Annotated in this window: 48 protein-coding genes (1 of these 48 running past the window's edge); 29 read left to right on the plus strand and 19 right to left on the minus strand. The window is 53.1% G+C overall.

All coding sequences use genetic code 11. The annotated features are described in order from the left end of the window. Positions 1 to 243 precede the first annotated feature (243 nt). The 7 genes from OXI60_05465 to OXI60_05495 all read left to right on the plus strand — a co-directional run bounded on the left by OXI60_05465 (position 244) and on the right by OXI60_05495 (position 7,368). Positions 244 to 912 carry an LUD domain-containing protein gene (locus OXI60_05465; GenBank protein MDE0309264.1) on the plus strand — a complete coding sequence of 223 codons (669 nt, stop codon included), beginning with the start codon at positions 244 to 246 and terminating at the stop codon, positions 910 to 912. 7 nt (positions 913 to 919) lie between these two features. Beyond that, positions 920 to 1,438 carry a 3-hydroxyacyl-[acyl-carrier-protein] dehydratase FabA gene (fabA, locus tag OXI60_05470; protein ID MDE0309265.1) on the plus strand — a complete coding sequence of 173 codons (519 nt, stop codon included), beginning with the start codon at positions 920 to 922 and terminating at the stop codon, positions 1,436 to 1,438. 2 nt (positions 1,439 to 1,440) lie between these two features. Continuing rightward, entirely contained in the window at positions 1,441 to 2,652 is a 1,212-nt protein-coding gene (fabB, locus tag OXI60_05475; protein MDE0309266.1) for a beta-ketoacyl-ACP synthase I, read from the plus strand. 13 nt (positions 2,653 to 2,665) lie between these two features. Beyond that, positions 2,666 to 3,760: a COX15/CtaA family protein gene (locus OXI60_05480; protein ID MDE0309267.1), complete on the plus strand. Its 1,095-nt coding sequence runs from the start codon at positions 2,666 to 2,668 to the stop codon at positions 3,758 to 3,760. A 12-nt stretch (positions 3,761 to 3,772) separates the two neighbouring features. Next, positions 3,773 to 5,113 (plus strand): 8-oxoguanine deaminase, encoded by a 1,341-nt coding sequence (locus OXI60_05485; GenBank protein MDE0309268.1) that lies wholly within the window; start codon positions 3,773 to 3,775, stop codon positions 5,111 to 5,113. Between the two features lie 212 nt (positions 5,114 to 5,325). After that, positions 5,326 to 6,672, plus strand: coding sequence for a hypothetical protein (locus OXI60_05490; protein MDE0309269.1), 1,347 nt, complete (start codon positions 5,326 to 5,328; stop codon positions 6,670 to 6,672). 357 nt (positions 6,673 to 7,029) lie between these two features. Next, a complete protein-coding gene (locus tag OXI60_05495; GenBank protein MDE0309270.1) occupies positions 7,030 to 7,368 on the plus strand; it encodes an STAS domain-containing protein in 339 nt (112 codons plus the stop codon). 330 nt (positions 7,369 to 7,698) lie between these two features. On the opposite strand, the gene OXI60_05500 is transcribed toward OXI60_05495, so the two are convergent. The 6 genes from OXI60_05500 to OXI60_05525 are packed head-to-tail and all read right to left on the minus strand — an operon-like array spanning position 7,699 to position 15,947. Further along, a complete protein-coding gene (locus OXI60_05500; protein ID MDE0309271.1) occupies positions 7,699 to 8,280 on the minus strand; it encodes a phosphoglycerate mutase family protein in 582 nt (193 codons plus the stop codon). Next, positions 8,270 to 9,352 carry an alpha/beta hydrolase gene (locus tag OXI60_05505; protein ID MDE0309272.1) on the minus strand — a complete coding sequence of 361 codons (1,083 nt, stop codon included), beginning with the start codon at positions 9,350 to 9,352 and terminating at the stop codon, positions 8,270 to 8,272. Before OXI60_05505 ends, OXI60_05500 begins: the two co-directional genes overlap by 11 nt. Before the next feature lie 30 nt (positions 9,353 to 9,382). Further along, positions 9,383 to 11,971, minus strand: a complete 2,589-nt coding sequence (locus OXI60_05510) for a SpoIIE family protein phosphatase (protein MDE0309273.1) — start codon at positions 11,969 to 11,971, stop codon at positions 9,383 to 9,385. A 25-nt stretch (positions 11,972 to 11,996) separates the two neighbouring features. Continuing rightward, entirely contained in the window at positions 11,997 to 13,028 is a 1,032-nt protein-coding gene (locus OXI60_05515) for an ABC transporter substrate-binding protein (GenBank protein MDE0309274.1), read from the minus strand. Between the two features lie 4 nt (positions 13,029 to 13,032). After that, entirely contained in the window at positions 13,033 to 15,198 is a 2,166-nt protein-coding gene (locus tag OXI60_05520; protein MDE0309275.1) for an MFS transporter, read from the minus strand. Continuing rightward, positions 15,195 to 15,947 carry a hypothetical protein gene (locus OXI60_05525; protein MDE0309276.1) on the minus strand — a complete coding sequence of 251 codons (753 nt, stop codon included), beginning with the start codon at positions 15,945 to 15,947 and terminating at the stop codon, positions 15,195 to 15,197. The genes OXI60_05520 and OXI60_05525 overlap by 4 nt, the downstream gene beginning before the upstream one ends. A 696-nt stretch (positions 15,948 to 16,643) precedes the next feature. Between OXI60_05525 and OXI60_05530 the strand changes: the two genes are divergently transcribed. Next, positions 16,644 to 16,988 carry a hypothetical protein gene (locus OXI60_05530; GenBank protein MDE0309277.1) on the plus strand — a complete coding sequence of 115 codons (345 nt, stop codon included), beginning with the start codon at positions 16,644 to 16,646 and terminating at the stop codon, positions 16,986 to 16,988. Positions 16,989 to 17,139: 151 nt separating this feature from the next. Here the strand turns inward: OXI60_05530 and OXI60_05535 are convergent, their stop codons facing one another. Next, positions 17,140 to 18,519 (minus strand): multicopper oxidase family protein, encoded by a 1,380-nt coding sequence (locus OXI60_05535; protein ID MDE0309278.1) that lies wholly within the window; start codon positions 18,517 to 18,519, stop codon positions 17,140 to 17,142. 367 nt (positions 18,520 to 18,886) lie between these two features. Here OXI60_05535 and OXI60_05540 point away from each other — a divergent pair, with 367 nt between their 5' ends. Next, positions 18,887 to 20,512: an acyl-CoA synthetase gene (locus tag OXI60_05540; GenBank protein ID MDE0309279.1), complete on the plus strand. Its 1,626-nt coding sequence runs from the start codon at positions 18,887 to 18,889 to the stop codon at positions 20,510 to 20,512. A 78-nt stretch (positions 20,513 to 20,590) separates the two neighbouring features. Beyond that, positions 20,591 to 21,565 carry an ACP S-malonyltransferase gene (locus OXI60_05545; GenBank protein ID MDE0309280.1) on the plus strand — a complete coding sequence of 325 codons (975 nt, stop codon included), beginning with the start codon at positions 20,591 to 20,593 and terminating at the stop codon, positions 21,563 to 21,565. 47 nt (positions 21,566 to 21,612) lie between these two features. On the opposite strand, the gene mce is transcribed toward OXI60_05545, so the two are convergent. The 5 genes from mce to OXI60_05570 are packed head-to-tail and all read right to left on the minus strand — an operon-like array spanning position 21,613 to position 29,692. Continuing rightward, the gene (gene mce / locus OXI60_05550; GenBank protein MDE0309281.1) at positions 21,613 to 22,017 is read right to left on the minus strand and encodes a methylmalonyl-CoA epimerase; all 405 of its coding nucleotides are present in this window, start codon (positions 22,015 to 22,017) and stop codon (positions 21,613 to 21,615) included. Next, positions 22,014 to 24,011, minus strand: coding sequence for an acetyl/propionyl/methylcrotonyl-CoA carboxylase subunit alpha (locus OXI60_05555; GenBank protein MDE0309282.1), 1,998 nt, complete (start codon positions 24,009 to 24,011; stop codon positions 22,014 to 22,016). Before OXI60_05555 ends, mce begins: the two co-directional genes overlap by 4 nt. 18 nt (positions 24,012 to 24,029) lie before the next feature. Continuing rightward, entirely contained in the window at positions 24,030 to 25,562 is a 1,533-nt protein-coding gene (locus tag OXI60_05560; protein ID MDE0309283.1) for an acyl-CoA carboxylase subunit beta, read from the minus strand. Positions 25,563 to 25,579: 17 nt separating this feature from the next. Next, positions 25,580 to 27,748, minus strand: a complete 2,169-nt coding sequence (gene scpA, locus OXI60_05565) for a methylmalonyl-CoA mutase (GenBank protein ID MDE0309284.1) — start codon at positions 27,746 to 27,748, stop codon at positions 25,580 to 25,582. 48 nt (positions 27,749 to 27,796) lie between these two features. Continuing rightward, a complete protein-coding gene (locus tag OXI60_05570) occupies positions 27,797 to 29,692 on the minus strand; it encodes a propionyl-CoA synthetase (GenBank protein MDE0309285.1) in 1,896 nt (631 codons plus the stop codon). A 170-nt stretch (positions 29,693 to 29,862) separates the two neighbouring features. Between OXI60_05570 and OXI60_05575 the strand changes: the two genes are divergently transcribed. Beyond that, on the plus strand, positions 29,863 to 30,639 hold the full coding sequence (locus OXI60_05575; protein MDE0309286.1) for an enoyl-CoA hydratase: 777 nt from the start codon (positions 29,863 to 29,865) through the stop codon (positions 30,637 to 30,639). A 215-nt stretch (positions 30,640 to 30,854) separates the two neighbouring features. Here OXI60_05575 and OXI60_05580 read toward each other — a convergent pair whose 3' ends face one another. Then, positions 30,855 to 31,715 carry a fumarylacetoacetate hydrolase family protein gene (locus tag OXI60_05580; protein ID MDE0309287.1) on the minus strand — a complete coding sequence of 287 codons (861 nt, stop codon included), beginning with the start codon at positions 31,713 to 31,715 and terminating at the stop codon, positions 30,855 to 30,857. Positions 31,716 to 32,078: 363 nt separating this feature from the next. Between OXI60_05580 and OXI60_05585 the strand changes: the two genes are divergently transcribed. The 16 genes from OXI60_05585 to lpxC all read left to right on the plus strand — a co-directional run bounded on the left by OXI60_05585 (position 32,079) and on the right by lpxC (position 49,268). Beyond that, a complete protein-coding gene (locus OXI60_05585; protein MDE0309288.1) occupies positions 32,079 to 32,558 on the plus strand; it encodes a hypothetical protein in 480 nt (159 codons plus the stop codon). Between the two features lie 17 nt (positions 32,559 to 32,575). Beyond that, on the plus strand, positions 32,576 to 33,538 hold the full coding sequence (gene rsmH / locus OXI60_05590) for a 16S rRNA (cytosine(1402)-N(4))-methyltransferase RsmH (GenBank protein MDE0309289.1): 963 nt from the start codon (positions 32,576 to 32,578) through the stop codon (positions 33,536 to 33,538). A gap of 12 nt (positions 33,539 to 33,550) precedes the next feature. Then, the gene (ftsL, locus tag OXI60_05595; GenBank protein ID MDE0309290.1) at positions 33,551 to 33,826 is read left to right on the plus strand and encodes a cell division protein FtsL; all 276 of its coding nucleotides are present in this window, start codon (positions 33,551 to 33,553) and stop codon (positions 33,824 to 33,826) included. Between the two features lie 11 nt (positions 33,827 to 33,837). Further along, positions 33,838 to 35,547, plus strand: a complete 1,710-nt coding sequence (locus OXI60_05600) for a penicillin-binding protein 2 (protein MDE0309291.1) — start codon at positions 33,838 to 33,840, stop codon at positions 35,545 to 35,547. Beyond that, complete coding sequence (locus tag OXI60_05605; protein MDE0309292.1) at positions 35,544 to 37,028, plus strand: UDP-N-acetylmuramoyl-L-alanyl-D-glutamate--2,6-diaminopimelate ligase; 1,485 nt, start codon at positions 35,544 to 35,546, stop codon at positions 37,026 to 37,028. Before OXI60_05600 ends, OXI60_05605 begins: the two co-directional genes overlap by 4 nt. Then, positions 37,025 to 38,371: a UDP-N-acetylmuramoyl-tripeptide--D-alanyl-D-alanine ligase gene (murF, locus tag OXI60_05610; GenBank protein MDE0309293.1), complete on the plus strand. Its 1,347-nt coding sequence runs from the start codon at positions 37,025 to 37,027 to the stop codon at positions 38,369 to 38,371. The genes OXI60_05605 and murF overlap by 4 nt, the downstream gene beginning before the upstream one ends. Beyond that, a complete protein-coding gene (mraY, locus tag OXI60_05615) occupies positions 38,365 to 39,456 on the plus strand; it encodes a phospho-N-acetylmuramoyl-pentapeptide-transferase (GenBank protein ID MDE0309294.1) in 1,092 nt (363 codons plus the stop codon). The genes murF and mraY overlap by 7 nt, the downstream gene beginning before the upstream one ends. Positions 39,457 to 39,469: 13 nt before the next feature. After that, the gene (gene murD, locus OXI60_05620; GenBank protein ID MDE0309295.1) at positions 39,470 to 40,831 is read left to right on the plus strand and encodes a UDP-N-acetylmuramoyl-L-alanine--D-glutamate ligase; all 1,362 of its coding nucleotides are present in this window, start codon (positions 39,470 to 39,472) and stop codon (positions 40,829 to 40,831) included. Then, on the plus strand, positions 40,806 to 41,960 hold the full coding sequence (ftsW, locus tag OXI60_05625; GenBank protein MDE0309296.1) for a putative lipid II flippase FtsW: 1,155 nt from the start codon (positions 40,806 to 40,808) through the stop codon (positions 41,958 to 41,960). Before murD ends, ftsW begins: the two co-directional genes overlap by 26 nt. After that, entirely contained in the window at positions 41,957 to 43,033 is a 1,077-nt protein-coding gene (gene murG, locus OXI60_05630) for an undecaprenyldiphospho-muramoylpentapeptide beta-N-acetylglucosaminyltransferase (GenBank protein MDE0309297.1), read from the plus strand. The genes ftsW and murG overlap by 4 nt, the downstream gene beginning before the upstream one ends. A 10-nt stretch (positions 43,034 to 43,043) precedes the next feature. Then, positions 43,044 to 43,958 carry a UDP-N-acetylmuramate dehydrogenase gene (murB, locus tag OXI60_05635; protein ID MDE0309298.1) on the plus strand — a complete coding sequence of 305 codons (915 nt, stop codon included), beginning with the start codon at positions 43,044 to 43,046 and terminating at the stop codon, positions 43,956 to 43,958. A 13-nt stretch (positions 43,959 to 43,971) separates the two neighbouring features. Continuing rightward, positions 43,972 to 44,832 carry a cell division protein FtsQ/DivIB gene (locus tag OXI60_05640; protein MDE0309299.1) on the plus strand — a complete coding sequence of 287 codons (861 nt, stop codon included), beginning with the start codon at positions 43,972 to 43,974 and terminating at the stop codon, positions 44,830 to 44,832. A 15-nt stretch (positions 44,833 to 44,847) separates the two neighbouring features. Beyond that, positions 44,848 to 46,149, plus strand: coding sequence for a cell division protein FtsA (gene ftsA / locus OXI60_05645; GenBank protein ID MDE0309300.1), 1,302 nt, complete (start codon positions 44,848 to 44,850; stop codon positions 46,147 to 46,149). Between the two features lie 70 nt (positions 46,150 to 46,219). Then, positions 46,220 to 46,531, plus strand: coding sequence for a hypothetical protein (locus OXI60_05650; protein ID MDE0309301.1), 312 nt, complete (start codon positions 46,220 to 46,222; stop codon positions 46,529 to 46,531). 145 nt (positions 46,532 to 46,676) lie between these two features. Continuing rightward, a complete protein-coding gene (gene ftsZ, locus OXI60_05655) occupies positions 46,677 to 47,930 on the plus strand; it encodes a cell division protein FtsZ (GenBank protein ID MDE0309302.1) in 1,254 nt (417 codons plus the stop codon). 423 nt (positions 47,931 to 48,353) lie between these two features. Continuing rightward, entirely contained in the window at positions 48,354 to 49,268 is a 915-nt protein-coding gene (gene lpxC, locus OXI60_05660) for a UDP-3-O-acyl-N-acetylglucosamine deacetylase (GenBank protein MDE0309303.1), read from the plus strand. A gap of 87 nt (positions 49,269 to 49,355) precedes the next feature. On the opposite strand, the gene OXI60_05665 is transcribed toward lpxC, so the two are convergent. Both OXI60_05665 and OXI60_05670 read right to left on the minus strand, forming a co-directional pair. After that, entirely contained in the window at positions 49,356 to 49,814 is a 459-nt protein-coding gene (locus OXI60_05665) for a DciA family protein (protein ID MDE0309304.1), read from the minus strand. Positions 49,815 to 49,850: 36 nt separating this feature from the next. Continuing rightward, positions 49,851 to 51,173 carry a glycosyltransferase family 2 protein gene (locus OXI60_05670; protein ID MDE0309305.1) on the minus strand — a complete coding sequence of 441 codons (1,323 nt, stop codon included), beginning with the start codon at positions 51,171 to 51,173 and terminating at the stop codon, positions 49,851 to 49,853. A gap of 322 nt (positions 51,174 to 51,495) precedes the next feature. Between OXI60_05670 and OXI60_05675 the strand changes: the two genes are divergently transcribed. Together OXI60_05675 and OXI60_05680 are read left to right on the plus strand one after the other, a co-directional pair. Continuing rightward, positions 51,496 to 52,248, plus strand: coding sequence for a hypothetical protein (locus tag OXI60_05675; GenBank protein ID MDE0309306.1), 753 nt, complete (start codon positions 51,496 to 51,498; stop codon positions 52,246 to 52,248). Positions 52,249 to 52,456: 208 nt separating this feature from the next. Beyond that, positions 52,457 to 53,164 carry an excalibur calcium-binding domain-containing protein gene (locus OXI60_05680; protein MDE0309307.1) on the plus strand — a complete coding sequence of 236 codons (708 nt, stop codon included), beginning with the start codon at positions 52,457 to 52,459 and terminating at the stop codon, positions 53,162 to 53,164. Positions 53,165 to 53,211: 47 nt separating this feature from the next. On the opposite strand, the gene OXI60_05685 is transcribed toward OXI60_05680, so the two are convergent. From OXI60_05685 to OXI60_05700, 4 genes are all read right to left on the minus strand, one after another. Beyond that, positions 53,212 to 54,273, minus strand: coding sequence for a branched-chain amino acid aminotransferase (locus tag OXI60_05685; protein MDE0309308.1), 1,062 nt, complete (start codon positions 54,271 to 54,273; stop codon positions 53,212 to 53,214). 303 nt (positions 54,274 to 54,576) lie between these two features. Then, entirely contained in the window at positions 54,577 to 55,395 is an 819-nt protein-coding gene (locus OXI60_05690) for a formylmethanofuran dehydrogenase subunit C (GenBank protein ID MDE0309309.1), read from the minus strand. Next, positions 55,392 to 56,288, minus strand: a complete 897-nt coding sequence (gene fhcD, locus OXI60_05695; protein MDE0309310.1) for a formylmethanofuran--tetrahydromethanopterin N-formyltransferase — start codon at positions 56,286 to 56,288, stop codon at positions 55,392 to 55,394. The genes OXI60_05690 and fhcD overlap by 4 nt, the downstream gene beginning before the upstream one ends. After that, on the minus strand, positions 56,279 to 57,671 hold the 3' portion of the coding sequence (locus OXI60_05700) for a formylmethanofuran dehydrogenase subunit A (GenBank protein MDE0309311.1). The gene runs 263 nt beyond the window's last position; only the last 1,393 of its 1,656 coding nucleotides appear in the window; the start codon falls outside the window, past its right edge — the gene reads right to left on this strand; it ends in the stop codon at positions 56,279 to 56,281. The genes fhcD and OXI60_05700 overlap by 10 nt, the downstream gene beginning before the upstream one ends.

Raw genomic sequence — 57,671 nt, forward strand, 5'->3', positions numbered from 1 at the left:
ATTATACCGGCAGGGCTTTTCTTGTTTTTGACTTGTCTAAAGAGATTTCAGGGTGCTTTTGGTCCACCCCGACTCGACGAAATTCGGCTATATTAATCTGTACACTGATTCATGACTTGGATACTCGTTTCTATATCAACTCGATGGAATTCCCAGCGCGGCGCCTGTGGTGCCGGATCTCATACGACAGGCGTGTCTATTTCATGAATCTCTCGAACCATCACATCAGCTAGGGAATTGCAATTGCATACTCCAAACCCATCCGCCCGCGAGCAGGTATTCGGAAACGTTCGCCATTCACTGGCGAGTCTGGGCCCGACAATCCGGCAAAACGCACAGACTGAGTACGACAAGGCCATGTCAACCGAGACACCGAGCCCGGTTGTCGATGGACTGCTGGTCGAAAATTTCCTGGCCAAACATGGCGCGGTGCATGGTACATCGAAAACTGTTCGCAGTTATGCTGAGGTTCCGGCTGCGGTCAGCGAATTTCTCGACGCGCACAGTCTGCCATCTGAAATGATCATGGGTGCGTCACCGTTTCTCAAGAACCTTGACTGGCCGGATAGCTGGCGGGTTGAGACGCGAAACGCCCGCAAGACAGATCTAGTTTCCGTGACCGACGCGGTATGCGCAATCGCCGAAACCGGTACAATCGTACATGTCAGTTCGCCCACCGCTTCGTCAACACACGCGTTTGTGCCCGAAAACCACGTAGTGATTATCAATTCCGGCGAGATTGTGCGGCATCTTGACGATGCGTTGCGGCTGATCTCAGCCAGGATGGACGGCGGCACGTCAGGTGTGCATATGATCACCGGTCCGTCAAAAACAGCAGATGTGGAGCAGACGATCCAATATGGCGCACACGGACCGCGACGTCTGCACGTAATCATGATCGATGCCAAATAGTACCGCCATGAATCTTAAATCGCAGCGTAAGTCTTGCTACAGCTATGATGACCTCCTTTCGTGCGGTCGGGGTGAGCTGTTCGGTGAGGGTAATGCACAGTTGCCACTACCGCCAATGCTGATGTTTGATCGCATAACCAATATTGACAGTGCGGGCGGAGAATATGGTCGGGGAATCGTAGAGGCGGAGTTGGATGTAAGCCCCGATCTTTGGTTTTTCGAATGTCACTTTCAGGGCGATCCCGTCATGCCTGGATGTCTCGGCCTCGATGCTCTATGGCAGCTGGTTGGATTCTACCTTGGCTGGCTCGGCAAACCTGGCAGCGGCCGTGCATTGGGCTCGGGAGAGGTCCGGTTCACAGGGCAGGTTACAGAAGATATAAAGCTGATCACCTATAGGATTCACATCCGGCGGGTGATTGCCACCAAACTGGTCATGGGGATCGCCAATGGGATTGTGGAAGCAGACGGAAAACAAATCTATAAGGGATCTAATCTGAGAGTTGGGCTATTCAAGTTGAAATGAATATGAGAAGGGTTGTTGTAACAGGACTTGGTATTGTTTCGAGTATTGGGCGCGACTGTCGCGAAGTGACTCAGTCATTGCGCGACGGTGTGTCCGGTGTCAGTTTTGAGCCGCAGTACGAGAAATTGGGGTTTCGCAGCCAAATTCACGGTGCGATCGATCTTGATCTGGATCGCGCCATTGACCGTCGGGCGCGTCGATTCATGGGAGACGGTGCGGCCTACAACTATCTTGCGATGCATCAAGCGATTGAGGACTCGGGTTTGGATGAGGAGCAAGTTTCCAATCCCCGAACCGGCATGATCATGGGTTCCGGAGGCGCCTCGACGGAAAACATCATCGCTGCCACCGACATGCTCCGCTCGAAGGGCATTCGCGGTGTGGGCCCATTTCGGGTTCCGCGAACCATGTCGAGTACCAATTCAGCGACCTTGAGCACCAACTTCAAGATTCGGGGAGTCAGTTATTCGGTCAGCTCCGCTTGTGCGACCAGCGCACACTGCATCGGCAACGCAATGGAACTGATTCAGCTGAACAAGCAGGACATTGTCTTTGCCGGCGGCGGTGATGAGATTCACTGGTCGATGACGATGCTGTTTGATGCCATGCGTGCCCTGTCAGGAAACTACAACGATTGCGCCGAGAGGGCGTCGCGTCCCTTTGATGTCAGCAGGGATGGGTTTGTCATCTCCGGCGGCGGCGGTGTCGTAGTCCTTGAGGAACTCGAGAGCGCACTTGCGAGAGGTGCGAGAATATACGCCGAACTGATCGGGTATGGCGCGACCTCTGATGGATTCGATATGGTCCAGCCCTCCGGTGATGGTGCCGTTCGGTGCATGCGGATGGCACTTGAAAATGTCGATCAGCCCGTCGACTATATCAACGCCCATGGAACCAGTACTCCGATTGGCGATACGCAGGAACTGAATGCGATCTGCGAGGTTTTCAGCGATATACCCCGTATTGCGTCGACCAAGTCGCTGACCGGTCATGCACTTGGGGCTGCCGGCGTCAACGAGGCAATCTATACCCTGTTGATGATGGATAACGACTTCATCAGCCCCTCGATCAATATCGAGGAATTGGACCCTGCCGCGGCAGATATGCCCATCGTTCGCGAACCGGAAAATATCGAGGTGAACACCGCCATGTCGAACAGTTTTGGCTTTGGCGGAACGAATGCGACCTTGGTATTCCAAAAATTGTCTCCGTAATCCGCTTTCGGTCTTGACTTCAACGAAACAGGTGCTGATTCAGACACATCGCAATCCCATGCATGTCGCGATGTGGCTGCTGATCATCTGTATCATGATTTACGGCGTGATTGCGATTGGTGGTTATACACGCCTGACAGATTCCGGCCTGTCCATGGTTGACTGGCACCCGATCTCAGGAGTGTTGCCCCCGCTTACACACACCCAATGGATTGCGGAGTTTGAGCATTACCAGCAATTTCCCGAATACAAGACCGTCAATAGTGATCTTTCGCTTCCGGGATTCAAGCGGATATTTTGGATTGAGTATGCGCATCGCATGGCTGGTCGGTTGGTCGCTCTGGCATTTCTGGTGCCATTTGCATTCTTTCAGATACGGGGCTATTTCAGTGTGGCGATGACCCTGCGGTTGATTGCGGTCTTCGTCGTCGGTGGCTTACAGGGCTTGCTGGGTTGGTACATGGTCAAAAGTGGCATGGTGGGTGATCCTTCTGTCAGTCAGTATCGACTGGCGGCTCATCTGGGTCTGGCAGTATTGCTCTATGGTTATGTCCTGTGGCTGCTGATCGGGCTGGTCGGCACAAGAATCCGCCTGCACCATACTGGCAGCCCGAGGCGGCTGCTCGCCGGCATTGCCATCTGCATCAGCCTGGTCGCTATAATGCTGCTCAGTGGTGGATTCATGTCGGGCACGCGTGCAGGCTTTGTCGTCAATACATTTCCCCATATGAATGGAGAGTGGATTCCGGACCTGCTATTTTCGCTGACTCCGTTATGGGCGAATTTGTTTGAAAACGTGATCGCCATTCAGTTTATCCATCGCTGGGTCGCTTTCGCACTGGTTGTGGCGACAGTCTTTGTCTGGTTTCAGCGATTTTCCATGAGTCGTTCCTTGACTCGGGTAGTGCTGGACTCAGTGCTGGTCATCACGCTGTGCCAGTTTGGTCTGGGGGTGGCAACTTTGTTAAGTCGGGTGGAATTGCCGGTCGCGCTGGCACATCAATCCGGATTTGTGATCTTGTTGAGTAGTTTGATTATTTTACTGAGAATGATTGTGATCGGTTTGCACAACGAAGCGACGAATCAGGGCAGAGCCGTGAACGGGTAAGGAGGTATTGAAATGCGAACTTGGATAAAAAATCCACTGGCAGTTTTTGCTGAGAATTCGGCCGGTGGAATGGTGATCGAAAATGACCGGATTGTTGAATGTCTTGCAAGCGGCGCCACGCCGCAAGTTTCCTGTGACAGCGTATTCGACGCTTCCGAGCACGTCATTTTGCCCGGGTTGATCAATGCCCACCATCATTTCTTCCAGACCTTGACCCGGGCCTACGGACCCGCATTGAACAAGGAATTGTTTGCGTGGCTGACGACCCTGTATCCGGTCTGGTCTCGTCTGACTGCCGAACAGCTGGCAGACGCGACAGAATTGGCACTCACGGAACTTTTGCTTTCCGGATGTACAACAGCCTCCGACCACCACTACATGTTCCCGGAAGGGCTTGAGAACGGTATCGATATCCAAGTGGAGACTGCACAGAAGGTCGGCATACGTGTCGCATTGACTCGGGGCAGTATGGACCTTTCGGATGCCGAGGGCGGATTGGCGCCGGCTTCTACTGTCCAAACGACAGATGCGATTCTCGCCGATTCGGAACGCGTGATCCGGGAGCATCATGATCCGAGTGAGGGGTCGATGCAGCAGATTGCTCTTGCACCGTGCTCTCCGTTCGGTGTGACCCGAGAGTTGATGATCGAATCGGTTCGCATGGCTGATGAGTTTGGTGTTACCTTGCATACACATCTTGCCGAAACCCAGGATGAGAATAATTTTTGTATCAGGGAATATGGCTGTCGTCCGGTCGACTATCTTGAAGGGGTAGGATGGATGAAAGACAATGTCTGGCTGGCGCATGGCATCCACTTCAATGACGAGGAAATCAAACGGTTGGGTGCGGCGAAGGTAGGCATTTCACATTGTCCGGGCTCAAACATGCTGCTTGCCTCCGGAATCTGCCCCACCCAGGAATTGCTGCAAAGCGGCGCCCGCATCGGAATTGGCGTCGATGGATCTGCTTCCGAGGATGCTTCCAATATGATTCAGGAAGCTCGGCTGGCGTTACAGATTCAGCGGCTTCGATATGGTTCGAAGAAAATTACGCACCTTGATGCGATCGAATGGGCCACACAGGGGTCAGCGGCGTGTCTGGGACGGGATGACATCGGTGTGGTCGCGAGTGGAAAGCAGGCCGACCTCGCGATGTACAAACTTGATGAGTTGCGGTTTTCGGGTGCGGGAGACCCGCTCGCCGCCTTGATACTCTGTGGCGCACATCGTGCTGACCGTGTCATGGTTGCGGGTGCTTGGCGGGTAGTTGACGGCGAGATTCCAGATGTTGACCTGTCGGAACTTATGGCACGTCATCAGGCATCATCGCGTAAGCTCATGCAGGTGCATTGATTGGGCGATCGTGTCATCAAACTAAATAAAGTATCTGAAATCAATAAGTTCGACAGTCTTGCTTCGTCTCTGATCGTCTTTGCAGCCCGGATTTGAGATTTCCAGGCAATGAAGTTGGTTTATAATTTTGCCATCAGTAGACTAACACCCAAGTCCGGGGGTTTCATATGATAATCGGTTGCCACATTGATTGTGGGAAGGTCGCGAACAGGGTGTCAGAACGCTTGGCGCTCGTGGTCCCAATGATTGGGTTGTGTCTGATTTCCCCCGCAGCCAACGCTGCCGTCGAATCGGAATCGGCCTTCGTTTTCAATTCGTTCTCCTTTTTGCTTTGGGGCGCATTTGTCATGTGGATGTGCGCCGGTTTTACGATGTTGGAAGCAGGGTCCGTTCGCACCAAGAATGCGTCGGTTATCTGTATGAAGAATATCGGACTGTATTCGATCGCCGGCATCGCTTTTTATCTGATCGGATACAACCTCATGTACGTGGATGTGAATAAGTTTGTAGGCTCATTTACGTTCTTTTACAGTTCAACACCGGCGGAATACGCTTTGTTGGACGGCAATGCTGAGGCGTTGGATGAAGTTCTGAAGTCCGACTATTCGACTATGTCGGATTGGTTCTTCCAAATGGTCTTTGTAGCGACTACCGCTTCCATTGTCTCGGGAACCTTGGCCGAACGAGTCAAGCTGTGGTCATTCTTTCTGTTCATCGCGGTGCTGACCGCGGTCATCTACCCGATCGTCGGCGCTTGGACTTGGGGTGGCGGCTGGCTGTCGGAACTTGGGTTTCAGGATTTTGCCGGATCATCGATCGTACACTCGACAGGTGGCTGGGCAGCACTTGCAGGTGCGGTGGTTGTCGGATCAAGAATGAATAAGTTCCGCAAGGACGGAAGAGTGAAAAACACACCCCCTTCCAATGTCCCTGCTGTCACATTGGGTGTCTTTATCTTGTGGCTTGGTTGGTTTGGTTTTAACGGCGGTTCCCAACTTGCGCTCGATTCGGCAGTCAACGTGGTCGCAATGAGTGTTATCCTGGTCAATACAAATCTTGCCGCTGCGGCTGGCGTTCTGGTTGCTGTGACTGTATCGCGACCTTTGCTGGGGCGTGTCGACTTGCTGGCGGTTCTCAACGGTGCGATCGCCGGTTTGGTGGCGATTACCGCTGGCCCGGACATACAGGCACACCAATGGGCGATTGTGATCGGTGGTGTTGGTGGCTTCATCAGTACTGCGGGCATCAAGGTGTTGGAAAAATTAAAGATTGATGATGTGGTTGGCGCCATTCCGGCGCACATGTTTGCCGGTGTCTGGGGTACGCTAGCGGTCTGCATTGCGGGCGGTGGAAACTTCATGGTTCAGCTCACCGGTGTCGTCGCAATCGGAGCATTTACCTTTGTGACATCATTTGTCATTTGGAAAGTAATCAGTGCGACTGTCGGCGCGCGGGTAACCCCGACTGTTGAGGCATTGGGACAGGATGTAACAGAACTGGGAATTGAGGCCTATCCGGAATTCGTAATCTTACCAGACGACGAAGATGCCGATGTTTAGAATGGCAGCCATTGGAACCGGGAATCAGCCGGCACGGTAAAATTGACATGAGGTTTTTGGATACTGAGGTAACATGCGATTTCGAAATCCGCGTTATGGACAATGTTGTTTTGGATAGTTTTCAGTTGTGTTTGAGATTAAAGTGTGTTCTAATGCAGACGCTGTGAATATTTGAAGTCGACCCGATATCGTTGAGTAGAATCAGGAGTCTGTCCCTTTGAATAACTGACGACTTACGTGATCAATCGGGAAATCGTCTTCCATCGGGCGGAAGGAACCGGAGTCAGTTTGGACTGTCAGAATAAATCAGACTTTTTGTTTGTAGTTGAATCAAGTTAGGAATTTGGAGGTCATCAGATGGATATTCCTACAGAGAGAGTAGACGGAGCGCTAATCCTGCAGCCGAGCGGTAGAATTGATGGGCAAAATGCTGTCGATTTTCAGACTGCAATTGAATCCATTGTCACTGATTCCGACAATGCGGTAGTTCTGGAATTGACTGATCTTGTGTACATCAGCAGCGCAGGACTTCGAGTGATTTTGTTGCTTGCAAAGACTCTGAAGAGTCGAAATGCTCAGTTCGCGATGTGCTCGATTTCCGGATCAGTCAAGGATGTTTTCGATATCAGTGGCTTCGGAAAAATCATTTCGACTCATGACACCCGAGAAGGCGCTCTGAGCAGCATGAATTCCTGAATTGCTGCCAGCTAGTCAAGAAGAGCCCTATCATCAGCGCGATTCATCCCGACTCAGACCTCCTCGCACAATCACCCTGATACATTCCATCCAAGTCTCGCTATAAGGCCTCGAGTCCATATCCCTGTGCTGGTTCTGTCGATAGTAACGGCGTAGCCGCTTGAATGGCTTGAAACTTGCCCGACCCGGCAGGGATTATTTTTCGAATTGTCGCAGTATATCTGCGGCATTCGCATTCAGGACGACTTGAATTGCGCGGGGCCAACGGTCCGCAACGCATGATTATCGAGGGAATCTGATCTGGGTAATCGTTCCCGGACTTGCGGGTTCCTAGCCGATGTAGTCGATACCCGCCAATTCAAACTGATCCGATTGTACAAGCGAAACCCGTAGCATTCTTCCATTCGGGAAATTTGCCGCATCGTCATCGTCTGCCATCTCCAACAGTATCCTTGCCGTTCCTCGGCTGCCGACAATGATGGAACGGTGGTTGAGGAGCAGGTCATGAACTTGGTTCAATCCAAGAAGAAATCTACTTCGAAATTCATCCTTACTCTCTCCGTTTTCCGGTGTTTCACCGGCCATTAACAACGGATTCACCACATCCGAGCTCTGGTTGTTCCACACGCCCAGCTTTCTCTCACGCAACAGCGGAAAGGATGTGATCTGCCCCTTGAATGCTTCGCACAGTATTTCCGCTGTCTCGATGCTTCGTTGATTCGTTGAGCAGATGATTGTGTCAGGGGCTTCGCCGATCTGCCGCAAGACGTCAGTCGCCTGAAAAATCTGATTTCGGCCAAATTCGGTCAAAGCTGATTCGGAATCACCACCGGAAGCAACTTGCATCCTATTCGCGATCGTCTCGCCATGGCGAATGAACAAAAAACTGCACATGTCGGAACTAGCGTTCATCCGGATAAAGAACTCGATTGGGACGATAGCTCACGGATAGGACCTGATCGTCAACTCTGCGCCCATCATCCTGTAGCCAATTGGAAATGGCGGACGTCAACTCACTGTCTCCGAGAGATGGCGTGTGGCCGGAATCGAGAATATGAATGACGGAAAAATTCTCGTGACCCCGCATCCGGGCAATGGTCTCATCTGTTGTCGCATCACTTTCAACTCCGTGCAGCAATAGGACTGGGCATTGAACTGCGCTCCACTGGTCCCACAAGTCCAGACTTTGGCTCGCTTCCGCTCGGTAGGCCAGCATTGATCGTAAATCATGTCGATATATCCTACCTTGTTCGGTATCCGACCAACAAGTCTTGTGGTGCGAGCTGTGCAGCAGTACGGCATCCGGTGTTGGGCCTACATATTTCGCCGATGCGCCGATCCGCCTGAACATCTCAGAGGGAGTTCGAAAAATGTAATGCCGGCCCACGGCCCGTGCTCGCCGAGCTCGTCGCTCAACTGGAATATGCGGAGTACTGTCATTGAGCACAATTTTACGCACCCGTTTGGGGTACCGGGCCGCAAATGATATTGCTATCGACCCCCCGAGCGACGAACCCAGCAGTGAACATGAGTCCAATCCCAGGTGAACCATCAACTGATTCAGCTGTTCTATGTAGGTATCCAGGTGATAGTCTGATGTTTCTGCCATCCAGCCACTGTAACCGCGGCCACCGAGATCAAGCGCGATCACACGAACTTCGGGGTATGCGTCCAATGCCAGGAAATCGAAACGTTGGGCGACATTGGTTAATCCACCGATTGCAACAAGAGGTTGGCCATCGCCGCCTGAATCGGAAAAAGCAAGCGGAACGCTGTATGGCTTGCCGAAGCCGTAGTCAGGGTCCTGAAGTTCCACTGAATGTATATACTCAAAGCGATTCAGGACAGGCCAGTTTTCAAATTCGTCCCTGATCGCCAGTATCAGATTTTCGTATTGCGCCCAAGTCAACTTGTCGTACCGGTCATTGACGTTCATCTCCAGCCATTTGCGCAACGCAAAATCAACTTGTCGGCCGGAAGTCATTCAGCGTGCACCGTGAGGGGTTGCACTGCTTTATTGATGATCAGGACGATGAATCACCAGCGTCACGCGATTACGATTGTCAGTTCGTTCGTAGGTTGCTTTATCGACCAGGGTTTTTACGAAAAACACACCTAGTCCACCGATTTGCCGATCGTCCATGTCCGCTTCCAGATCCGGCGTGCTTGCCTCCAAAAACGGGTCGAAAGGATGACCACTGTCTTCCAGAACAATCTGCAGGGTGTTGGCGGTATGACTCACCGTCAGGCTGATGTCGGATTTCTCACTATCGTTCTTGAAGGCATAGCTCACGATGTTCGTGATCAGTTCATCCAGTGCAAGATTGGTATTGAATATCCATGCCTTGGGCCAGTTATTGGATTCTCCGAGTTGCTCAATTTCCTCAGCAATACGAGGAATTTCGGACAAATCACACTTCAAAGTCAGATTTATTTCCATATCCTCACCATCCGTATCTGTAAACGTATCTGTACTACCGTGTATGTGATCCTTGACTCCAGCGTAGTGCAAGACTACGCACGTGATGTCGTCGAACTGCGGAGCAGTTCCTACAAATTTATCAACCGCCGTGATAATGTGCTTTACGTCGTCTCCAGCACCCCGATCGGGCAAAGACGATGCGACCTCCAGCAATCGGTCATCCCCAAATGCCTCACTATTCTCATTGAACGCCTCGGTAATGCCGTCTGTGATCATGACCAGCCGGGACTTTGGCGGCAGGAATAGCGAATCCTCCTCAAAATTGAGGTTATCAAACATACCCAACACCATGCCCGCTGTCAGATCGAGTGGGGTAGCCCCGTCTTCGTTCACCAGAATCGGTGCGTTATGTCCGCCATTTGCGTATGTGAATTGCCCAGTCGATTCGTTCAGGATTCCGTAGAAGAAAGTGATAAACAGATTCTCGTCATTGTGTGACTCAAGGAAGTTGTTGATTCTCTCCAACATACTGGCTGGCGAGCGTACATGTGCTGCCATGCCGCGCAACGAGGTTCTGGCCATGACCGCAAACAAAGCGGCCGGTACTCCTTTGCCTGACACATCGGCGATCGCCATCCCGATGTGCTCCTCATCAATTCTAAAATAGTCGAAGAAATCGCCTCCCACTTCCTTCGCTGGCCACATTCCGCCAATGATCTCAAACGCGTCGGACTGTTCACGTCGATGGGGCAGTAAGGACAACTGGACCCGGGTGGCGATATCCAATTCCTTGCGAAGTGCGATGAATGCCTGCTTTGTCGCGAGTGCGTCCCGCAGGCGCTGATGTTGGTCCTGCACCCGCGTTGACATGCTCTGAAAGGCTGTTGCCATCAAAAGCAGACTGTCTGTTCCGTGGATGGCCTTCGGGTCGAAGTCGTCAGCGGTAGGATCAATTGCGACCATAGATTCGGTTTCATTCCCGGATTTCGCATTTCGGTCGATTTGCTGTGCGATTTTGTCGAGTTCTTTCAGCATGGCAGCCTGTTCTTCACCATCCAGTGTGTCTGCGAGGCTTTTCATCTCACGATAGATGAACCTTTCTTGCCGCGCGCGCTGGCGTTCCCTGGATCGCCGAATCCGATTCAGCGTGATCATACCGGTGCGAAATACATTCACTGCGTTTCCAATCTGTCCGACTTCATCTTTTCCACTTCTCATATGAACCAGCATCATAAGGTCGCCCCGGCTCAGTGCTTCAAGCACATGAACACCTTCCGTGAGAGACGCAAACGAATAACGCATGTAGAAGTAGATTGAGACGAGTGAGATCAGTGTAAAAACCACAATCGCCACAATTGTCAGTTGACTGATTTTTCTCTCTTGGAGAACCTGTTCTGTGACTTCAGTTATGCTGACCAATCGACCCACAAGACTTCCGACATCCGCTATTTGCGGTAGCACGGTAACCGAGAAATATCGATCATCCTTGGAAATGGTCTGTGATGTGCTCAACTCACCGAGATCGACAAGTTCACCGTAGTTTTCCCAGATCTCAGGGTTCGGTGAGACCAGAAGCCGCCCGCGACGATTGAGAATCATGACTGAGGCGTCGTTGAGCTTTTCCATCTCGGAAATGGGCCAGATAATGTCCAGCGACATGATGCCCAGTCCCACGATCGAATCGACATCGTTGATGATCGGGAATCCATACACCACTGCGGTGTTGCGCTGCTTGTCGTTTCCCACACCTCGGACAATGGAACGGTTCTTCACAGCATTCATTGCGACTTCTTCCGAGATGATCGGGCTTTGAAAGACACCTGAAAGGGATGAGAAAATCAAATTGCCATCCGAGTCGAGGATATCAAGGCGATCGGACACCTCCTCGGACATCAGCTGCCTGACAATCAGTCGTCCTGTGTTTCGGATCAGTTCGTAGTCCTGGTTTTCAATTGCCCCTACAAGCTCTCGGTTGTCTCGAACTATCCACGCCGAGTCTTCCATATTGGCAATGAACTCATCTTGGATTTTGCTCCACAGGTTGACTTCATCCGCAATAATCTCATCTGACAGCTGATTCCTGATCAGTTGCTCGCGCTCAAATGAGGCAAACAGGACCGCCGAACTGATGATTATGACGGTCAGTACGCTTAGCAGGCTGATTCGAGTTCGTAGCAGCATGACTCAAAAGTTGATCAAAACGGGTTCACTGAGCGTTACTTCGCTTGAACTCGGCAATTGAAATCACATTCATCGGCGGGTACAGGCCAAGTTCGCTCGCGACATCGATGTTGATCCAATACTGGAAGCGAGATAACCGGGCTACCGACAATTTTGACGCGTTGTCGCCGTTGACCAGTATTCGTTCCGCCTGAACGGCAGCCAGCTTACCGAGCGTGTGATAGTCGCTGACGAGGCCAAACATTGCCCGTGTGGTTCGCAATGGGGCCTGTGTTGATGCGAAAGTAGGCAGCCCGGCCTTCAGGGCAGCATCCGTATAGGCCACACCGTGCCGAAAAATAAACGAATCCGGCCCCATATACAGAATTTCCGCGCCGTCTTCCTTGGCTTTGGCTACCAGACCCGGCAGGGAATCGGGATCCGGAAGTCCGTCAGATTTCTTTGGGATCGGAAAGACCAAAAGCTCGATCCCCAACTGGGGTACAACTTCCTTCAGCTGAGAGACATTGATTCTGGAATTGCTTTGAGTCTCATCATAAATGACGGCCATTTTCTTGAAGGGTCGATAGGCCAGCATTGCATTGATCTGCGCTTCGATGGATGCGAGAAATGCGACACCAGTCACGTTTCGCCCCGGGAATTGAAAACTTTCAACGATGCCAGCACTGACTGGATACGCAACCAGGACAAAGATGCCGGGAATGTCTGTCACCTGGCCGTCGGCATCCGATTCGTTGACTTTCCCAAAAATACTCAACGTTGTTCCGGTCCCCCAGGTGTAGACCAGATCCGGTTTAACCTGCTTGATTTCCTCAATGATTCCGGGTGCGTTCGCACGGTCGAGATTCAGATTTCGAATCGTCATTTCATAGGGAATTCCGCGTTGATTCAGATACTCCTGAAATCCTGCTTCAACTGCGGTTTCGCCGCGCCATACGACGGCGAAAATTTTGTACTTTCGATCGTAACTGACTTCCTGATCAGACTGCGCAGCGGCATGGTTCACAATCAAGTGTGCGGCAAGAAAAAATAAAATCAGATAACTCTTTCTGAACACGGAATCAACCCTGAGGTCTGGTTGTGGCTTGTCTTTTGAAATTCCGCGCTCTCGGACGGGACATGATCACCAAGAACATCACAATCAAGATGAATATGATTGCTCCGAATCCTGCAATGGCATTGTGATAGCCGAATTGACTGATCAGCCCAACGGCAACCAACGGTCCGATAACCATGCCGATTCGTTCAAACACGCGGTATGCACTGACTGTCATTGTTCTTCCGATGGTGTCGGCATAATCGCTGGCAACTGTCAGAATGATCGAATTTTGGGAAGTCAGCAGCAAGGCATGACCGAATCCGAGTAAGAGAATCGCCACGACAACAGCATTGGTATTGCTGAGGCCGATCTGTTGTGAGAACAAAGTTGCAATACATCCTGCGCCCGCGAGCAGACCACCGGCAAAAACAACCTGGACAAAATTACGCGTCCTGTCAGCGTAGCGCGTGGAAACATAGATCAGGGCAAGTGTCGCCAAGCCGTAAAACATCATCAATCGTCCGACGGATGATTCATTGTGCCCCAGTTGGGTCAGGTAGAGTGGTACCAGATATGCAATAAAGCCGGAGATCATCATTTTCGCCGGAATGGCTGTCAAGAACAAAACCGAAAAGAACCGGGGATCTTTGAGTAACGTGATTAATTCCCATGCGCTGATTATGGTTCGAGGTCTGCGATTTTCGATGGTGTCTCCTTCCGACCTGAAAATCTGATAGATGATCAGTCCCGAAGTCACTGCAAGACAAGCAGAAATCAGGAATGTTGCTTCAAAACCTATTCTGTTGGCAATCATTCCACCGATTGGCGGGCCACAGATTATGCCGACAAAAACTGCCGTCACGAAGATGCCTGTCGATTGGGAACGATTGTGTTCTCCGGCATTCTGGACAACCCAGCCTTCGGATGCAACGAAGATGAGACTGTAGCCTATACCCGTGAGCACTCGGAACGCAACCAGATCGTAGTAGGTCTGAGTCAGGAAATTACCGATGAAACCAACTGTTGCAATGACTACACCGATCAGGAAAATTCGATGCACGCCGAAACGTTCAACCAAGCCTCCGCCGAATGGTGTGACAACCATCACCGCAAGCATGAACAGCGTGATCGGCAGGCTGATGAGGAGATCATGTGACAGCATCAGGTCTGTCGGTGCGTATTTGGACACGAATAGCGGAATGAACGATCTGGACAGCTCTTCTGAAAATATGAACATGAACAGCGGCACCCGAATCTGTGAAACCTGTTTCGAATCGACGTCCCTAATGCCGCTGAGGGTGAACTTCAAATCGAACGCCTCTCGTACACCATTGATTTTATTTCCGATTTTGTTGTCGATCTGTGCGTGCTTGAGTTCCGCAACCTCGAAAAGAAAATCGTTGTACTTGTGTTGCAGATTCTGGACTAAATTGTTGAAACTGGTTGTCAATTGCCCGATTTCATCCTTTGTCCTACCCACCAGACGGGTGGTAAATACGCCCCGCGAACCTTCTGCAAGCACCGTTCGGATATGGTTGATAGGTCTCGATATGCGACGACGCATGTAAAACCCGAGCAGTTCGAAGGTCACCAGCCACGAAATCACGATCACAGTCAGGATTTCAAAGATCATTTCGAAAAACTGACTTCGAATATGCTCGCTGGTCACCCCCACGTGCAAAATCGTTGAACCGGCCAATGTCTCAAGGATCGGAAATGCGCCATCGAGATATCCAAGCACGTCAGTTTCGAAATTCGCCTTGCTGATGTGTTGAAACTTCAACTCATTCAGTATGGTTTCGATGGTTGCCAGGTCGACACCCCGAACGAACAGCACCTGTCCATTCGGATCAATCATCGCGAGATATTCGATATCCATGTTTATCTGAAGGTAATTGTCGAAATAGTCTTCGACACCGACCAGTTGGTGGGGTGGAATATCCAGTTCGCCGACTGCGAATGCCAGTTCGGACGAAATGGTGTTGCCAACCACCTCGGCTTTTTGGCTCAATTGTGGGCTGAGTTCCGTTTCAAAGCCAAGCAGGGCAAACCACGAAATCGCGAACTGTCCGCTCAGCAGCACCACGACTGATAGCATTACCATTCGGGCGAGCAAACCCCTTTGGTGTGTCAGGAACTCCTGAATTCCGAATTTCTCGCGTTCAAGTTTTTCTGGGATGGAATTCACGATTCGGTTTCGTCGAGTTCAATAACGTCCGAACTGGCTTTGCTCAAGGCAACCTGCACATTAAGAACTGACGTAGAAAAAGATTCAAATTCCGGATGGTTTCTGATGGTCGCTTCAAGATGTTTGCTGTCCTTTTCATTGTTCATGATGTCCTTGAATGCTTGCGTCATACTTTTCAAGTCTGTAATCGTGCCGCGCAAAAGCAAAATACATCCTACAAGACTCATGATGGCCATGAAGACAGCCACGACCAGACCGATGGTTATAAGGTGCCTGGTCTGTGCGAAAAAACTTTGGTCCAGGAATTCCCTGGAATAGCGTAAGGCGAGAGAGCCGACATTTTGATTGAGGTTATTCTGAATGGGTACTCCGACAACAGCCGCATCCCGCTCAAGCCGCGACCATGAAGTGGAATTCTGATTCGCCCGCCATGCAAACACCCATTCTTCCGAAACCAGGTCGCCGATAAAACTCGGGTCGGTGCTGAACAATACCGAGCCTTTCTCATCAAACACCTCGATAGAGAGAATCATCTCGTCATTTCTTCGATAACTATCGAGTTCTTCCGATACGTCTTGCAAGGTTGACAGCGCCAGCCCCAAATCCATCTGCGTTTCGAGCTTGTGACGAATATCGTTGACGATAAACTGAAATCTGGACGTCAGCAAATCGCTGTGGGTATGTCGGAACTTATCCAGACTCAGACCTATGGTCAATGCGATGCCTGCCATCAGTATTGTAACAAGCATGATGGAAATGCGTGAGGTAACGCCGAATTTCATATCTCAGGTAAGTCGGTCTGTAAGTATGTGCGCGCGGATTAATGATCTCAGGCGAGAATTATAACACTGTATCAACAACTTGATACCTGTTAAATACCTCTGGGAACGTCAAGAGGGGAACGGAGTCTGGTCGCGGAGGTGTACGCCAATGGAGGTTGTATCTTTCGCATTGTTCCAAGGATACGTGCTATTGCGGTTTGGTCTTGAAATCTCACGCATCAGGATTGATCAGCTATCGATCACCCTGATCGGAAACCCCCGACTGACTCCATTGGACCGACAGGTCGCGAGGCTCAGGCAATCCTTGAACATCAGAGAATACTGCGCTTTCGGCCGGTCCGTACCTTCATTTCAAATGACCCTGGAGTGTCGATTCTCTGGCTTGATATATTGCAACGCAACAATCACTCCAAGCGTATCGCATCTGCACGGTATCATTGAAGGAAGTGATCGAACGGATCAAGCGCAAGAGGGAGTTGATAATCATCAAATAGTATTTCCCTATATTGCGTTACAAGAAAAAGTCCGCACCAGACATAATATTTCAGGAAAAGATGATCGTCGATTGAAAAAATTTCCTTGTTGGGGGTTGACAATCTTTTATTCGATGATATATTGCACTGCAACATACAAATAAATTGTTTTTGATTTGGAGAAATGAACATGCAGATCAATTATTCAGAACTTGCCAATGAGACATTTGGTGTGAACACAAAACTGATCAACAAGTCAGTGGAACTCGGAGTCGAATCGGCTCAGCGAATTTTCAAGGGTGCTTCCGAACAGTCCGGTGCGTGGTTGAAGGTCAGGACATTTGATGACCTCGTCGAAACGCAGGAAAACTGGAACGCCTTTGCCGTCGGTCAGATCCAGAATTCAACCCGTTCGGCGATTGAATTGGGCACCGAAGCTTACAACTCTTATCTGAGTCTTTGGGAAAAATACAGCCGATCCGCCGGTGAGGCTGCTGTAGCAGCGACCAAAGCGCCGGTCGCGAACAAAAAGTAATTCCGCAAGATCAGAAACCGGATTGACGATTTCATAACTTAACTCCTCTTTTTCTATTGGTAGGGTCTGCCGTCGCAATGATGGCAGACCATTTTTTTGTGCGCCAGGCATGGCGCGCAGCGCCTTGACTGGCGCTATTGCGGTGCACCGGTTATCTCACAGCGATAATCGATGTCATTCCGGATTGCTGATGCTCAAGAATGTGACAATGAAACATCCACAGCCCCGGGTTATCGGCTACAAATGCGATTCGCGCACTGGATTGTGGATTCACAAGAACAGTATCCCTGATTGATCCCGCGGGCTCCAGCCCTGCTTCATTTTCCATCACCATGAAACTATGCCCATGCAGGTGAATCGGATGTTCCCATGCGGACCGGTTCACCAGATCGAACACGTATGACTTTCCGAGTTCAAGTATGAGCAAGGGAGGTTGATTGTGCGGGTCCGAGTGGATGGCCCCATTGGTTGCCCACAGTTTCCCCAGTCCTGCCAGGTCGCGTATGCCCTTGAACTCCCCATCCAGCCTGGCTCCCGCAAGACCGCCCATAGCGCCTCCTTCGAATACGATCCGATGACGCTCGGCATTGGCGACATCCGGTGCAGCGACGGGATTGGCTGAAAGGCGGGGCGGGGGAGCGCGGTCGGAAACTGATGTGACCTTGTTATCGCTTCGGACCAGGTGCATCAGCTCGTAAGCGAAGTTTTCGCCGTAGGAGTTGTCTATGACCGGGGTTGACTGTCCCGGGTCCCCGGTAACGTCCAAAATCAGGTCAGCTCTTTGTCCCGATCCCAGAACAATCGGATTTTCGTCAAGCGTATACGGCGCAATCGGATGTCCGTCCAGGGCGATCAACCATGGATTCAGTTCACTGAAATTGATTGCGAAAGTGCGCGCATTGGCCACATTCACCAGTCGAAGGCGAATTCTCTCACCGGGATGAACCTGGAACTGATCGTGAATGCTGCCATTGACGGTTACAGCGTTGCCAATTCTTCCATTGTGGCTCGCATCTCTCAGATTTCCGTCAAATGCGACAATCTGTGCCTCTTCGTCGAGACGCCAGTCATCCAGTACCCACACTAAATCTCGATCGACCACAGGCGGATCTTGCTCGTCCACAATCAAAACACCGCGAAGGCCCTTGCCGACTTGTTGTGAGCTGTTGATGTGTGGATGGTACCAGAACGTACCGGCGTCGTGAAGATCGAACTCGTAGGTAAACGCATCGCCGGGACCGATTGGAGCCTGACTTAGAATCGACACTCCATCCATGCTCACCGGCACGCGCAGTCCATGCCAATGAACAGTAGTAGGCTCATCAAGCCGGTTCTCGACTTCCAGCCTGAGTCTGTCACCTTGCCTGAAACGAAGCAGTGGACCGGGAACCTCGAGATTGTAAGCGTAAACGTTGGTTGGGGGGCCCAGACCCGCCACCAAATCGACCTGAGCCGGTGACGCGATCAGCTGTTGTACAGGACTGGATGCCAGGGTCAGGCTCGGTACCGATGCGGATCCTGCGGCAAACATTGTGATCCGCAAAAAATCACGTCGGCTCAGTTGTTTTCGAAAATTCTCCAATCTGTCCACTTATCCGATGCGTCACTTCCAGGCTGCTGCCAGAAATCGGAGTCGTTTCAATTCGATCATTGAAGACCGAAGGTCATTATAGTGAGGTTTATCGAGCCTGTCGCCGGGTTGCGCACAACGTTGTGAAATCCGGGACAAGCGCGCCGATGGCACGCCGCGACACCACGGACGCACGCACTGTGCAATCCACCCGCCCTTGTTTGGGAACGATTCATCTCGGTTTTGTCATTGCAGTCCATAAACGGTAACCGTTGCTGACGTGTTACAGTAAAATTCTCTGCCAATGGGTTTCTGGAGGACTTGGATCGTGACGATATATGATGAGAACCTGGACAAGAATCAAGCGAATTTCCACCCGCTCACGCCCTTGAGTTTCTTGCACAGGTCAGCTCGCGTCTTTCCCGACAAGGCGGCAGTCATTCATGGTGAACTGACCATCCCGTATCGTGAACTGTACACCAGGTGCAGGCGTTTGGCCAGCGCACTGAACAGGCGAGGAATCGGAGTTGGTGACACTGTTGCCGTCATGTGCCCCAATACACCGGCCATGCTTGAACTGCATTACGGCGTGCCGATGTGCGGTGCGGTACTCAATGCGCTGAATTACCGACTCGACCCCGCAACAATCGCGTTCATACTCGAGCATGGTGAGGCCAAGATATTGTTCACCGACCTCGAATTTTCAGACACCATAAGGGAGGCGCTGAAACTTTACGGCTCCGAGATCACCGTGATTGATATCGATGACACTCTCGGTGAGGGCGGCGAGTTTCTCGGGGAAACGGAATACGAATCACTGCTCGAGGAAGGAGACCCTGAATTTCAGTGGCTTGTGCCGGACGATGAGTGGCAGGCGATCTGTCTCAACTACACTTCAGGTACCACCGGGAATCCAAAAGGCGTGGTGTTTCACCACCGAGGCGCCTACATCAACGCGCTGGGGAATTCACTGGTGTTCCAACTCGACAGCTCAAGCATCTACTTGTGGACGCTGCCGATGTTCCACTGCAACGGCTGGACATTCACCTGGGGTGTAACCGCGGTTGCAGGGACTCACGTGTGTCTGCGCAAGGTTGATCCACAGTTCATATTCCCATCCATCCGGGACAATCAAGTCACACATATGTGCGGCGCACCGATCGTACTGAACATGTTGGTACACGCGCCTTCGGAACTGAAGGTTCGATTCGAGCAAACCGTGGAAGTCGCAACCGGTGGGGCCGCGCCGCCCAGCCAGGTTATCACTGAAATGGAGAAAATGGGATTTCGGGTGACCCATCTTTACGGATTGACTGAAACCTATGGTCCGGCCACCGTCTGTGCGTGGCAGCCTGAGTGGGATGGTCACGAACCCGGACGGCGCGCGCGGTTGATGGCGCGCCAGGGTGTCCACTATCCGACCCTGGAAGACGTGGCCGTAATTGACCCGCAGACCATGCAAGCCGTCCCGCATGATGGTGAGACGATGGGCGAACTGATGGTACGCGGCAATACAGTCATGCGAGGATACCTGAAGAATCCACAGGCATCACAGGAGGCTTTCGCCGGCGGGTGGTATCACACCGGAGATCTGGGCGTGACACATGAAGACGGATATATCGAGGTGCGGGACCGCTCCAAGGATATCATCATATCGGGCGGCGAGAACATCTCAAGTCTGGAAGTGGAGGATGTACTTTATCGGCATCCCGGAATCATGGAAGCGGCGGTTGTGGCGAAACCTGATGAAAAGTGGGGCGAAACCCCCTGCGCGTTTGTGACCCCGGCACCCGGCCACGAAGAACAGCTGACAACAGACGATGTGATCTCCTGGTGCCGGGAAAACATGGCGCGCTACAAGGTGCCAAGTTCAGTCGTATTCGGACCGCTGCCGAAAACTTCGACTGGCAAGATCCAGAAGTTCGTGCTGCGTGACAAGGTCAATTCTCCTTAAGCCATGATACCGACCGCTTGCCGATCGTCCAGACAAAGGGTCCAGATCACCGGACCGTTATTGCAGGTGCCTGGTTGAATGCGGGCATTTCTCTTTCTATTTCCGGGGCAAGGCGCACAATACGTAGGAATCGGCAAGGATCTGATTGCCGAATTTCCGCTCGCGGCACAAATCTATGATCAGGCCAGTTCGATCCTGGGTTACGACATGATCGCGCTGTGCAACGACGAGACCGGCGACGATATCAATCTGACCAGATACACGCAACCGGTGTTGCTCACCCATTCACATGCCTGCATGCAGGTGTTCTTGCACCAAACCAGCCAAAAATACAGGCCCGGATTTGCCTGCGGTCACAGTTTGGGTGAATATGGCGCCCTGATTGCGGCACAGGCTTTGGAATTTGAGTCAGCCCTGAAGTTGGTGTCGGCTCGCGGAGCATGCATGGGTCAGCACGGAGGTGGTGAGATGCTGGCACTTGCGCTGTCTGAGAATCAGTTGACTCCCTTGATTGAATCTGGTCGCTGCGAGATTGCAGCCTGTAATCTGCCGGAACAGACCGTGGTCGGCGGTATGCCTGAAGAGCTTGATCAGCTTGCGCTGCGGATCGAGGAGGCGTTTCCCGGCAAACCCTCAACCCGCCTGAAAACGGAAGGGGCATTTCATACTTCGCATATGTTTCCGGCGGCGCAGGAGTTCCAGAGCCATTTGGATGATGCAGACATCAGGACTCCGACGATTCCTGTCGCGTCGAATGTGACCGGAGGATTCCATGATTCGCAGGCCGAAGCGATCAAACGCAATCTTTATCTGCAGCTTTTCAAACCCGTCCGATGGCACCGCAATCTTATGACGATCGCCGAGTCGGGCATTGATGCCGTCATTGAGTTCGGTGGCGGTCTCGGCGGTGGCAATGATCCTGCGGACAAACGACCGAATCTTGCCGGAACAGTGATGCGCTCGTATCGCGGACTCTCACCGCGGCCTGCGTATCATTCAGTCATCAATCTGAAGACGTTGCACGATACGATCGGTAAATTGGAAACGGCCTGAATGGCGACCGCCGGCTTCATTTGCGGTTGGACACACGTCAGGGCCGGTCAGACCTGCTCGATTTCGACCAGAGTCCCGCAAAAATCTTTCGGGTGCAGAAAAAGTACTGGTTTGCCGTGGGCTCCGATTCTGGGCTTGCCGTCTCCCAGCACGCGCATGCCTTGCCTGACCAGCTGGTCTCTGGCATCAACAATGTCTTCAACCTCGTAGCACAGATGATGGATGCCGCCCGCTGAATTTCTTTCGAGAAATCTCGCGATCGGTGAACTCTCACCCAAAGGCTCCAGCAACTCGATCTTGGTATTGGGCAGGTTCACAAATACCGTCGTGACACCGTGCTCGGGCAACGGCAACGGTTCGGAAACATCCGCACCTAAAACTTCATCGTAGACTTTTGCCGCCTGCTCCAGGTCATGCACTGCGATCGCGATGTGATTGAGTCTGCCGATCACTGTTCCTCTCCGAATTCGACGATCGGTTGATCCGATGCCAGACTGTCACCGATTTCCGCCATGACCCTGACGACGACTCCGTCGCGTTCTGCGCGCAGGGTGTTCTCCATTTTCATCGCCTCAACTACAGCTACGGGTTCGCCCTTCTTGACCGACTGCCCGACCTCGACCGCGAATTCAACCAGCAATCCAGGCATAGGTGACTTCAGGTAGGGCGAGACTTGCGCACTGTCTTTCTGGATCATATGCTGGTCGTATTGTGCAGCCGCAGGTGTCAACACCCGAAACACGGAGCGGTGACCGAAGTGATTGATCTGATACTCGATTCCCTTGCGCGCAACCTGTACACAGGATCTGCGGCCGTTCAGTGTGAAATAGAAATGACTGCGCATGGGGCGCCAGTCGTGATGAAACTCCCAACTGCCACCGTCGCCATCGGTGAGCCGGTGACCTGATTCGAGCTCCTCAATCGTGAAGTTGAACGCATTGCCAGATGTCGTCACGATCCAGTCGGTTGCCGCCGTCCAGTTGACGGTGTTCAACTGCCCGCCGAGCGTTGCCGAACGCAACTCATCACAATAGTGCATGATGTTCGCGATCATTGCTGCCACGATGACGCTGTCGCTGTCCGCGGACTCGCAGTCATAGCCTTCCGGAAATCGCTGCTCAATCATTGTGGTGGTCATGTCGCCTTGAAGCACCGCATCGTCCCGCACAAGTCTTTGCAGAAATGGCAGGTTGCTTATGACTCCGGTGATCTGATATTCATCCAACGCACTGGCCATCAGATCGAAAGCCTCGGTTCTCGTATCCGCATGCGTGACCAGTTTTGCAATCATCGGATCGTAGTAGACTGATACCTCACCACCTTCCACCACGCCCGTATCCACACGCACGGTTTTGGATTGCGCGGGAGGACGACAGCGGATCAGCCGACCCGTTGACGGCAGGAAGTTTCGGGCCGGGTCTTCTGCATAGATTCGTGATTCGACCGCCCAGCCTGTTGTCTTGATGTCGCTTTGGGTGAATCCAAGTTCTTCCCCGGCCGCCACCCGGATCATGCATTCGACCAGATCGATTCCGGTTACAGACTCGGTGACCGGATGCTCGACCTGCAAGCGGGTGTTCATTTCCAGGAAATAAAAGTTCTGATCAGGATCGACGACAAACTCCACAGTCCCCGCCGACACATAATTCACTGCTTGCGCCAGCGCCACTGCCTGACTGGTGATATCGCGTCTTGCATGGTCATTCAGAAATGGCGATGGCGCTTCCTCGATTACTTTCTGATGCCGACGCTGCAACGAACACTCCCGCTCGCCCAGGTGTAACACATGGCCCGGCTGATCGGCGATGATCTGAACTTCGATATGTCTCGGGTTCTCGATGAACTTTTCGACAAACACCCGATCATCGCCGAAGTGGGTTTTCGCCTCGCTTTGGGAACGCACAAATCCTTCCCGACACTCGTCATCGCTGAAAGCGAGCCGCATGCCTTTCCCGCCACCGGCCGAGGTTGGTTTGAGCATGACCGGATAGCCGATCTGCCGGGCCAGCTCAACTGCGTGCGCCGGACTGTCAATAATATCGTCGAATCCTGGAATGGTATTGACGCCGGCCTGGCGTGCGATCAGCTTGGACTCGATTTTATCGCTCATGACGCGGATTGCATCTGCGCCAGGTCCGATAAAGGTGATACCCGCCTCATTCAATCGATGCGGAAAATTCGGGTCTTCCGACAAAAAGCCGTATCCCGGATGGACGGCCTGTGCTCCACTTTGTTGACAGGCATCGATAATGGCATCGATATTCAGGTAACTTTGCGCAGCCGGCGCAGGTCCGATTCGGATGGCCTCATCAGCAGTTTCCACGTGCAGTGCGCCGCGGTCTGGATCTGAATACACTGCGACAGTATCGATTCCGAGTCGCTTTGCAGTGCGCATCACCCGACAGGCGATTTCACCTCGATTTGCAATAAGGATTTTCTGGAACATGGGCTGGCACGGACCTGGCTACAGCGGGATATTGCCGTGCTTTCGCCAGGGATTTTCCAAATTCTTGTTTCTGAGCATTTCCAGAGATTGGCATATCCGTGTGCGCGTTCGCCTGGGCAGAATCACGTTGTCGACAAAACCGCGGCTGGCGGCAATGAACGGGTTAGCGAATTTCGCTTGGTATTCGTCGACCCTTGACGCGATCTTCTCCTCGTCATTCATTTCACTTCGAAAGATGATCTCAACCGCGCCCTTGCTTCCCATCACCGCAATTTCAGCGCTCGGCCAGGCGAAATTGACGTCACCGCGCAGATGTTTGGAACTCATGACATCGTACGCGCCGCCATAGGCCTTTCGTGTGATGATTGTCACTTTCGGTATGGTCGCCTCAGCATAGGCATAGAGCAGTTTCGCGCCGTGCTTGATGATGCCGCCGTGTTCCTGGGCTGAACCCGGCATAAATCCCGGGACATCGACCAAGGTGACCACCGGGATGCCGAAGGCATCACAGAAGCGAACAAATCGGGCGGCCTTGATCGAAGACAGTATGTCCAGACAGCCGGCCAGGACGAGAGGTTGATTGGCGACGATGCCCACCGTTGAGCCTTCCATACGGGCGAATCCAATCACGATGTTCTTCGCGTGGTCCGGCTTGAGTTCGAAAAAGTCCTCGTCATCGACAATTTTCAGGATCAGTTCGGTGACATCGTAAGGCTGATTGGGATCATCGGGCACCAACGTGTCCAATGAAGGCTCCTCCCGGTATCGGTCGTCGTCGGTGACGCGTGCAGGAACTCCACTTCGGTTGCTGGCCGGAAGAAAATCAAGGAACCGGCGCAGAATCAGACAGGCTTCGATGTCATTACTGAACGCGCCATCCGCAACGCCTGACTGTTCAGTGTGAGCGGCGGACCCACCGAGCTGTTCGGCCGAAATGTCTTCATGTGTGACAGTACGGGCGACATCGGGACCGGTGACGAACATGTAGGAACTGTCACGCACCATGAAAATGAAATCGGTGATTGCCGGTGAGTAGACAGCCCCGCCGGCACATGGCCCCATGATCAGTGAAATTTGCGGAATGACACCGGATGCCATGACATTGCGCTGGAAGATATCACCATACCCGCCGAGCGAGGCGACTCCCTCCTGAATTCGTGCGCCGCCAGAATCGTTGATCCCGATCACGGGCGCGCCGACTTTCATTGCCTGATCCATCACCTTGCCGATTTTCTCAGCATGCGCTTCCGACAAAGAACCGCCATATACGGTGAAATCCTGGCTGAACACAAATACAAGACGTCCGTGAATGGTACCGAATCCGGTTACGACGCCATCGCCGGGAATCTTGGAATCTGCCATTCCGAAGTCCGGGCACCGATGCTCAACAAACATATCCCATTCCTGGAAACTGTCCTTGTCCAGCAGAAGATCAATGCGTTCCCGTGCAGTCAGTCGTCCTTTCGCATGCTGTGCCTCAATGCGTTTGGGACCGCCGCCGAGTTGCGCCGCCTGGCGTTTTTGTTCCAATTGGTTGATGATGTCCTGCATACTTGCTGCCTGTCAGATCATATGCTGACTGACTCGGTCATCGACTTAAGATTGCTTTCGATCATCCCGAGCACATCAGGAATGGTACCCAGAATCCGGGTTCCGGGCCCGTAAACCGCGGCCACGCCTGCGTCTTTCAGAAAACAAACGTCTTTCGGTGGTACCACACCACCACAGATTACGACAACGTTGTCCGCACCTTCGCTCCTGAGTCCTTCAATGATCTTGGGAACCAGAGTCTTGTGTCCACCGGCCTGGGTCGATATGCCGACCAGGTGGACATCATTGTCGACGGCTTGTCGGACAATTTCCGCAGGCGTCTGGAACAATGCCCCGATGTCGACCTCGAATCCGAAATCTGCATACGCGGTCGCGATGACCTTGGCACCGCGATCGTGCCCGTCCTGACCGACTTTGGCGATCAGCGCCCGCGGCCGTCGTCGATGCACCTTGGTAAAGGCATCGACCTTACGGCGGATTTCATTCACCTCGTCCGATTCGCTGATCTCTGTGCGATATACCCCGGCGATCGCCTGTGGGATGGCACGGTGCTGGCCATAGACGTCTCGCAACGTCTGTGTAATCTCACCGACCGAGGCGCGCTGGCGTGCGGCCGCCACCGAATGATGCAGCAGTCCCCACTCGCCCGCCTGGGCACACTCCCTGAGCTTGTCGAGAGCGGCACGGCAGCGTTTCTCATCGCGCTGTGCACGCACTCGGTTGAGCCGGTCGATCTGCGATTCGCGAACCGCCCGATTGTCGACCTCCAGCACATCGACCTCGTCTTTGGAATCGGCAACAAACCGGTTCACGCCGACAATCACGTCCTCTGAAGAATCAAGACGCGCCTGACGTCGGGCGGCGGATTCTTCAATTCTTCTTTTCGGCATGCCGAGTTCAACTGCCTTGGTCATGCCTCCGCAGGCCTCGACCTCGTCAATCAATTTGCGTGCTTCGCGGATCATTGATGCGGTGAGACTCTCAACATAGTAGGATCCGGCCAGCGGATCGACGACGTTGGTGATTCCTGATTCCTCGCGCAGTATGAGCTGGGTATTTCGCGCAATGGAAGCGGAAAACTCACTCGGCAGGGCCAGCGCCTCATCGAACGAATTGGTATGCAAGGACTGCGTTCCGCCGAGGACGGCTGCCAGCGCCTCAACCGTTGTGCGAACGATATTGTTATAGGGTGACTGGCTGGTCAGGCTGACTCCGGATGTCTGACAGTGGGTTCTCAGCATCATCGACTCAGGCTTGGCGGGGGAGAACTGCGTCTGCATCAGTTGTGCCCAAAGGTATCTCGCAGCCCGCAGTTTTGCGACTTCCATGAACAGGTTCATGCCGATGCAGAAGAAAAATGACAGACGCGGGGCGAATTCGTCTACTGCCATGCCCGTCGAAAGGGCGGCGCGTACATATTCGATTCCGTCCGCGATGGTGTAAGCGAGTTCCTGCACGCAGGTGGCACCGGCTTCCTGCATGTGATATCCCGAAATCGAGATTGGATTGAATCGGGGCATTTCATCTGTCGTGTATCGAATGATGTCGGCGACGATACGCATGGACTGCTCGGGCGGGTAGATGTAGGTATTTCGAACCATGAATTCCTTGAGAATGTCATTTTGCAACGTCCCCGACAATTGAGACTGAGACACGCCCTGTTCCTCACCGGTGACGATGAACGTTGCGAGGATCGGCAACACCGCGCCATTCATGGTCATCGACACCGAAATGCGTTCGAGTGGAATCCGGTCGAACAGAATTTTCATATCCTCGACGCTGTCAATGGCGACACCGGCCTTGCCGACGTCCCCGACCACCCGTTCATGATCGGAGTCATAACCGCGATGGGTGGGCAGATCAAAGGCGACTGACAGCCCGGTCTGTCCGGCCTTGAGGTTATCGCGAAAAAAACGATTCGACTCTTCTGCAGTGGAAAATCCTGCGTACTGGCGCACTGTCCACGGCCGGCCGGCATACATGGTCGCGCGCGGCCCTCTCACGTACGGTGGCAGACCCGGCAACGTCGCCATATGTTCGAGATCCGCCAGATCCTGGTCGGTATAGATCGGCTTGACTTCAATACCTTCCAGAGTCTGCGACTTCAGTTGACTTGGATCGCGATCTTTCAACTCGCGACGGGCGGTCCGGTTCCAATCTTCCAGTGAGTGTTGCTTGAAAGTCACTGTGCCTTGCGCTCCCGCGACATCTGTGAAGTCAGGATTCGGGTCGGGTCACGCTTTGGGGTAACCGACAGATTGCAATGATTCGGTGATCTCATCAAGAATGACCGGGTCGTCGATTGTTGCCGGCATCTGCCAGGATTCGCCGTCGGCAATTTTCTGCATGGTTCCGCGCAGGATCTTTCCGGAGCGAGTCTTGGGCAGCCGCAAAACCACCAATGCTTCCTTGAACGCCGCCACCGGTCCGATTTCGTTGCGTACCAGCTGGACGCACTCCCGGACAATATCACCATGGTCTCGCGCACAGCCGGCATTGAGCACCAGAAATCCCAGTGGCAACTGGCCCTTGAGCGCATCGGCCACCCCCGTCACCGCGCATTCCGCCACATCCGGGTGTGAGGTGAGCACCTCTTCCATGGCACCTGTTGAAAGCCGATGTCCGGCGACATTGATGATGTCATCGGTCCGGGACATCACGTATACGTAGCCGTCCTCGTCGATGTAGCCGGCGTCTGCAGTCTTGTAGTAACCTGGGAAGTCGGCGAGATAGGCGTCAAAAAAGCGTTGTTTGGCATGCCATAAGGTTGGAAAGCTTCCAGGTGGCAGCGGCAGCTTGACAACGAGTGAGCCGATTTCGCCTGCGGCCACTTCCTGATTGGCGTCGTCAACGGCCTTCAGGTCCCAGCCTGGAACCGGCACAGAGGGTGAGCCCTCCTTCACCGGCAATTGCTCGATACCGACACAGTTGGCGCAGATCGCCCAACCCGTTTCGGTCTGCCACCAGTGATCGATGACTGGAACCTGAAGCTTGTTCTGCGCCCAGCGCAGCGTGTCCGGATCGGTTCGCTCACCGGCCAGAAACAGCGTCCTAAAATGGGACATGTCGTATTTTTCGAGATGGGTTCCGTTGGGATCCTCTTTCTTGATCGCCCTGAACGCAGTCGGAGCGGTAAACAGCGCGGATACCTTGTGTTGTGAGATGACGCGCCAGAAAGCGCCTGGATCCGGTGTGCCCACAGGTTTGCCTTCATACAGGATGGCGGTATTGCCGGCAAAAAGCGGAGCATAGACGATATAGGAGTGCCCGACGACCCAGCCCACATCCGAGGCGGCCCAGAACACCTCACCCGGTTCCACTCCATAGATATTTTTCATTGACCATTTGAGCGAGACGATGTGGCCGCCGTTGTCGCGTACCACACCTTTGGGCTGACCCGTGGTGCCGGAGGTATAGATGATGTAGAGCGGATCGGTTGCCATGACGGGTACGCAGTCGACCGGGCTTGCGCGAGTCATCACATCATTCCAGTCGTGGTCGCGTCCCTCAATCATTCGGGCTTCAGCCTGGGGTCGTTGCAGAACAATGCAGGCAGCGGGTTTATGGGAAGACAGTTCGACTGCCTTGTCGACCAGCGGCTTGTACTCGACAACCCGTCCGGGTTCGAGACCGCATGAGGCAGTGATGATTGCAACCGGCTTGGCGTCGTCAATGCGCACGGCGAGTTCATTGGAGGCAAATCCACCGAAGACGACAGAATGGACCGCACCGATACGCGCGCAGGCCAGCATTGCCATCGCAGCTTCGGGTACCATCGGCATATAGATGACGACACGGGAACCCTTCTCGACTCCCAGTTGCCTGAGCACACCGGCCAGCCGAGCAGTTTTGTCGAGCATTTCCTGATAGGTGAGGTGACGGATTTCTCCGGTCATCGCAGAGTCATAGATGATTGCGTCCTGATTGCCCCGCCCCTCGTTCACATGCAGGTCCAGTGCGTTGTAGCAGGTATTCACCTGGGCACCGGTAAACCAGCGGTAATACGGTCGGTCCGAGTCATCTAGAACCTTGTCCCAGGTTTTGTACCAGTGCACGTCATTCGCGATTTCACCCCAGAATTCATTGGGTGCCGCGAGCGAACGCGCAAATTCCTGTCGGTATCTGCTCATGCGATCATTCCGGTTCCTGTTTGGTCTGCCCGAAAGTTCCGGCGTTCGAAAATCCGTGAAACTCCACAATTATCTCCAATAAAATAGCGTAGAAACCGAATAACTGTCAAACTTTGTCTGACACATATTCCGATATTCTTCGATCAATCAGGACAAGGAGCACCATACGAATGGCTTACGAGCACATTATTACTGAAACGCGCGGAAAAGTTGGATTAATTACATTGAATCGCCCCAAGGTGCTGAACGCGCTGTCTTCTGAGGTCATGGACGAGCTGGGCGCCGCGCTCGATGCCTATGAAGCGGATTCGGACATCGGCGCCGTTGTCATAACGGGCAATGAGAAGGCATTTGCCGCCGGGGCTGATATCAGCCAGATGAAAGATAATACGTTCGCGGATGCCTATATGGGCAACTTCATCAGTCGCAACTGGGAGCGGGTCACCGAATGCCGCAAGCCCGTTGTCGCTGCCGTTGCAGGCTATGCACTCGGCGGCGGATGTGAGTTGGCGATGATGTGTGACTTTATCGTTGCCGGAGACAACGCGCAGTTCGGCCAGCCGGAAATTCTATTGGGAATCATTCCGGGCGCCGGAGGAACCCAGCGCCTGACCCGGGCGGTTGGAAAGTCCAAGGCAATGGACATGTGTCTGACAGGTCGCCGGATGGATGCCGAGGAAGCGGAGCGTTCCGGTTTGGTCTCACGCGTGTTTCCGGCCGATGAATTGGTTGACAGGGCGGTGGAGATCGCACAGGAAATCGCCCAGTTTTCGCAGGTGGCGGCAAGCATGGTAACAGAGACTGTTGATCGCGCCTATGAGCTGACCCTCAGTGAAGGGATTCTCTTTGAGCGACGGGCATTCCATTCGATGTTTTCCACCAATGACCAGAAAGAGGGCATGGCCGCGTTTGTCGAGAAGCGAAAGCCGACCTGGCACAATAGCTGACCCCGTACCGGTCACGACAGAAACCGCCCACCACCGGCGATCCGGTGCGGACATTCGGCGACTCTCAGATGGCAGGCAGCCACCGCCCTGAACGTGATCCGAATCGATTTCCGATCGGCACAAACGGTGCAGTGAAGGGTTTTTGACAGCAATTCGACTGGATGGGGCGACGAAGCCGCCGCAGCCAACCGGGAATTCGCGAGATGATTGGCGGATCAGGCCCAGGAAGCCCTGATCGGCACCCTCATGCTGCCGATGCTCTCGATCACGCACTCCAAAATATCGCCAGCTGAAACCGGCCCGACCCCTTCCGGTGTCCCCGACATGATTACGTCGCCCGGATAAAGCGTATAAAAGGACGACGCAAACGAGATCAGCTTGCGGGTCGAATAGATCATATGGCTGGTGTTGGATTGCTGCTTGGTCTTTCCATTGACGGAAAGCGAGATTTCGAGATTGTCCGGATTCGTGATTTCGTTTGTAGTCACGATCCAGGGTCCAAGTACGGAGTGTGAATCGATGGCCTTGCGCAGGCTGCGGTCCTCAGTTCCGCGGACCGTCATGTCAAGTCCGATCGTATAACCGGCGACATAGTCCAGCGCGTCTTCCTCAATGACGTTTCGACAGGTCTCACCGATGACGATGGCGAGTTCGACCTCGTGATCGGTGCGACGGGCCTCAAACCCAAGCCTTACGCCTTCGTCCGGACCGACCGGAACCGGAGACTTCAGAAAAAGTCCGTAGGTCTCAATGTCCTTCACTCCGCCGGAAGGGCTGATTTCCTTGTCCGCATTGACCTCTTTCTGATGCAGGCGGTAGTTGACCGGCGCCCCGATGATTTTCGATGGTCGCGCGACCGGGCTGTTCAGGGTGATATCGCGCAGCGAAAGCGTTTCGGCAGTTCTGCGTAACTTGTGAAATTCCCCGGTCAGGTTTGCAAGGTTTGCAATGATCAGGTCACCGGGCGGTTGCGGCCAGGTTGGCGTTTTGATTGAATTGAGCGCCACACTGACGTCCTGGACATTGCGGCCTTCCACCACCCCGATGTGATTTTCGTTGAATCGACAGATTTTCATAGGCGTCCCATACGATGCATCTCATTCAATTCGATGACATCGTTTCCGATTAGTTTAACTCACAATTCGAACTGGTTATGAAGTTTCTGTTGGCAACCGGGAATTCAGCGCGAGAGATCGCAGGGCGACAATCGGTCGCCACCCGCTTCATTCGGTCAGTAGCTGACTATGCAGTAGATTCCAAACCTCAAAAAAATTTGACAGAACGTTCGAATGTGATATAAACAGTGCCATAAATTACCTTTTTGTGCCATTTAGTGCCTAAAATATCCTAAGTGAAAAGGAATAGAAAAATCATGCAGTATCGCAAGAAAGTGCGCAGTTGCCGCAATTCATTCGGTCGGTCCGGCCCTGGGTGATTTGATGTATTCCGATTTTTCAGGCTTCAAGGAAGTGACTGTTGACGGCAAGGGCAGAGTTGTCATTCCAAAGATATTTCACGAAGGTATCCTCGGGGAGAGCGGTTCTTCCGTATGCGTTTCGATGGACGTCCGACAGCAGTGCATCGTGATTGTGACCAAAGCGCGATGGGAGCGCCAACGAGAGGAGCTGACCTCCAACAAGTCCGTCAACGAGCAGATCAAGCGATTCAAGTTGGGGACGCACGAAATGGTCGATATGGACACAACCGGACGGATACTCATACCGAAGGCGTTTCGCAAGATGGCGGGCATAGAGCGGGAAGGCTTGATTTCCGGAGTTGGAACCAGACTCGAATTGTGGGACATGAATGTGTTTATCAGCTACTACGCCACAGTTCGTGAACAATCGAACAATCAGGGCAATATCGAATCAGAGCAACGTATGTCCGCGAGCGAGACAATCGAGAATTTGAACCTATAGATTATATAGCAGCCAGCATGAACGTGAATCAAAGCGGCATTGCACGTCGGGACCATGTGCCGGTACTTCTGCCACAGGTGATTGATGCACTTTCGGTGAGCCTGAACCGGGATGGCATTTTCGTCGACGCGACCTACGGAAGAGGCGGTCACAGTGAGGCCATCCTGGACTTGCTGAACGACACGGGCAGGCTGTTTGTTCTTGACCGTGACCCGTCCGCAGTTGACGAGGCGAGACGAAAACATCAGCGTGACAATCGGGTCACAGTCATTCATGCCAATTTCTCAGAGATCTCGACTGAGCTTCGAAACCTGCTGCCGCAGATCAAGGTTGACGGAATTCTTGCGGATCTCGGTGTTTCCTCACCGCAGCTGGATGAGTCTCATCGAGGATTCAGTTTCTCAAAAGACGGTCCGCTGGATCTTCGCATGAATCAGACCGATGGTGTTTCCGCATCCGTCTGGCTGAGCACGGTCTCCGAACGGGAATTGTCCCATGTCCTGAAGTCTCTGGGCGATGAGCGGTTCGCACGGCGAATTGCCCGCAAGATCATTGAGTCGCGTCAGGCGCATCCCATCCGATCGACCGGCCAGCTTTCGAAGCTTGTCGCAGATTGTGTTCCGGCGACGGAGCCCCACAAGCATCCGGCCACCCGGACTTTTCTGGCAATCCGAATGCATATCAACCGGGAATTGGAGGAATTGGAGAGTTTTCTGCCGAAATGCCTGCAGCTGCTCCGACAGGGCGGGCGGCTGGTATTGATCAGTTTCCAGTCTGCTGAGCACCGGATCATCAAGCGATTTCTCAAACAACAGTCCATCGGCTCGCCGGGACCGCGGGAGATTCCCTTTCGTCAAAGCGAGTTCAGGCCAACAGTCAAGGTGATCGGCAAGCCGATCGGCACCGATCGCGACGAAGTCAGGATCAATCGCCGGGCGCGCAGCGCAGTGATGCGCGTGGCGGAACGAATCGGGGTGTGAATCACAATGCGATTGCTCAAGAATCTACTCATCGGTATCTGTCTGGCATCTGCGATTGCGGTCATCTGGGTGCGGCACGAGAACCGGGTGCAGATTATCGAACTGCAGGACATCTATGAGCAGCGCGATAGTCTCAACATCGAGTGGCAGAAACTGAAGATCGAACTGGCCGCCATGGGCCGTCACGATCAACTGGCCAATTCCGCCGGTGCGGGTCTCGGCATGTCTCCGGCGCAGGAGCACTCGGTCATCTTCCTGAATCCCCAGGCGCAGTCTGTGGATGATTGAGATTTGCACCAATGAAAGAAAGACGCCAACTCGTATCGAACCGCGACCTGATCCTGCTCGCGCTGATCATGCTGGGATTTGTCCTGCTGGCTGCCCGTGCCGCCCATCTTCAGGTATTCTTCTCGGCCGACCTGCAGGCGGCTGGCAGTGAGCGGTATGCCCGCAACGAACTGATCAACCCCAATCGCGGCGTGATTACCGACCGCCGCGGAGAAACCCTTGCGCTCAGTACCGCGGTTGACTCGGCATGGGCGGACCCCGGAATACTGGTCAGACACCCCGAACGGCTGGATGAGTTGGCTGCGGCCCTCGATCTGCCCGACTCCGCGCTGAAGAATAATCTGGAGCGCTACGCGGGACAGAACCGGCAGTTCATGTACCTCCGGCGACATCTGACGTCCCAGCGATCCAGCCAGCTCAGCGAACTGAATGTTCCCGGAGTCTCGCTGAAGCGGGAATATCGACGATTCTACCCGCACGGCCCGATTACCGCGTCTCTGCTGGGGGTCACGGATATTGATGATCAGGGTATCGAGGGAATCGAATTTACCCGGGATGCCCAACTCAAGGGCAAACCAGGCACGAAGAAGGTGATCAAGGACAGACGTGGACGGACTGTGGAATTCCTGCATGAGACTCGTGTAGAGGACGGAATAGATCTTCGTCTGAGCATAGATGCAAGAATTCAGCAATTGGTCTACAAAGAGCTACTGGCGGTGCTCACCAAAGAACGCGCGGCGCATGCTACCAGCGTCGTCGTTCACATCCCCACCGGTGAAATCCTGGCAATCGCGACTGCCCCGAGTTTCAATCCAAACCTGAACAGCGACTGGACAGTGAAACGCAATCAGGCAGCCAGCGACGTATTTGAGCCGGGGAGCATCGCCAAACCCTTTTTGGTGGCAAAAGCGCTGATGCAGGGAATCGTCACACCGAAGACTGTGATTGACACGTCGCCGGGATTCATGCACATCGACGGTTATATGGTCGAGGATATCAGGAACTACGGTCCGCTGTCGGTTGAGGACATCCTGAAGAAGTCGAGCAACATCGGGATGATCAAGATGGCATTGCAACTGGACCCGAATGAGTTGACGAAATTCTACCGCAACGTTGGATTCGGCACACGTACCGCAAGCGGACTGCCGGGAGATGTGGCGGGTCTGGTGCCGACGCGGAACCGTTGGAGCGTGAGCGAGCAGGCGACACTGTCCTATGGATATGGATTCGCGGTCAACGCATTGCAGATCGTACAGGCATATGCCGCAATCGCCAATGAGGGCGTCCTGGTTCCGATCGTTATTTTTCCGGATGATGAAAGGACACAACCCCGCCGGGTCATGCCGCAGGACATCGCAGTCGAAATGAAACGGATGCTTGAACGGGCCGTGACACCTACCGGAACCGCGCGGCGCGCCAAGATACCGCTTTATCGGGTGGCCGGCAAAACTGCGACAGTCCAGAAGTTGATTGATGGTGAGTACAGCAGTGAACAGCATATAGCGATGTTCGTCGGATTTGCGCCGGCATCAAAGCCGGAATTGGCGGCCGTGGTGATCGTTGATGATCCGAAAGGCAAGATCAATTACGGAGGCGTGGTCGCGGCGCCGGTGTTTCGAAAGATTGTCTCATCCGCCCTGCGGATTCTCAATGTATCGCCCGATGATCTTGAGACGACTGCAATCGAAGTGGCGACAGTACCGCACAAGGCACGATCATGAACACGGCGTCAGTCAGCGAAACGAACGGAAAACGGCTGAGTTGCCTGCTCGACGGCTTGCTCGACATCAGTCAGGCTGACGATGTTCACATCGACAATCTTTGCCTCGACAGTCGCGATGTGAATTCGGGAAGCCTGTTTTTTGCCGTACCGGGCAGCCGCGAGGATGGACGCAGCCACATCCGGCAGGCACTGCAGTCCGGGGCCGGTGCCGTACTGTATGAAACACAAGGATGGACGTTCGATGGCGCGGATGAGAGTCGCGTACTCGGCGTTACCGATCTTCGCCGTCACATCGGTCCGGTTGCAGATATCTTCTATGACCGGCCGTCCTCGAAGATGCATGTTGTGGGCCTTACCGGCACCAATGGCAAGTCGACCTGTGCAATGCTCACTGCCCAGGCACTGACACGGCTGGGCAGCAGCTGCGGTGTGATCGGCACGCTGGGCTATGGATTCCCGGATGAGCTCGCGCAAAGTTCCCTGACAACACCCGATCCGATATCACTTCAACAGAATCTGGCGACGCTTGTTCACCAGCATGCGCAATATGTGTGTCTGGAAGTCTCATCGCATTCCCTGGATCAGGCAAGGAATGAGGGCGTGCGCTTCGGCACCGTCGTCTTCACCAATCTGACCCGGGATCACCTGGACTATCACCGAACCGAGGAAAACTATCGTGCCAGCAAGTCAAAGCTGTTTACGGAGTCATCAGCCGCGTGTGCGGTGTTGAACATTGATGATGTCTTCGGACGATCACTGGTTGATCGTTCCACCGCTGAACGAAATGTAACTTACGGTTCGGGCGATGCTGAGGTGCGACTTGTGGATTGCCTCGCGGACATCGACGGGGTGTCGCTGGGGATTGGAATCGATGGGCGGACGATCACTGTGCGCAGTCACCTGCTGGGCCGGGTCAATGCCATGAATATCCTGACGGTCGCTGCGGTACTGCACGCACTGCAATTCGATGTCGAGGATATCGAGCGTGGCCTGATGGATCTGAGGCCGATACCTGGTCGCATGGAGCGTTTTGTCGGAACCCCCGGACAGCCGACGGTATTTGTCGACTACGCACACACGCCAGACGGACTGGAAAACGCACTGACAAGCCTGCGCGAGCTGACTCGGGGTCGATTGTGGTGTGTTTTCGGCTGCGGCGGAGACCGCGACGCCGACAAACGACCGATGATGGGAGCAATTGCCGAGCGTTACGCAGATCGGATTGTCGTGACCGATGACAACCCGCGCAACGAAAGTCCCGCGGGCATTGCCGGGCAGATCATGCAGGGGATGCGTTCGAAACACCAGGTCATTCACGAACGAGGCGACGCGATCCGCCACGCCATCGATCAGGCGGAACCACTGGATACGGTATTGATCGCCGGCAAGGGACATGAGACAACGCAAACCTATCGCAACGAGATTCGATCCTTCAGCGATAGGAATTTCGTGAGCCGGCTGATGGGGAGTGAGGCATGATGGATATGCAAGTCGTCGCTCAGGCCGTCAACGGTGTACATGTCGGAGTCAATTCCTGGATTCACGGTGTCAGCACCGACTCGCGAACGATTGCGGATGGCAGCCTTTTTGTCGCTTTGCGAGGGGATAGATTTGACGGCCATGAGTTTGTGCGAGATGCCGTCGATTCAGGTGCGGCCGGGGCAATGGTCGAACAGTCGATGGATGTCACCGTACCTCAAGTGGTGGTCGAGGATACCGAAGTCGCACTCGGTCAGCTGGCCGCCGATTGGCGCGGCAGATTCGATACGCCTGTGATCGCGGTAACCGGATCGAACGGCAAGACAACAGTGAAGGAGCTCATCGGTACCATCCTGGGTGAGGCGTCATCAACGCTCGTTTCTTCGGGGAATTTCAACAATTCGATCGGACTTCCGCTTTCGTTGTTGCGGTTCAGGGAATCTCACAGATTTGCGGTCGTTGAGATCGGAATGAATCAGATCGGCGAGATACGCAACCTGTCGCAAATCGCGCGTCCTGACATTGCGGTAATCACCAACGCCGGCTTCGCGCATCTCGAACACCTCCAGTCGGTTCAGCAGGTTGCGATCGAAAAAGGCAGTCTGATGAGCGCACTCGACAGCGATGGCGTCGCGGTACTCAATCGGGACGATGAATATTTTGCCTACTGGAAAAATGAGGCTGCCGGACGGCGTGTGATCTCGTTCGGACTCAGTGCCGACGCGGACGTCTATGCGCAGTTCAAGCCACTTCAATTCAGTTCTGTTGTGCATCTTGAGACCGAGCTCGGTGTCATTGAGGCGGAACTGAAACTTGCCGGCGCGCATAACGTGATCAATGCGTCGGCCGCGGTTGCCGCCGCGATCGGCGCTGGAGCGGGTTGCGGGGAAATCGCCGCTGGACTCGAAAAGATGCGGGCTGTTTGCGGCCGGTTGCAACTGCGAACACACTGTGCAGGTGGCAGTCTTGTGGACGACACCTACAATGCCAATCCTGATTCAGTTGCGGTTGCATTGAAGGTGCTGGGAGATTTCGCCGGCGACCGACGTCTGGTCATTGGCGATATGTTCGAACTGGGCGCGAATGTGGATGAATTTCATAGGGATATTGGGACACAGGCGCGAGCGGCCGGTGTCGGAAGACTCTATGCGGTCGGGGAATATTGCAGGAATGCGGTACGGGAATTCGGCCGCGGCGCAACCCACTACGAGAATCAACAGGACCTGATCGAGGACCTGATGGGGACTCTGGATTCGACCACGGTCGTTCTGGTCAAGGGCTCGCATGGGATGAGAATGGAGCATGTAGCAAACGCACTGTGTACCGGGGGTGCGACATGCTGACACATTTTTTCCTTTCGATGGCAGGTGAGCATACCTGGTTGAACATCTTTCGCTACGTCACTTTCCGAGGTGTCCTGGCAGTGATGACCGCACTGGCTCTGGGTGTGTTTGTATTCCCTTACACCATTCGGAAACTCACGCAGTATTCGATCGGCGAGGTGACAAGGGATGACGATGTGCCGATGCACTCCGGCAAGGGCGGCACGCCAACGATGGGCGGTGTCATCATCATCCTCTCAGTGTGCATCGCAGTCCTGCTATGGGCGGATCTGAACGTGCGATTTGTGTGGATCGTGCTGATGGGGATGCTTGGATTTGCTGTCATCGGGTTTATCGATGATTGGATCAAGTTGAAAAGTGTCATCAACGGCACCCCGCGCGGCCTCAGTGTTCGCGTCAAGCTGCTGATGCAGATCGTGACTGCGGCTGTTATTGCGCTGGCCCTGTACATGACCGCGACATCGCCGGTGGATACGGCATATATCGTTCCGGTTCTCAAGGACATATCGCTCGATTTCGGTATCTGGTTCATACCGCTGACGATGTTGGTCATCGTCGCGACCAGCAACGCCACCAATCTGACAGATGGCCTGGACGGTCTCGCTATTTTGCCGATCGTCATGGTTGCCGGTGGTTTGGGAGTGTTCAGTTATGCAACCGGTCACTCCGTGTTTTCGCAATACCTTGCGATTCCGTTTATCGAGGGCGCGGGTGAGCTGGCAATTTTTTGTGCATCAATCGTAGGCGGTGGTCTGGCGTTTTTGGCATTCAACTGTCATCCCGCCCAGATTTTCATGGGTGACGTCGGAGCGCTTGCTCTGGGAACTGCCATCGCAGTTGTCGCCGTGGCGGTCCGACAGGAATTGGTGCTGTTCGTGATGGGGGGACTGTTTGTACTGGAAGCTGTATCAGTGATCACACAGGTCATTTCATACAAGCTGTTCGGTCGGCGGATCTGGCTGATGTCACCCCTGCATCATCATCTGGAACTGAAGCAATGGCCCGAGACCCGGATTACTGTCCGGCTTTGGATTGTTTCGTTTGTGCTGGTTCTGAGCGGACTGGCGACATTGAAAATAAGATAAGAGAGGTATGGTCATGCAAGCAACGCAAAATACTATAGGTAATTCGGTACCAAGTGCTGTTGTCGTTGGATTGGGGAAGAACAGCATCTCCTGCGCAGCCTATCTGATTGATGAAGGCTGGGACGTGGAGATGCTTGACGTGAAGCCACATCCGCAGCTGGAACGACTGGCCGAGTCGGAATTGCCCGGCATCATGATCCATTCGGAAGTGGATCCGTACGCCTTCATGAATGCGAACATGGTCGTCACCACCCGCGTGATGACGGGACAGTATTCACAAGTTGCTCAAATCGCCAGCGAATATGGATGTCGCACCGTTACCAGCCTGGAACTTTTCTTCGAACGCTCGACAAAGCCTGTTGTGGCAATAGTCGGAAGCAATGGAAAGAGTACGGTGCTGGCATTGGTGGATGCGATTGCCAACCGTCAGGGACGCGCAACCTGTATCGACGCAAAATACGGCTATCCGTTCCTGGACCTGCTGGATGCGGATCAACCGGATGTCTACGTAATGGAACTGTCTGCCCAACAGCTGGCCCAGGTCCATTCAATCAGTCCTGACATCATCACGATTCTCAACCATTCGGCGGATAACGGTGCGGTGACGTCTATCGATACTGTGAAGCGGGTCGCCCGCAATGCCGATTTGCGGATTGTGAACCGTGATGATCCGGCGTTCTCCAGTGCGGACCTCAAGGGGGCGCGCATTGAGTTCGGCCGCAGCGGTCCGAAGAGTGAATCAGACTACGGTATCCTGACTGAAGGAAAGTCGCGCTGGGTCGTAAAAGGCACGGAAAAACTGATCAGGACCAATCATTGCGCGTTGCAGGGAAGTCACAATGAACTCAACATTGTGGCGGCGTGTGCGCTCGCCGAAACGATCGGCTACGCCCCATCGGTGGCGCGAAACGCAATCAAGAATTTCAAGGCGCTGCCGTACAGCTGCGAGGATGAGGGTCGCAGGAATGGTATCCGCTGGGTGAATGATGCCAGATCGACGAATGTCGATTCCACGATCGCTGCAATCGAGCATTCCAAAGGGAATGTAGTGCTGATTGCGGGTGGTCTGAGCCAGGGCGATGACTTCGCCAAGGTGGCCAGAAAGGTCAACGGAAAACTGACAGGTTGTGTGCTCTTTGGCTGCGACGGCTGGAAACTCAACCAGTCGTTCGATAGCGTCAAGAACAAGGAACTGGTCGAAAGCATCGATGATGCGATCGTCGCGGCTGAACAGATCGCGAGTGAGGGCGACTGTGTGGTGTTTTCTCCGGGTTGTGTCAGTCACGATATGTTTTCGGACTACCAACAGCGCGGTGAAACTTTCAGCAAGGCTCTGCAGACTCATTTTGATGGTAACAACACTGACACAATCTAAAGACAGGGCAACCGCTCGCAGCGTGCTGTTCTTCGATCCGACGCTGCTGATTGTCTACCTGCTTCTGGTTGCCGTGGGCATTGTCACCGCCTATTCGGCGACAATCGCACAGGCGTTTGAAGCGGGTGACTCATTCTTGTACATGAGGAAGAATCTGGTCAACCTGCTTTTTGCGCTGACCGCAATGCTGGTTGCATCGCTGATCCCGGTCCGCTTCTGGCAAAAAACAGCTCCGCTTCTGCTGCTGGGTGGAATCGGGTTGCTGGCCTTGGTTTTCGTGCCGTCGCTTGGAGTTGAGGTGAACGGCAGCAATCGCTGGATCAGGGTGGCAAACTTCAACTTCCAGCCATCAGAGATCGCCGAGCTTGCGTTCATCGTGTTTACCGCCGACTATATTTCTTCACGGCGCAATCAGCTGAACGCCACCATTGTGGGCATTCTCCCGATTCTTGGCGTGTTCTCGGTTTTTTCAATACTGCTTTTGCTGGAGCCCGACTTCGGCAGTACGGTTGTTCTCGGAGCAGCCTTGATGTGCCTGCTGTATCTCAATGGAATGCGACTTTCCCATATGGCAATGATTGCAGGTGCTGGAGTACTTGCCATAGCGGTTCTTGTGGTGCTGGAGCCCTATCGGCTGACGCGGCTGCTGTCGTTCATGGATCCGTTCGAGGACCCGTTCGATACAGGCTTTCAGCTGACTCAGTCCCTGATCGCCTTCGGAAGGGGTGAGATTTTTGGTGTGGGGCTTGGAAACAGCGTGCAGAAACTGTTTTATCTGCCCTATGCGGGATCAGATTTCCTGCTGGCGATCATCGCCGAGGAACTTGGGTTCATAGGCATATTTGCCGTGATCTCGCTGTTTGTGGTACTGACTTGGAGAATTTTCCGCATCGGCTGGCTGGCAGGCGCGACCGGAGACCATTTTGCGATGGTGATGTGTCAGGGAATCGCAATCCTGATCGCGGTATCTGCGATGATCAACATGGGTGTGAACATGGGAGTCCTGCCAACAAAGGGGCTTACCTTGCCGTTCATGAGTGAGGGCGGGACAAGTCTTATTGCCTACTCAGCTGCAATTGGAATGATCTTCTCGGTGGAGCGTCGGGCGCGGAGAGTGTCGGAACAATGAATACTGTGATAATCATGGCTGGCGGCACCGGTGGGCACATCTATCCGGCATTGGCTGTTGGTACAGCCTTGCGGGATCGCGGTGTGAAGGTCTTCTGGATGGGTGTTCGCGATGGCCTTGAATCCCGTCTTGCACGCGATCAGGGATTCGAATTTGACTCGGTCAGGACCCAAGGCGTGTGGGGGAAGGGGGTCACACGCTGGTTGACGATGCCGCTGTGGCTATCGGTTGCGATCCTGCAGTGTGTCAGCATTATCTTGCGCCGAAGGCCGGATGCGCTCTTGGGGATGGGAGGCTATGTCTGCGGTCCCGGCGGTCTGGCTGGCTGGCTGCTTCGCCGTCCTTTGGTCATTCATGAATCTAATTTCATTCCCGGGTTGACCAATCGGGCGCTTGCGTTCCTCGCAACCCGTATTCTGACCGGTTTCGAGGATACAGCAATTGCAGGCAGACCCATCTGGGTCGGCGTACCGGTCCGCGGGAGCATCATCGCGACAGGAGTCAGCCGCGATCTGTCCGATCTTGAGGCGCATCGCCCACTGAATCTTCTCGTCGTCGGTGGCAGTCAGGGTGCGCAGAGTCTGAATGAGGGGCTTCCGCAGGCAGTTGCGGAACTTCCGGCAGATCTGATGCCGAAGATAAGACATCAATCGGGGGCTGGACGCGGAGACGATACGGTACGACGTTATCGTATCCACGCAGTGGACGCTGAGGTCACCGAATACATCGACGATATGTCTGAAGCCTACCGGTGGGCTGACGTCATTGTCGCCCGTGCCGGCGCCATGTCGCTGGCAGAGATATCGGTGGTCGGACTGGCTGCGGTACTCGTGCCTTTCCCTTATGCGGCAAAAGATCATCAACGCATCAATGCCGAGATTTTTAAAGACAGGGACTGCGCCTTGGTCTGCATGGAAGGTGACCAGTTCATCCCGTGTCTGGTCGGGCATCTGAGGACGATTCTGGGCGACCGCGTGCTGATCCGAAAGATGTCGCAACGAATCCGGCAGATGGCGAGAACGGACTCGACTGAATTGGTCGCGACGAACTGTATTGACGTCATGCAATCATGAGTCGGCACCCATGAAGGCATCAAATTTTCTGGATATACCCATGCATGGATTGAAAGGACAATTGCGACAGGATGAGCCGATGAGTCGGCATACCAGCTGGCGAGCCGGCGGTTGTGCGAGCATGTTCTACACACCGAAAGGCAAGGATGACCTGGGAGAGTTCCTGAGTCGGGTGCCGGATGATGCTGACATCGCCTGGTGCGGCCTGGGCAGCAATATGCTGGTTCGAGATGGCGGGTTTCCGGGAGTTATGATTTCGACGCTGAAAGGGTTGAGCACATTGCACAAGGCAGGTGAGACGCAGGTGTATGCCGAAGCGGGTGTGCCGGGGGCGAAACTTGCGAAGTATTCGGTGGGAAATTCGCTTTGCGATGCTGAATTCATGGTCGGTATACCGGGTACTGTCGGCGGGGCGCTGGCAATGAACGCGGGTTGCTTCGGTGCGGAAACCTGGGACATTGTCGGTCATGTCGATACGATCAACCGCAGCGGTGAGCAAAAAACGAAGGATCGCGATGAATTTGACTGGGGCTATCGGTATGTCGGCAAGGACAGTGATGAATGGTTTACCGGCGCACAGTTCCGCCTTACGCTGTGTGACGGCAACCTGGGCAAGGAGAACATCAGGCGGCTTTTGAAGACGCGATCGCAGACCCAGCCGATTCAGACTGCGAATGCAGGGTCCGTGTTCCGAAATCCGCCCGGCGACTATGCGGCACGGCTGATCGAGACCGCCGGGCTGAAAAATTTTCAGATCGGTCAGGCCGGCATATCCGCGGTGCACGCGAATTTTATCGAAAACAAAGGCGAGGCGACAGCGAGTGATATTGAGAATCTGATTGATCATGCTGTCGAAGAGGTCGAACGGGTCCATGGGGTTCGACTAGAGCCTGAGGTCAGAATTATTGGAAGGACAACATCGTAAGAGGGTGGCGAAAATGAACAGGAATCAACGGTATCAAAATTTCGTGCAGCTGGTCCGCAAGAACAGTGCGGCCGGCAGTGAATCCTCGCGCGGCGGGGGAGTCATTGTTGTATCGATTCTGGCAGTTGTCATGTCGGCGGGCGCTATTTTCGGGTTGGGTGTGGACTATCTCCTGCATCCCCAGCGGTTTCCATTGAAACACATCAATGTTGAGGGAAAGTTGGTCAACACGCATCCCAGTCAGATACAGAATGCGATTGCGCAAGTGATCTCCTCCAGCAACATTCTGCAAGTGGATGTATCGAAGACCGTTGCCGCGGCACAGGCGTTACCCTGGGTGGAAAATGCATCCATCAGTCGAAGGTGGCCGGACACACTTGATGTACGAGTAAGCGAAAGAGTCATCAGCGCCCGCTGGAATTCCGACAGATGGCTGGATCAGACAGGCGTCGCGGTGACTTTGCTAAACCATGCTGACGAGAGTCTTCCTGTTTTGCGCGGCGAAAATGGGTCCGGGAAGGAGGTGCTGAATGCGTATCGGAAATTCGAGAAGATTTTTCGCAACTACGGATTGGAAGTGACCGAGCTCTCAAGATCGGCAAGAGGAAGCTGGGATGTCGAGCTGCAGGCCGCCGAGTCCGAACCGGCACCGGCGGGCGATTTGGTTGCAGGTGCAAACAGGATCAAGGTCATACTTGGACAGATTGACCCGGCAGCCAGAGTCGAGCGGTTTGGCCGATTGTATTCCGAATTACTTCACGATGTTGCTGAGCAGATTTCAGTGGTGGATATGCGCTATCCCGACGGAGTGGCGGTGCGCTGGATCGATGAAGAGCCCCGATTGGATGGGGTCATCAAATTGAAAAATTCTTAACGGAGCGACAAGCAAATGGGGAACAGTAGAAAGTCAGAGAATCAATTCATAGTGGGGCTGGACGTCGGCACGTCGAAAATCGCCGTCGTTGTATGCGAGGTTTCTCCTGTCGGAGATATTGAGGTGATCGGAGTAGCCGAGCAGCCTGCGCTTGGAATGGATAGAGGCATGGTGTCGAACATCGACCTCATGGTCCGGTCCATCAAGCAGGCGATCGCTGAGGCCGAGACGATGGCAGACTGCGAGATTGTGGGGGTGTTCGCCGGCATAACCGGAGCTCATATTCGCAGTTACAACTCAAGCGGTGTGGTTGCGATCAAAGGAGGCGAGGTGAGTCAGGATGATTTGTCGCGTGTCATAGAAGCGGCACAGGCAGTACGAATTTCCAGCGACGAGAAGATTCTCCATGTTCTGCCTCAGAACTTCAGTATTGATGATCAGGATGGGATTCGAGATCCGGTCGGCTTATGCGGTGTCCGGCTGGAGGCGAATGTACATGTCATAACCGGAAATATCAGCGCAGTGCAGAATATTCTCAAGTGCATCAAGCTCTGTGACCTTGAGGTTGTTCATGTCATCTTGGATCACATTGCGTCAGGTGAGTCGGTACTGACCGACGACGAGAAGGAACTGGGCGTGGGGATGCTTGACATCGGCGACGGAACGATGGATCTGGCAGTCTACTGTGAAGGTGCGTTGCAGTATTCGGTGACGTTTTCCATGGCTGGATCGCAGATCACAAACGACATTGCGGTCACCATGCATACGCCAACATCGTCAGCCAAGAAAATCAAACACCGGTACGGCAGTGCCATAGCGAGCACAGTCGACGGTGAGAATTTGATTGAGTTGCCTGGCATCGGCGATCAACCTGTGCGTTCGGTTCGACAGAAATATCTTGCGGAAGTGATTGAATCTCGCATGGAGGAGTTGTTTCACTTGGTGCTCAACGATCTGAACCAGACCAACAACATCAGCATGCTCCGATCAGGCATGGTGCTGACCGGAGGCGGTTCGCGGCTCGAAGAGGTGGTTCCGCTGGCGGAAAGAATTCTCAATCTGCCGACTCGGCTCGGACTCCCGCGCTATGCAGGACCTCTATGCGAGGTTGTGAATCATCCGATGTTTGCAACGGGTTTGGGTCTTTGCCAGTTCGGTTGCGCCAATCGGGATGTTTTTGGCTTGACTGCTGATGATTCCACCGACTTGCACTCGAGCGCGGTCAATAAGCTGCTGGAATACGCTCGAAAGTTGTACACGCGCCCGGAACCTGAATGGATTGCGGTGCAGCCGACGGATGGGCGATTGAAGGGGTGAATTCTTTAGTCCTGATTGTTGACGTTGTTATTCAACACTTTGCAGTGGATAGACGGGAGAATGCAGATCAATGACAAATGAGCTGCCTGACAAAATTGTCGCGCGAGGAGTTGGCAACATCGATCCGCGTCAAGAAGAGATGGAGAGGGTCGGTGCGTGCTCTGAGCAAGGTCATGGAAGTGAGCCGGTCGAAGACGGGGCCGGACAAGCCGATGAGTGGGATTCGAAACGATCGGATGTCCGGAATCGTTCCCGGACGCGGTATTTGCGCGGAAGAGTGCCGGCAAACTCCAAAAGACGAACCCAGGGTCACGAGGAATCCCGCGATCTGCCATTGAGACAGCGAATGAAGATTTATCGAAATCGTCGTCAATCAAGGTGATCTGAAGTGAAGGTTATCGAATTCAGGAAATGCAGTGAATGAGAGTGACAGAAAGGTCTCAGTGAGTCGGTACGGTACGAAGTTGTCGGAACAGTCGGTTTTGAAGCGACTATTAGAAATCTATAAATAGCGGAGTAAATAATTTATGCTTAATTCAACTACACCTAGTTTGTTCGAAAAGCGGTTTTTCCCCCAGCAGGATGATGCTTACAACCTGAATGCGATAATCAAGGTTATTGGAGTCGGTGGTGGCGGAAACAATGCAGTCGAATATATGATTAATGAGTCCATAGAAGGAGTTGAGTTTCTCGTCGCCAATACGGATTCGCAAGTGCTGGCGAGAATGAAATGTCCACAACGTATCCAGATTGGACAGGAACTCACCAAGGGTTTGGGTGCCGGGTCCGATCCGGAAGTTGGACGCGAGGCAGCATTGGAGGATAAGGACGTCCTGGTCGAGCATCTCAAGGACGCGGATATGGTTTTCGTAACTGCCGGACTCGGTGGTGGTACCGGTACCGGAGCCGCGCCGGTCATCGCATCTGCGATCAAGGAAGCAGCGCCGAATATGGTTGTTGTTGCGGTTGTCACGACACCGTTTGTTTTTGAAGGTGCCAAAAGGATGAAGTGTGCGAACATCGGCGTGGAGAAGCTTAAGTCTGCAGTCGACTCGCTGATCACAATCCCGAACGAAAAACTTCTGTCAAACACATCTACAATGAGAAATGCCTATAGCGAGGCCAATGATGTGTTGATGAACGCCGTCAAGGGAATTGCTGACATGGTTACTCAGACCGGGTTTATCAATGTCGATTTTGCCGATGTTCGAACAGTCATGTCCAAAGCAGGTCAGGCTGTCATGTGTAAAGGGGCCGCGACCGGTGAAAACCGAGCGACGAACGCCGTGCTGGATGCGATCAACAATCCGCTGCTTGACGACACCGACGTTGCTGAAGCGAAAGGAATTCTGGTGAATGTCATTTCAAATACAGACATGACACCACAGGAATTTTCGGATATCGGTCAGGCAATCAACGAAGTCGCGTCGGACGATGCTGAGATCATAATGGGCCAGCAATACGATGATGAGGTCGGTGATGAATTGAAGGTGACAATTATTGCGACTGGACTGGGAGCGAAGGCTGAAGAAACCGAAACAGCCGAAGAACCGCAAGCATTTGCAGAGCACGAACCAGCTGAAGTCGAAACTGAAGCCGAGTCCGGTCATGAGTATGAGTCGCAGTTCAATGGTTTTCCGTCCACATTTGTCGGAACGGAAATCGACGATCTCATTTCCCCAGTGGAAAGACGGGAAGAACCGGCTGTGTTGCGAACCAGATTCAGTTCAGTGGTGCAGCCAGTGTACGAAAACAGCAATGGACACATGTCGGAAAGCTGATTTTCGGAATTTGACGACCCGCACCTGAACGATTTTGCTGACCTGGGAAACTGACTTCAGGCAACTTGTTTGCAATGATGAGTATACTTGGGTGTATCAGCGCGTTCAGGGTCGGAATGTCTTGATTGGCGCACTGTTCGGAACTATGGATTCTACGGGACTTGTGATGAAAGCGGACGCTCGGTCGATATCGGATAGAGTGCCAGCTTTCTCAATCTGAACGGCTTTTCTGAATTCTATTGACGGGATGATCCAACAAATATGTTCAGAATATATTTTCTTTAGAAATTTTTTGCGAAAGGTTGTATATTATTGCCATATCCTCCAAAGTTATTGGAATCAACAACATTCCAAAAAAATTACGACAATTATTTGTTGAACGATTCTCTGTAGCTGATGTTTTTTCTTGGTATAGATTGACGAATGGTTAAACAAAGAACGCTAACGAACGTAATTACTGGAACCGGCGTCGGATTGCATACAGGCGTGAAAGTCTGTCTGACTCTCAATCCAGCTCCTGTAAATACCGGTGTGATTTTCAGAAGGGTCGACCTGGACAGCGCGATTGAAATTCCGGCTCGCGTCGAAAATGTCTCAAATACCAATATGTCGACCACCATCCAAAAGGACGGTGCATCGGTGTCGACGGTAGAACATCTGATGTCAGCATTTGCAGGGCTGGGAGTTGACAACGTTTATGTCGATGTCACAGCCGGTGAGGTTCCGATTATGGATGGCAGTGCACACCCGTTTGTATTCCTGATGGAGTCAGCGGGTCTGGAGAATCAGAACGCAGCCAAGAAGTTTATCCGGGTAAAGAAAAAGGTCGAGGTCCGGGAAAAGGACATGTGGGCCAGGTTCGAGCCGCACAGCGGATTCAAGATCTCATTCACGATTGATTTTGAGCAGCCGGTCATGAAGAACTCCAGCCAGACTGTCAAAATAGATTTTGCGGCCACATCATACAAAAACAGTCTGTCCAGAGCCCGTACCTTTGGTTTCATGTCTGATCTGGAAACCCTGCACGAAGCTGGCCTGGCTCAGGGTGCGAGCTACCATAACGCGATCGTGATGAATGACTTTCATGTGCTCAATGAGGATCAGTTGCGATACAAAGACGAATGTGTTCGACATAAGGCGTTGGATGCGGTCGGGGATATCTATCTCCTCGGTCACTCCGTTATCGGGGCGTTCTCTGCGCATAAGTCCGGCCATTATCTGAACAATCTTCTATTGCAGGAGTTGCAAGCAAACGAGTCTGCCTGGGAATTGGTCGAATCTGACGACTTTGAAGAGGTTCCGGCCACTCTGATGCGACCTGCTTTGGGAACCGCCTGACTCGCGAATCGATCATAAGTCACTTCCGTGACAGGTTCCTGCATGCCAGTCATCCGACAGCGCTTACATACGCAGGCCTCCTGGGAACTAGTCGTCGGGTCGTTTTGGAAGTTTGCTGAGTCGCAGGAACACTTCCCTTGCCTCTTTATTTTTCGACTGCGCGGCCAGTCGTTGAAATAAATCCCGCATGCGCGGTGTAATGGTACGGGACTGTTGTTTCTTTTTCTTTCGTAGCGGCGTGCCGGGAGATTTCTGCACCCGGATTCGAACGCTCATTTCAGTCAGGTTCCTGAATCCGTTTTCCTGTAGAGTCTGCAGGATACTGTTTTGCTGATTGATCAGTTCATGTGCCCAGGTTGAAGAGTTTACCGATACATAAAGAACGTCGTCTTCGATCGTCAGCGAGTCTGTGTTGTCGTAAATCGATGCCCCTGCGGCTGACTTCCAAGTTCTGTAAATATCCGAATTCTTGAAGTCCGGAGACTTCCTGAGGACATCGCTTTCCTCAAGAAAGCTGGATAGAATCTTGTAGTTGGGTTTGTCCATTTGGAACGATTCGCTAAATGTGGATAAAGTTGCCTGTCAGCATTCAGATTCCGCATCGGTTTCGTTTCGCGGAATCAATCCGGCTATGCGGCTCAATTCATTGATTTCCGGCTCCGCCTGGTGCAGGTCGGGATCATAACGCTCGATGCCATCGGTGTCCGCTTTTGTCGGTTTTCTCCTAAGTCCCCTGAGGTGATGGTAAAAAAGTTTTGAAGGGACAGCGTAGTGAATTCCGAATATCGTTTTCGGTCTTTGATTCAGTCCCACTATTTTCGCAGTCAGGAACCGACTGTTGGAGATTGCATAGATCAGATGATCCTTCCACGACAATCGGATTTCCCCAGTCTTCGGGAAATTCGGGATTGCAACGTGCACGGAGTTGTACTTGACCCGGTTGAACTTATAGATGTACTTGGTCTTGCCGAATGGTTGGATTCCCTGATCAGGCCGTCTGAACGATTGATGCCAGACTCTGGCAGGCTCAGGAATACTGCCTGATCTGGGATGTTGTCTTGGAATCCAGCTCTCCCTCGTTCGAATCGAACTGATTCGTTCATCCTTGAAAGTCGAGTCAAGATGTTCAAGCAGGTTTTGTCCGGACTTGTTGACCAGATATTCATCCAGGTCCGTGTTGATACAGTAACCGCCCTCGATCGAAAACCTCAATCTGCAGTGATTCATGGCTCCGCGTTGCGCGAACTTATCCGGTGACTGACCATATTCGAATGGCCATTCAACGAAAACGATGTTCACGTCGATGTCCAAGTCTTTCAGTCTTCGCAGGATGGTTTGGCGGTCCGAACTTCCGTTGTCATAAAGTATGACTCGCTGTACGTTGTGAAGATTCCTGTGCCACCTGATCCAGTCTTCGATCCATTCAATATGATTGTTCTTTTGGATAGTTGAAATCGTAAGCCTGTTGGTTGGGCTGCACACCCGTGCATTCACACTGCGCGAGGTATCTATCGCCAGGCTGACACTGAATACGGGAAACTCAAAGTTCAGCGTCAAGCCGTCCTCAACCTTGTCCGGCGCTTGCACTTCGAGAATGCAAATGGTTTTCATTTCTGTCAGCCGATGCGGCAGTTTCATTTCGTTGCACCGAACCTGCATGGGCATGAGACTTTTTTTCAGATTCAGGAGTCGGGGACCGATTCCGATAAATTTGTTTTCTGAATGGTGATAGAACACATCGTAGAAGACTGTAAGGCGGTCAAAGGACTTGTGCTGCAGTTCCTCCTTCGAAAGATTGGCGTTGCGGGGATGCAGTTTCCGGGTTATGTTCAGATTTGCAGGAACGCGGATGCTGGACACCGCGTAGACTTCAACGGATGCGGACTTGTGTGGAATTGATTTCATGGGAATATCAGAACAATGTATCCATTCTGAAGTCGACTGTGGATGCTGCTTGAGAATTTTGCCGAGCGTTTTGATTCAGACCGAATCCAGCAGACATTTTCGGACATTTGCAAGCCAGCTGCAGTTCAGCACCCTTGTTGAACCAACAATATAATATATCAGTTTGAATTTACGCGAATCTGAGCCGCAATTTTCTTCCCTAGGTGAGTGTTGAAACCGATCCTGCCATTGCGCAAGATTTCACTTTTGGCTGTGACCTGTTCAAACGGGCAGTCCAGGTGACGAGCGCGGATTCAAGACTCCTAAACCGCCGAACGATACCATGTCCAGAAATGTGATAACGATCAAGTGGGGAAATCTATACGGTCCCCATTACGTCAATCGGTTGTACAGCGCAGTCCGACGTAACTTGACGGGAGACTTCCGTTTCGTCTGCTTTACTGATGATTCGGAAAACCTGCGGCCGGAAATCGAGACGTATCCAATTCCGGACGTCATTGATCCCCGGGCACTTTCGAGTTTCGCAAATGGTAAGAAACAGCAACTGTTCCAAAGCGGTATTGGCGATCTTGAGGGCTCATGCCTGTTTTTTGATCTCGATGTCATTATCGTGGATTCGATTGACTGCTTTTTTGACCATAGGCCAGGTGAATTCTGCATTTGCAAGGAGTGGTTGCCGCCCCATCAGGTACTGAAGCACAAGATCAAGGGCCGACAGTTCGGTGGAAATTCATCTGTATTCAGATTTGAAGCAGACTCCATGCAATTTGTCGTCGATATGATGAACAAGGATGTCAGTTATCCTCAGCAATTCAGGCTGGAACAGCGATGGCTGTCGCATGTGCTGAAAGATTACATGGTGTGGTGGCCAGATGAATGGGTTAGAAGTTTCAAGCATCGTCGCCCCGTCTATCCATTGAGTTTCGTGTTTCCGCCGGTCCTTCCACAGGGTTCCCGAGTCATGGTCTTTAACGGTCCCCTGAAGCAGTCTCACGCAATCATGGGGAATTACGAACTGTCCCCTCGAAGAGTATGTCGACCAGCTCGCTGGGCGGCTGAGCACTGGATCGACTAGGCAAAGCCAGTCCTGAACCCGGCCTGTGACACCTGTGCCAATGGACGACTCTGAGCGAATGGAATCCCTGGTGACTATGAATCGGACAGTGGTTGATCAACATCGGTTTTCGACAAAAGCAGTGAATCCAGTCCGAAGAACATACTTCGACAAGCTCCTGAGCAAGAATCGACTCTTGTTCATCTCGTGCATTGTCTCAGGCATGTTGATGCAAGTTTCAGTTGTGGACGTCAAGGCTGAAACCTGGCGTGGATTGGCCGTTGCGCCGGAGTATAGATGCTCTCCTTACAATTCAAGGGATTATCACTACCCACAATCTGTTGAACCTGAAATCATCAATTCTATTGGGAAGATCTACAGTCCCTATACCGGAAACTGCTTTTCCAACCGTCGACAGACAGACATTGAGCACATTGTTGCCCGTTCCGAAGCCCATGACAGCGGGATGTGTTCCGCCACCAAGGAGACGAAGTCGCGGTTCGCCAGGGATTTGCTGAATCTGACTCTGGCGAGCCCACAAGTCAATCGGTCGCAAAAGGTCGCCAAGGACGCAGCCGACTGGATTCCGGAACTGAATCAGTGCTGGTTTGCCGCAACCGTTGTGGCAGTCAAGCGAAAATACAAATTGACGGTTGACAAGAGAGAGGCTGTCGCACTGGAGAAAATTCTTTCCAATTGCGAATCGACCGAGATGACAGTACGTGCATGTCGCTCCATCGTATCCCCGACACGATCGTCGAACACCACTGGTGGAACTGTCGATGTCGGTGACGCGCTGGCGCAATGGGACGACAATTCAAACGGAAGGATTACCTGCAAAGAGGCCACAAGGCACGGAATTGCACCGGTGACAAGTGACCATCCGGCATATCGATTTATGCGTGACGGCGATGGCGACGGTGTTGTATGCGAATAGGGGTATGCGTCGTCATTGACCCTGGAGCCTGCCCGGCATGATTGCAATCAGACCTCTATCAGTTGAGTCCAACCGTAACGATCTTCGATTTCTCCACGCTGTATGCCGACAATTGTGTGATAAAGATGGCGACTCAATTCACCGGATTGTCCGTCATTGATTACATGGAGTGATTCTCGATAGCCGATACTGCCAACTGCGGTGATGACTGCGGCTGTTCCGCACCCGAATGCTTCTTGAAGTGTATTGAGTTGCACTCCCTCAATGATCTCATCGATTTCAACGAGTCTCTCGTCGCATTCGATGCCCATGTCGCTGACGATGCGCAACACGCTGTCTCGCGTCACGCCAGGTAGAATCGTGCCGCGCAGTTCCGGGGTTACCAATCTGTCATTCAACAGGAAGCAGATATTCATTTGGCCGACCTCTTCGATGTATTTGTGATCGACGCCATCAAGCCATAGGATCTGTGCATACCCTTTCTCGCGCCCTTCCCTTGAGGCAAGAAAAGTAGCTGCGTAATTGCCGCCTGCCTTCGCAAAACCGGTTCCACCCTGAATTGCGCGCGTGTATTTCTCCTCGGCCTTGAGCGACACGGCCGGGAAGTCTGACCCGAAATATCCGCCAACGGGAGAAAGAATGACAAGATAACGATATCGGTCTGCGGGCCTTACATCCAGCTGTGGTTCATCCGCAAACATGATCGGACGGATATACAGTGCCTGTTTCTCACCGGGTGGTACCCATCGATGGTCCACGCGGATGAGTTCCTTGATGGAATTGATGAAAGTGTCCTGATCAACCAAAGGCATGCACATACGTTCGCACGATGCGCTCAAGCGGCGGTAATTCATCTCGGGTCTGAAGATTCGAATTTCTCCATCTACGCCCCGGTAAGCCTTCATTCCCTCGAAAATGGCCTGTCCATAGTGCAGGGAGGCCGAAACCGGATTGACTTCAATCGGCCCGAAAGGCTCTATGCGATGGTTGCGCCACTTGCCGTCCACATACTCCATCGCGAACATATGGTCGCTGAAAAGAGAGCCGAACGTAATTTTTGCGAAATCAACTTCGTTGATTCGGCTCTGTGTAGTTCTGTGAATTTCCATCAATTGAAAGAGGGTTTTTCCTGCAGATCGCGGATGTGATTGAGATCAATTGCGGACGAGATGGTGTTGACTCAGATGGTTCAACCGGCAAGCCCGCGGGATTCGGATTTCGAGCAATTTTAGCATTACGTCATATCCGGGACTGCCAAATTGTCTGTGACCACCTGATACCCAACCCACATCCGGGCCTCTTGCGCAATCGTGTCATGCCCTGCAGATGGTATCCGCCGCAATGTTCACCAGATCTTCCTGAACTTGGTGCGTGGCCGTGACAATGCGGGCATGTGAGATGGGGATGAGTGATCAGGCCCCGCATCGAATGATCTCACCCATTCCGCCATGGCTGAGGTCACCGACAAACCGAACATGAGGTTCGCCAAGTTTTTCGTACAGATCCATTGGCTCTCCAATCTCAGTCAGATATTTTTGGAAAATAGTCAGGTATCCGTCACCTGCGAAGGGCTGTCCGACAAATCTGTCGCTGGGCAAATCCAGACTTTCAGCGCATAGGATTGATCCTCGCTTCATATGAACGCCCAGTTCATCGCCCACACTCCCGAACAACATGACAGTTCCGGCAATCATTGAGGAGCATGCACCGCCACCCGCACTCCCCTGAACAATGATCAGTCCCCGTCGCATGCGATCACCCAACCGCTCGCCGGCGTTTCCTTTGACAATCACACAACCTTCATTCATTGAGAATTTGCTGCCTGGCAACCCGGACGCCAGGTAGTCTCCGCAACTTCCTCCGACCCGTATCAGTCCGCCCCGCATCGAGTTTGCGCAAAAATCCCCCGCATCGCCTGTGATCGTGATGGCGCCGCCTGACATGTGAAAACCTGTCAGAGCTCCAGCATTCCCGACAATATCAATGGATCCATGTTGCATCCCACTTCCAATTCGTTCGAAAGTCGAGCAGGCGGCATCGAACACGATATGATTTGGATTGTTGCCAGACACTGCGAACAGGTCACCGACCAATACCGCATCACGTCCTTTATTGATCTTGATCCGTTCAATCTCGCGGATTCTCATTCCAATGAGCTTATCCGGCCTGAGCTGGGTCAGGTCTATGGGCCTTGTCACTTCAGTTATCGGTGTAAACTCAAGTGGCTTCACGACAGCAATTCGCTCAGATAAAAATGGTGTTTGCCTAATTTGCCGCCGAAATTCGAACACGTGATTTCAATGACACCTTGGTGGCGATTGCTCTTGCAGGCTGCGGTGATTCCCTGTCGCATGGCATCGGCAACCGCTTCATACGTCAGACCGTCAATCACGATTTCCAAAACTGCCTGTGCCCCAGCCGGCAGTTCGGACTCGACAAGTCCTCGCAGAGTTGGGCAGTAGGCGTCATTTGTTGACGCAGTCATGAACGTGTACTTGGAACCCACTTTGGAACCAGACCGGACAACGCCGCCTGGGAAAGGTGTGATCACGTCAGGAAGTTGAGCAATCGCCGCAACTGCACTTTGTGCGGCAGACATCGCGCAATCAATGTTCGCGGCAACAATCAGAAAATTGCCGCCTGCCACCGCTTCAACCCGGTGAGTCGTATCCTCGCAGACAAACTCTCCGTCCATCACCGGTATCCGCCAGTAACGGCGGTTACCGAGCTTCTTGGAAATCTGATACCCATCACCGAAGTAACGGATCGCCTTTCCGATTGCGATGGTTTCGCCCTCGTCAATACCGGAGAATACAGCACTCGTCGGAGTCGTAAGGATGCACTGCCCAATCCTGTCCCGAAGCTGATTTTCGAGTTCGCCGCCGGAGACGGCAAAGAACAACAGCGAAACACCCGGCCGCCCGTCTGGCGTCTCACAAGCGGTCAGACTTCTTTCGATTCCTGCTTCAAGCTTGCATGCTACGACTGAAGTCGCGAAGCCGGTTGCTGCGTTGGCAGCATGCATGACCCATTTTTCATTCCGCGCGGTAACAATCAGACGGGCGGCTTTGATGGAGAAAGCCTCGGCAAAGGTATCCTTGATGGTCACGCCATTCAGTTCCATGTATGCTGCACTACCTCTGAGCCGATGGCGTTTGCCATTTCGTCATCGCTGATGACGAAATTCGACAACTGCATGCTGCCATTGTGTTCAAAATACCGTTCCAGTTCGCGGCGGATGTTCTGATCGTATTCGGGATGCGCTCGATGTGAGCGACCGGCGATAACCTGCCTGATCTCCCCATCGTGCACGACAGTCTTTCCGTCTTTGATCACCCTGGCGGGTCTCGCAAATACGTTTTCCCAATTGTCGTTGTGACGATACAGTACGATGTCCGCGTTCGCGCCCGGCCCCAGATGTCCCCGGTCTTTCAGTCCAAGCGAACGTGCTGGTCCTGCACGGGTTATGATCGCGATCTCATAAAGGGAGTATTCACGTGCGATCTCAGCGACGCAGCTCATCCGAGCGGCGGCCTGATTGATATTGGAAAGTGCATGATCGCGATAATCCTTGTCCATCAACAGCCGAATCAGGTGTGGATAGGTTGTAAATGACGCACCGTTGGGATGATCTGTCGTCAGAAATACCTGCCAGGGATTGTCAATCGCAAGGAACAGTTCCAGACCGACTGTCCATTGCAGGGCATTGGCATAACTCCTTGAGCGGTAGCGAAACGGTACCACACCGCAGCCTGCCTCGCATTCAATGTCCATGAATGCGGACTTCCCCGGATACGCATGATCTCGGTTTGCAAACTGATGCATGGTATCAGCAGAAACGGTGACGGTCTGGCCAAACATCACATGCCCGACGTCAACCGAAATCTGCGGGTTTTGCCGTACAAGTTCTGCGATCGATGTTGCTGCAGACGAAAATCCCTGCTTGCCTTCCGTACCGTAACTGTGGAACTGTACATGTGCGAGGTGCAGCGGCAATCCGTCCGCTGCCTTGACAGTACTGATTGTTGAGGCGAAATTTCCCGGAACGCCCAGATTGCTGGCGTGTACGTGAAGCGGATGCTGAAGGTTGATGTCATGCAGCGCTTCCGAAAGTGATCTGACAATTTCGCCCGGTGTCACGCCATAGTGTTTATGCGGTTCGTCCACATCAAGTGCCCGTTGGTTGAACTTGAATGCACTGATTCCTCCTGGATTGACCACTTTGACTCCGATGCATTGAGTTGAATCCACCATGAACGCGATGTAGTCGCGGATTATTGCGGCGTCGGCACCTTTTGCCAACAACCTGAGGAAATACTCGTCGTTTCCCAAGACCAGGTAACCTCCGGTATCGAGCAGGGGGGTATCGGCCATTTCCATGTGCGCCTGTCGGGCGTTCGAGGGAACGATTGCCGGTTCAAAGCACATGGTGTAACCCAGTTTGGCATATTCGTACCCGGTAATGAAGGTGGACGGTACGACACCGCCTGATCCGGACCTGAGGAAG

The organism is Acidiferrobacterales bacterium, from assembly GCA_028820695.1.
Taxonomy (GTDB): Bacteria; Pseudomonadota; Gammaproteobacteria; order Arenicellales; family JAJDZL01; genus JAJDZL01.

Coding starts and splice junctions, on each gene's coding strand:
- OXI60_05675 (MDE0309306.1), top strand. CDS start 51,496: ATGTCCAGAAATGTGATAACGATCAAGTGGGGAAATCTATACGGTCCC.
- OXI60_05535 (MDE0309278.1), bottom strand. CDS start 18,519: ATGTTTGCCGCAGGATCCGCATCGGTACCGAGCCTGACCCTGGCATCC.
- rsmH (MDE0309289.1), top strand. CDS start 32,576: ATGAACGTGAATCAAAGCGGCATTGCACGTCGGGACCATGTGCCGGTA.
- OXI60_05570 (MDE0309285.1), bottom strand. CDS start 29,692: ATGAGCAGATACCGACAGGAATTTGCGCGTTCGCTCGCGGCACCCAAT.
- OXI60_05505 (MDE0309272.1), bottom strand. CDS start 9,352: ATGACTTCCGGCCGACAAGTTGATTTTGCGTTGCGCAAATGGCTGGAG.
- OXI60_05585 (MDE0309288.1), top strand. CDS start 32,079: ATGTATTCCGATTTTTCAGGCTTCAAGGAAGTGACTGTTGACGGCAAG.
- murG (MDE0309297.1), top strand. CDS start 41,957: ATGAATACTGTGATAATCATGGCTGGCGGCACCGGTGGGCACATCTAT.
- OXI60_05665 (MDE0309304.1), bottom strand. CDS start 49,814: ATGGACAAACCCAACTACAAGATTCTATCCAGCTTTCTTGAGGAAAGC.
- OXI60_05640 (MDE0309299.1), top strand. CDS start 43,972: ATGAACAGGAATCAACGGTATCAAAATTTCGTGCAGCTGGTCCGCAAG.
- murF (MDE0309293.1), top strand. CDS start 37,025: ATGATGGATATGCAAGTCGTCGCTCAGGCCGTCAACGGTGTACATGTC.
- fabA (MDE0309265.1), top strand. CDS start 920: ATGAATCTTAAATCGCAGCGTAAGTCTTGCTACAGCTATGATGACCTC.
- ftsA (MDE0309300.1), top strand. CDS start 44,848: ATGGGGAACAGTAGAAAGTCAGAGAATCAATTCATAGTGGGGCTGGAC.
- murB (MDE0309298.1), top strand. CDS start 43,044: ATGAAGGCATCAAATTTTCTGGATATACCCATGCATGGATTGAAAGGA.
- OXI60_05525 (MDE0309276.1), bottom strand. CDS start 15,947: ATGCTTGTTACAATACTGATGGCAGGCATCGCATTGACCATAGGTCTG.
- fhcD (MDE0309310.1), bottom strand. CDS start 56,288: ATGGAACTGAATGGCGTGACCATCAAGGATACCTTTGCCGAGGCTTTC.
- OXI60_05685 (MDE0309308.1), bottom strand. CDS start 54,273: ATGGAAATTCACAGAACTACACAGAGCCGAATCAACGAAGTTGATTTC.
- OXI60_05670 (MDE0309305.1), bottom strand. CDS start 51,173: ATGAAATCAATTCCACACAAGTCCGCATCCGTTGAAGTCTACGCGGTG.
- fabB (MDE0309266.1), top strand. CDS start 1,441: ATGAGAAGGGTTGTTGTAACAGGACTTGGTATTGTTTCGAGTATTGGG.
- OXI60_05600 (MDE0309291.1), top strand. CDS start 33,838: ATGAAAGAAAGACGCCAACTCGTATCGAACCGCGACCTGATCCTGCTC.
- murD (MDE0309295.1), top strand. CDS start 39,470: ATGCAAGCAACGCAAAATACTATAGGTAATTCGGTACCAAGTGCTGTT.
- mraY (MDE0309294.1), top strand. CDS start 38,365: ATGCTGACACATTTTTTCCTTTCGATGGCAGGTGAGCATACCTGGTTG.
- OXI60_05605 (MDE0309292.1), top strand. CDS start 35,544: ATGAACACGGCGTCAGTCAGCGAAACGAACGGAAAACGGCTGAGTTGC.
- OXI60_05580 (MDE0309287.1), bottom strand. CDS start 31,715: ATGAAAATCTGTCGATTCAACGAAAATCACATCGGGGTGGTGGAAGGC.
- lpxC (MDE0309303.1), top strand. CDS start 48,354: ATGGTTAAACAAAGAACGCTAACGAACGTAATTACTGGAACCGGCGTC.
- ftsW (MDE0309296.1), top strand. CDS start 40,806: ATGGTAACAACACTGACACAATCTAAAGACAGGGCAACCGCTCGCAGC.
- OXI60_05575 (MDE0309286.1), top strand. CDS start 29,863: ATGGCTTACGAGCACATTATTACTGAAACGCGCGGAAAAGTTGGATTA.
- OXI60_05560 (MDE0309283.1), bottom strand. CDS start 25,562: ATGCAGGACATCATCAACCAATTGGAACAAAAACGCCAGGCGGCGCAA.
- OXI60_05510 (MDE0309273.1), bottom strand. CDS start 11,971: ATGCTGCTACGAACTCGAATCAGCCTGCTAAGCGTACTGACCGTCATA.
- OXI60_05495 (MDE0309270.1), top strand. CDS start 7,030: ATGGATATTCCTACAGAGAGAGTAGACGGAGCGCTAATCCTGCAGCCG.
- OXI60_05530 (MDE0309277.1), top strand. CDS start 16,644: ATGCAGATCAATTATTCAGAACTTGCCAATGAGACATTTGGTGTGAAC.
- ftsZ (MDE0309302.1), top strand. CDS start 46,677: ATGCTTAATTCAACTACACCTAGTTTGTTCGAAAAGCGGTTTTTCCCC.
- OXI60_05680 (MDE0309307.1), top strand. CDS start 52,457: ATGCAAGTTTCAGTTGTGGACGTCAAGGCTGAAACCTGGCGTGGATTG.
- OXI60_05545 (MDE0309280.1), top strand. CDS start 20,591: ATGCGGGCATTTCTCTTTCTATTTCCGGGGCAAGGCGCACAATACGTA.
- OXI60_05485 (MDE0309268.1), top strand. CDS start 3,773: ATGCGAACTTGGATAAAAAATCCACTGGCAGTTTTTGCTGAGAATTCG.
- OXI60_05650 (MDE0309301.1), top strand. CDS start 46,220: ATGACAAATGAGCTGCCTGACAAAATTGTCGCGCGAGGAGTTGGCAAC.
- OXI60_05500 (MDE0309271.1), bottom strand. CDS start 8,280: ATGAACGCTAGTTCCGACATGTGCAGTTTTTTGTTCATTCGCCATGGC.
- OXI60_05555 (MDE0309282.1), bottom strand. CDS start 24,011: ATGTTCCAGAAAATCCTTATTGCAAATCGAGGTGAAATCGCCTGTCGG.